Annotated in this window: 47 protein-coding genes, 3 tRNA genes and 1 rRNA gene (1 of these 51 cut by a window edge); 23 read left to right on the forward strand and 28 right to left on the reverse strand. The window is 55.9% G+C overall.

All coding sequences use genetic code 11. The features are described from left to right. The 9 genes from hflC to nnr form a co-directional block, all read right to left on the reverse strand. On the reverse strand, positions 1-696 hold the 5' portion of the coding sequence (gene hflC / locus WFK59_RS17605; RefSeq protein WP_233987004.1) for a protease modulator HflC. It extends 309 nt beyond the left edge of the window; 696 of the gene's 1,005 nt are visible here — the first part of the coding sequence; the start codon lies at positions 694-696; the stop codon falls past the left edge of the window. Positions 697-699: 3 nt separating this feature from the next. Further along, a complete protein-coding gene (hflK, locus tag WFK59_RS17610; protein WP_336756655.1) occupies positions 700-1,938 on the reverse strand; it encodes an FtsH protease activity modulator HflK in 1,239 nt (412 codons plus the stop codon). 227 nt (positions 1,939-2,165) lie between these two features. After that, entirely contained in the window at positions 2,166-3,446 is a 1,281-nt protein-coding gene (hflX, locus tag WFK59_RS17615) for a ribosome rescue GTPase HflX (protein WP_233987002.1), read from the reverse strand. A 76-nt stretch (positions 3,447-3,522) separates the two neighbouring features. Continuing rightward, positions 3,523-3,837, reverse strand: coding sequence for an RNA chaperone Hfq (gene hfq / locus WFK59_RS17620; RefSeq protein ID WP_094120614.1), 315 nt, complete (start codon positions 3,835-3,837; stop codon positions 3,523-3,525). A gap of 103 nt (positions 3,838-3,940) precedes the next feature. Continuing rightward, positions 3,941-4,891, reverse strand: a complete 951-nt coding sequence (gene miaA / locus WFK59_RS17625) for a tRNA (adenosine(37)-N6)-dimethylallyltransferase MiaA (protein WP_336756658.1) — start codon at positions 4,889-4,891, stop codon at positions 3,941-3,943. After that, positions 4,884-6,728, reverse strand: coding sequence for a DNA mismatch repair endonuclease MutL (gene mutL / locus WFK59_RS17630; protein WP_336756660.1), 1,845 nt, complete (start codon positions 6,726-6,728; stop codon positions 4,884-4,886). Before mutL ends, miaA begins: the two co-directional genes overlap by 8 nt. Positions 6,729-6,777: 49 nt before the next feature. After that, the gene (amiB, locus tag WFK59_RS17635) at positions 6,778-8,448 is read right to left on the reverse strand and encodes an N-acetylmuramoyl-L-alanine amidase AmiB (RefSeq protein ID WP_233986999.1); all 1,671 of its coding nucleotides are present in this window, start codon (positions 8,446-8,448) and stop codon (positions 6,778-6,780) included. Then, positions 8,445-8,921, reverse strand: coding sequence for a tRNA (adenosine(37)-N6)-threonylcarbamoyltransferase complex ATPase subunit type 1 TsaE (gene tsaE, locus WFK59_RS17640; RefSeq protein ID WP_233986998.1), 477 nt, complete (start codon positions 8,919-8,921; stop codon positions 8,445-8,447). Before tsaE ends, amiB begins: the two co-directional genes overlap by 4 nt. Then, entirely contained in the window at positions 8,918-10,438 is a 1,521-nt protein-coding gene (gene nnr / locus WFK59_RS17645) for a bifunctional ADP-dependent NAD(P)H-hydrate dehydratase/NAD(P)H-hydrate epimerase (protein ID WP_336756662.1), read from the reverse strand. The genes tsaE and nnr overlap by 4 nt, the downstream gene beginning before the upstream one ends. Between nnr and queG the strand changes: the two genes are divergently transcribed. Then, complete coding sequence (gene queG / locus WFK59_RS17650; protein WP_336756663.1) at positions 10,437-11,576, forward strand: tRNA epoxyqueuosine(34) reductase QueG; 1,140 nt, start codon at positions 10,437-10,439, stop codon at positions 11,574-11,576. The two genes, nnr and queG, sit on opposite strands and share 2 nt — an antisense overlap. Before the next feature lie 348 nt (positions 11,577-11,924). On the opposite strand, the gene WFK59_RS17655 is transcribed toward queG, so the two are convergent. From WFK59_RS17655 to orn, 4 genes are all read right to left on the reverse strand, one after another. Next, a tRNA-Gly gene (locus WFK59_RS17655) sits at positions 11,925-12,000 on the reverse strand. 24 nt (positions 12,001-12,024) lie between these two features. Continuing rightward, a tRNA-Gly gene (locus WFK59_RS17660) sits at positions 12,025-12,100 on the reverse strand. A gap of 24 nt (positions 12,101-12,124) precedes the next feature. Continuing rightward, a tRNA-Gly gene (locus tag WFK59_RS17665) sits at positions 12,125-12,200 on the reverse strand. 154 nt (positions 12,201-12,354) lie between these two features. Further along, on the reverse strand, positions 12,355-12,903 hold the full coding sequence (orn, locus tag WFK59_RS17670; RefSeq protein ID WP_233986995.1) for an oligoribonuclease: 549 nt from the start codon (positions 12,901-12,903) through the stop codon (positions 12,355-12,357). 101 nt (positions 12,904-13,004) lie between these two features. Here orn and rsgA point away from each other — a divergent pair, with 101 nt between their 5' ends. From rsgA to mscM, 3 genes are all read left to right on the forward strand, one after another. Continuing rightward, a complete protein-coding gene (gene rsgA / locus WFK59_RS17675; protein ID WP_233986994.1) occupies positions 13,005-14,054 on the forward strand; it encodes a small ribosomal subunit biogenesis GTPase RsgA in 1,050 nt (349 codons plus the stop codon). Positions 14,055-14,267: 213 nt separating this feature from the next. Beyond that, positions 14,268-15,167 (forward strand): archaetidylserine decarboxylase, encoded by a 900-nt coding sequence (asd, locus tag WFK59_RS17680; RefSeq protein WP_336756666.1) that lies wholly within the window; start codon positions 14,268-14,270, stop codon positions 15,165-15,167. 13 nt (positions 15,168-15,180) lie between these two features. Continuing rightward, on the forward strand, positions 15,181-18,513 hold the full coding sequence (mscM, locus tag WFK59_RS17685; RefSeq protein WP_336756668.1) for a miniconductance mechanosensitive channel MscM: 3,333 nt from the start codon (positions 15,181-15,183) through the stop codon (positions 18,511-18,513). Between the two features lie 47 nt (positions 18,514-18,560). Here mscM and mdh read toward each other — a convergent pair whose 3' ends face one another. Then, positions 18,561-19,499: a malate dehydrogenase gene (gene mdh / locus WFK59_RS17690; RefSeq protein WP_233986991.1), complete on the reverse strand. Its 939-nt coding sequence runs from the start codon at positions 19,497-19,499 to the stop codon at positions 18,561-18,563. 431 nt (positions 19,500-19,930) lie between these two features. Here mdh and argR point away from each other — a divergent pair, with 431 nt between their 5' ends. The 4 genes from argR to yhcN (WFK59_RS17710) all read left to right on the forward strand — a co-directional run bounded on the left by argR (position 19,931) and on the right by yhcN (WFK59_RS17710) (position 21,882). Then, positions 19,931-20,401, forward strand: coding sequence for a transcriptional regulator ArgR (gene argR / locus WFK59_RS17695; protein WP_031375110.1), 471 nt, complete (start codon positions 19,931-19,933; stop codon positions 20,399-20,401). 489 nt (positions 20,402-20,890) lie between these two features. Next, on the forward strand, positions 20,891-21,154 hold the full coding sequence (gene yhcN, locus WFK59_RS17700) for a peroxide/acid stress response protein YhcN (protein ID WP_233986990.1): 264 nt from the start codon (positions 20,891-20,893) through the stop codon (positions 21,152-21,154). Between the two features lie 94 nt (positions 21,155-21,248). Further along, positions 21,249-21,521, forward strand: a complete 273-nt coding sequence (locus WFK59_RS17705) for a YdgH/BhsA/McbA-like domain containing protein (RefSeq protein WP_233986989.1) — start codon at positions 21,249-21,251, stop codon at positions 21,519-21,521. A gap of 97 nt (positions 21,522-21,618) precedes the next feature. Next, positions 21,619-21,882 (forward strand): peroxide/acid stress response protein YhcN, encoded by a 264-nt coding sequence (yhcN, locus tag WFK59_RS17710; protein WP_094121106.1) that lies wholly within the window; start codon positions 21,619-21,621, stop codon positions 21,880-21,882. A 53-nt stretch (positions 21,883-21,935) separates the two neighbouring features. On the opposite strand, the gene WFK59_RS17715 is transcribed toward yhcN (WFK59_RS17710), so the two are convergent. The 5 genes from WFK59_RS17715 to aaeX all read right to left on the reverse strand — a co-directional run bounded on the left by WFK59_RS17715 (position 21,936) and on the right by aaeX (position 26,930). Beyond that, positions 21,936-22,205 (reverse strand): barstar family protein, encoded by a 270-nt coding sequence (locus tag WFK59_RS17715; protein WP_233986988.1) that lies wholly within the window; start codon positions 22,203-22,205, stop codon positions 21,936-21,938. A gap of 55 nt (positions 22,206-22,260) precedes the next feature. Beyond that, positions 22,261-23,712, reverse strand: coding sequence for an NAD-dependent succinate-semialdehyde dehydrogenase (locus WFK59_RS17720; RefSeq protein WP_262287816.1), 1,452 nt, complete (start codon positions 23,710-23,712; stop codon positions 22,261-22,263). 112 nt (positions 23,713-23,824) lie between these two features. Beyond that, entirely contained in the window at positions 23,825-25,777 is a 1,953-nt protein-coding gene (gene aaeB / locus WFK59_RS17725) for a p-hydroxybenzoic acid efflux pump subunit AaeB (protein WP_262287815.1), read from the reverse strand. A 9-nt stretch (positions 25,778-25,786) separates the two neighbouring features. Further along, on the reverse strand, positions 25,787-26,719 hold the full coding sequence (gene aaeA / locus WFK59_RS17730) for a p-hydroxybenzoic acid efflux pump subunit AaeA (RefSeq protein WP_233986985.1): 933 nt from the start codon (positions 26,717-26,719) through the stop codon (positions 25,787-25,789). Positions 26,720-26,726: 7 nt separating this feature from the next. After that, a complete protein-coding gene (gene aaeX / locus WFK59_RS17735) occupies positions 26,727-26,930 on the reverse strand; it encodes a p-hydroxybenzoic acid efflux pump operon protein AaeX (protein WP_031375118.1) in 204 nt (67 codons plus the stop codon). Between the two features lie 232 nt (positions 26,931-27,162). On the opposite strand from aaeX, the gene aaeR reads away from it, so the two are divergent. Beyond that, positions 27,163-28,080, forward strand: coding sequence for an HTH-type transcriptional activator AaeR (aaeR, locus tag WFK59_RS17740; protein ID WP_094121110.1), 918 nt, complete (start codon positions 27,163-27,165; stop codon positions 28,078-28,080). A gap of 33 nt (positions 28,081-28,113) precedes the next feature. Here aaeR and tldD read toward each other — a convergent pair whose 3' ends face one another. The 8 genes from tldD to csrD all read right to left on the reverse strand — a co-directional run bounded on the left by tldD (position 28,114) and on the right by csrD (position 40,623). Continuing rightward, positions 28,114-29,559: a metalloprotease TldD gene (tldD, locus tag WFK59_RS17745; protein WP_336756673.1), complete on the reverse strand. Its 1,446-nt coding sequence runs from the start codon at positions 29,557-29,559 to the stop codon at positions 28,114-28,116. A 64-nt stretch (positions 29,560-29,623) separates the two neighbouring features. Next, positions 29,624-33,445 carry an AsmA2 domain-containing protein YhdP gene (yhdP, locus tag WFK59_RS17750; RefSeq protein WP_336756674.1) on the reverse strand — a complete coding sequence of 1,274 codons (3,822 nt, stop codon included), beginning with the start codon at positions 33,443-33,445 and terminating at the stop codon, positions 29,624-29,626. A gap of 157 nt (positions 33,446-33,602) precedes the next feature. Continuing rightward, positions 33,603-35,072, reverse strand: coding sequence for a ribonuclease G (gene rng / locus WFK59_RS17755; RefSeq protein WP_233986983.1), 1,470 nt, complete (start codon positions 35,070-35,072; stop codon positions 33,603-33,605). Continuing rightward, positions 35,062-35,655: a Maf family protein gene (locus WFK59_RS17760; protein ID WP_233986982.1), complete on the reverse strand. Its 594-nt coding sequence runs from the start codon at positions 35,653-35,655 to the stop codon at positions 35,062-35,064. Before WFK59_RS17760 ends, rng begins: the two co-directional genes overlap by 11 nt. 8 nt (positions 35,656-35,663) lie before the next feature. Continuing rightward, positions 35,664-36,152: a rod shape-determining protein MreD gene (mreD, locus tag WFK59_RS17765; protein ID WP_233986981.1), complete on the reverse strand. Its 489-nt coding sequence runs from the start codon at positions 36,150-36,152 to the stop codon at positions 35,664-35,666. Beyond that, the gene (mreC, locus tag WFK59_RS17770; RefSeq protein ID WP_233986980.1) at positions 36,149-37,171 is read right to left on the reverse strand and encodes a rod shape-determining protein MreC; all 1,023 of its coding nucleotides are present in this window, start codon (positions 37,169-37,171) and stop codon (positions 36,149-36,151) included. Before mreC ends, mreD begins: the two co-directional genes overlap by 4 nt. Positions 37,172-37,319: 148 nt before the next feature. After that, complete coding sequence (gene mreB, locus WFK59_RS17775; protein WP_003855260.1) at positions 37,320-38,363, reverse strand: rod shape-determining protein MreB; 1,044 nt, start codon at positions 38,361-38,363, stop codon at positions 37,320-37,322. A gap of 310 nt (positions 38,364-38,673) precedes the next feature. After that, positions 38,674-40,623, reverse strand: a complete 1,950-nt coding sequence (gene csrD, locus WFK59_RS17780) for an RNase E specificity factor CsrD (RefSeq protein WP_233986979.1) — start codon at positions 40,621-40,623, stop codon at positions 38,674-38,676. A gap of 285 nt (positions 40,624-40,908) precedes the next feature. Here csrD and msrP point away from each other — a divergent pair, with 285 nt between their 5' ends. The 14 genes from msrP to WFK59_RS17850 all read left to right on the forward strand — a co-directional run bounded on the left by msrP (position 40,909) and on the right by WFK59_RS17850 (position 54,059). Next, a complete protein-coding gene (msrP, locus tag WFK59_RS17785; RefSeq protein WP_233986978.1) occupies positions 40,909-41,913 on the forward strand; it encodes a protein-methionine-sulfoxide reductase catalytic subunit MsrP in 1,005 nt (334 codons plus the stop codon). Next, positions 41,914-42,519 (forward strand): protein-methionine-sulfoxide reductase heme-binding subunit MsrQ, encoded by a 606-nt coding sequence (msrQ, locus tag WFK59_RS17790; RefSeq protein ID WP_233986977.1) that lies wholly within the window; start codon positions 41,914-41,916, stop codon positions 42,517-42,519. It abuts the gene before it with no gap. Positions 42,520-42,751: 232 nt separating this feature from the next. Continuing rightward, positions 42,752-43,204, forward strand: coding sequence for a type II 3-dehydroquinate dehydratase (gene aroQ, locus WFK59_RS17795; RefSeq protein ID WP_233988118.1), 453 nt, complete (start codon positions 42,752-42,754; stop codon positions 43,202-43,204). Positions 43,205-43,229: 25 nt separating this feature from the next. Further along, the gene (gene accB, locus WFK59_RS17800; protein WP_031375128.1) at positions 43,230-43,691 is read left to right on the forward strand and encodes an acetyl-CoA carboxylase biotin carboxyl carrier protein; all 462 of its coding nucleotides are present in this window, start codon (positions 43,230-43,232) and stop codon (positions 43,689-43,691) included. Positions 43,692-43,702: 11 nt separating this feature from the next. Continuing rightward, a complete protein-coding gene (gene accC, locus WFK59_RS17805; RefSeq protein ID WP_233986976.1) occupies positions 43,703-45,052 on the forward strand; it encodes an acetyl-CoA carboxylase biotin carboxylase subunit in 1,350 nt (449 codons plus the stop codon). 72 nt (positions 45,053-45,124) lie between these two features. Next, complete coding sequence (locus tag WFK59_RS17810) at positions 45,125-45,367, forward strand: YhdT family protein (protein WP_233986975.1); 243 nt, start codon at positions 45,125-45,127, stop codon at positions 45,365-45,367. Beyond that, a complete protein-coding gene (panF, locus tag WFK59_RS17815; RefSeq protein ID WP_233986974.1) occupies positions 45,357-46,802 on the forward strand; it encodes a sodium/pantothenate symporter in 1,446 nt (481 codons plus the stop codon). The genes WFK59_RS17810 and panF overlap by 11 nt, the downstream gene beginning before the upstream one ends. A gap of 16 nt (positions 46,803-46,818) precedes the next feature. Beyond that, on the forward strand, positions 46,819-47,700 hold the full coding sequence (gene prmA / locus WFK59_RS17820; protein ID WP_233986973.1) for a 50S ribosomal protein L11 methyltransferase: 882 nt from the start codon (positions 46,819-46,821) through the stop codon (positions 47,698-47,700). 369 nt (positions 47,701-48,069) lie between these two features. Then, the gene (dusB, locus tag WFK59_RS17825) at positions 48,070-49,035 is read left to right on the forward strand and encodes a tRNA dihydrouridine synthase DusB (RefSeq protein ID WP_031375133.1); all 966 of its coding nucleotides are present in this window, start codon (positions 48,070-48,072) and stop codon (positions 49,033-49,035) included. Between the two features lie 23 nt (positions 49,036-49,058). Next, positions 49,059-49,355, forward strand: coding sequence for a DNA-binding transcriptional regulator Fis (gene fis, locus WFK59_RS17830; protein ID WP_003855228.1), 297 nt, complete (start codon positions 49,059-49,061; stop codon positions 49,353-49,355). A gap of 545 nt (positions 49,356-49,900) precedes the next feature. Beyond that, positions 49,901-50,926, forward strand: coding sequence for an amino acid ABC transporter substrate-binding protein (locus tag WFK59_RS17835; protein ID WP_233986972.1), 1,026 nt, complete (start codon positions 49,901-49,903; stop codon positions 50,924-50,926). Between the two features lie 68 nt (positions 50,927-50,994). Beyond that, positions 50,995-52,173, forward strand: coding sequence for an amino acid ABC transporter permease (locus tag WFK59_RS17840; RefSeq protein WP_233986971.1), 1,179 nt, complete (start codon positions 50,995-50,997; stop codon positions 52,171-52,173). Positions 52,174-52,188: 15 nt separating this feature from the next. Then, positions 52,189-53,289, forward strand: a complete 1,101-nt coding sequence (locus tag WFK59_RS17845; RefSeq protein ID WP_336756681.1) for an amino acid ABC transporter permease — start codon at positions 52,189-52,191, stop codon at positions 53,287-53,289. Between the two features lie 8 nt (positions 53,290-53,297). Further along, positions 53,298-54,059 carry an amino acid ABC transporter ATP-binding protein gene (locus WFK59_RS17850; protein ID WP_094121126.1) on the forward strand — a complete coding sequence of 254 codons (762 nt, stop codon included), beginning with the start codon at positions 53,298-53,300 and terminating at the stop codon, positions 54,057-54,059. A 171-nt stretch (positions 54,060-54,230) separates the two neighbouring features. On the opposite strand, the gene rrf is transcribed toward WFK59_RS17850, so the two are convergent. Then, positions 54,231-54,334, reverse strand: a 5S ribosomal RNA gene (gene rrf, locus WFK59_RS17855); the annotation flags it as partial.

The following is a 54,334-nucleotide window of genomic DNA, read 5'->3' on the forward strand; positions in this document are numbered from 1 at the left end:
TTCACGTTCAGCACGCATACGGTTGAAGATCGCATCAGAGACTTCGGTCGGCAGGTTGATCTGCTTAATGCGCACATCCACCACCTGAATACCTAACGCCGCCATACTGTTCGGGTTCGGTGCCGGTTCGCTGCTGTTGGTTTCACGCTCGACACGCGCGGCCGCACTGGCGATTGCATCATCGGCGGCTGGCGTCGCGATTTCATCATCGTTGCCCGCACTACCGGTATTCAGCGCATCACGTACGTCAGTGGTCAGACGACCACGAGAGTCGGTCACGATGTCTTTCACATCCAGACGGCCCATTTCCGAACGCAGACGGTCACTGAACTTACGTTTCAGCAGCACTTCCGCCTGAGAGACATCGCCGCCACCGGTGGCCAGGTAGTAACGACTGAAGTCGCTGATACGCCATTTGATGTAGGAGTCGACGATCAGATCTTTCTTCTCTTTGGTGACGAAGCGATCGGCCTGGTTGTCCATGGTCTGAATACGGGCATCCAGCGTTTTTACCGTTTCCAGGAAAGGAATTTTGAAATGCAGACCCGGTTCAAACACCTGCGGTTTGTTTTCATTGTCGCGCAGGACTTTACCGAAGCGCAGTACAATGCCACGCTGGCCTTCCTGCACCACAAACAGCGACGCATAGAGCGCCACCAGCACGACAATGATTAATACTATAATTGGCTTACGCATCGATTACTCTCTCCCTTCGCGCTGGCTGTCGTTGCGCAGAGCGTTAGCCCGACGCTGATCCATGATGCTATCCGGACTGTATGACGACGTGTCACTGCGGCTGGCGCTGCGATCGGAGAGCGCAGGCTGCGAGGCGGCATTGCCCCCTTTCTGACCGTTCTGGCTGGCTGAAGCCTGACCGCCACGCATCAGTTGATCGAGCGGCAGCACCATCAGGTTATTGCCACGATCGTTAACCAGTACTTTGCGCGTATGGCTTAACACGCGTTCCATCGTTTCGATATAGAGACGCTCTTTGGTAATTTCCGGAGCCGCTTTGTACTCAGGCAGAATCTTGGCAAACCGCGCCACTTCACCCTGTGCTTCCAGAACCGTACGCTCTTTATAGGCGCGGGCTTCTTCCAGAATACGCTGCGCCTGGCCGTTAGCACGCGGCTGAACTTCATTGGCGTAGGCTTCGGCCTCACGAACGTACTGCTCGCGGTTTTCACGCGCCGCAATAGCGTCATCAAACGCTGACTTCACTTCTTCCGGTGGACGCGCCGCCTGGAAGTTAACGTCCAGTACCGCGATGCCCATATTGTATGGCCGAATAGTCTCATCAATCTCACGCTGGGTATCGCTACGCACCACGGTACGACCTTCGGTCAGAATACGGTCCATGGTGGAACGGCCAATCACGCCGCGCAGTGCGCTGTCAGTGGCCTGACGCAGACTGTCATCCGCGCTGGTCACGGCAAACAGATAACGTTCCGGATCGGTAACCCGATACTGGACGTTCATCTCAACCCGTACCACGTTTTCGTCCGAGGTCAGCATCACGCCTGACGCCGCCAGTTCACGCACCGCTTCAACGTTAACGGCACGCACCTGATCGATGAAAGTCGGCTTCCAGTTCAGACCCGGTTCAACCAGATGACTGAATTTGCCGAAGCGCGTCACCACGCCACGTTCCGCTTCTTTGATGGTGTAGAAACCGCTTGCCGCCCAGATAACCACGGCCGCAACGGCTACAATGCCAACAATTTTGCCGCCGCTGCCGGAGCCGCGCTGACCGCTATCGTTCTGTTTGCCACCGCCCAGACCACCAAGCTTCTTGCTCAGCTTACGGAAGATATCATCCAGATCGGGAGGCCCGGATTCCCGTCCTCCTTTATTCCCCCCAGAGTTGCCGCCTTGATTATTGCTGCTTCCCCACGGGTCGCGGTCCTGTCCGTTATTTCCGGGCTGATTCCACGCCATGTCTCTACTCCATTTATTGTATTTGCGGTTTTTACCCTTCATCTTTCGGATTGCAGCGGTGTTGGCTGCCTTCGCTCACCCCGGTCACTTACCTGCGTAAGCTCCCGGGGCTTCACTCAGTTGCCGCCTTGCTGAAATCCGAAATACTCGGGTCATTCCTGCGTATTCCGGTCTGCAACGAAAATGCGACAATCTTCAATTTTTAAGGTAAATGCGTTTGGGCAATATCAAACAATATAACTGGTCAGCGACGGTTCCTGTTTGCATAAGCGCAACCATTCAATGATTGGCATACGAATCTGCAATCCTACACTGCCGTCTTCCTGATTCCACTCTTTCTCAATCGCCTGCAACTGGTAGAAACGGCTGCGCAAGCGCCCCGCTTCGGGTGGCAGACGTAATTCATACTGGGCAATTTCACCCGACAGCCGTTCAGAGAGCGCCTGCCATAACAACGGAATGCCAGCGCCGCTCTGCGCAGAGAGCCAGACGCGGATTGGCAGGTTTTCTTCGTTACGATCGATGCGCGGTTCGAAACCATCGAGCATATCGATCTTGTTCATGACCAGTAAGGTGGGGATTTCGTCCGCCTCAATCTCTTCCAGTACGGCATCCACGGCTTCAATATTTTCCGTGACGCGTACATCGGCACCGTCAATCACATGCAGCAGCAGCGTCGCCTGACGCGTCTCCTGCAGAGTCGCTTTAAACGCAGCAACCAAATCGTGAGGAAGATGACGGATAAAGCCGACCGTATCCGCCAGCACCACTTCACCGACATCGGCGACGTTCAGGCGGCGCAGCGTAGGGTCCAGGGTTGCAAACAGCTGATCGGCAGCAAAGACGTTGGCCGAGGTCATCGCGTTAAACAGCGTCGATTTACCGGCGTTGGTATAGCCTACCAGCGATACGGTCGGCACGTCGGCTTTGGCACGCGCCTGACGTCCCTGCTCACGCTGTTTCTCTACCCGCTCAAGACGGGATAAAATCTGGCTGATACGTCCGCGCAATAAACGGCGGTCAGTTTCTAACTGCGTTTCACCCGGACCGCGTAAGCCGATCCCGCCTTTCTGACGTTCAAGGTGAGTCCAGCCGCGCACCAGACGTGTGGCAAGATGGCGTAGCTGTGCCAGCTCAACCTGCAATTTACCTTCATGGGTGCGTGCGCGTTGGGCGAAGATATCAAGAATTAGGCCGGTACGATCGATCACCCGGCATTCGCACAGGCGCTCAAGGTTTCTTTCCTGAGCGGGCGTAAGGGCATGATCGAATAACACGACCGATGCTCCAGTTGTTTTTACCGCATCGGCAATTTCAACGGCCTTTCCTTCACCGACAAAATACTTGGGATGTGGCGCTTTGCGGCTGCCAGTGATCACTTGCAGCGCCTCAACGCCAGCAGAAGAGACCAGGGTTTCAAACTCCTGTAAATCTTCTACTTCTTTGTCTTGGGAGAACCAGATGTGTACCAGTACGGCCTGCTCACCGGCATCATAACGGTCAAACAAGCTATAACCTCGCTAAAATAAAAGACCAGGACGGAAAACCAAATGTGCTCTCCAGTCCTGGCTGTACGGCGACGCGTTACTCTGCGTTATCACCGTCTTGTTGTGGCTGTGGCTGCGCAGATGTGTTGCTGCCGCCATGATGGTAATTATTGCTGCCGCCGCCACCGGTATTATTACTATGGTGTGAAACCGGGCGCGAAGGAACAACGGTAGAAATGGCGTGTTTATAAACCATCTGACTTACCGTGTTTTTCAGCAAAATTACAAATTGATCAAATGACTCAATCTGACCCTGCAGCTTGATACCGTTAACCAAATAAATCGAAACCGGAACACGTTCACGACGCAGTGCGTTCAAAAACGGGTCTTGTAATGATTGCCCCTTAGCCATTCTATCTTTTCCTTATATGCTTGTTGTTTGTTGCTTGTAGAACCTATGGTTCTGAAAAAACTGCGTAAAAATTTGCGCACGATAACCAGTCAATTGTACACAATCACCCATGCTTCGCACTAAGAACCTGTAACACCCTGTCACGCGCCAGTTGGGGCTCGTCGCTGTCTAACCAGTGCACATTTTCCCAGCCGCGTAACCAGGTGATTTGACGCTTAGCAAGTTGCCGGGTTGCGCAAATTCCCCGATAAACCATCTCGTCATAATCGATTTCGCCCGATAAATAAGACCACATCTGGCGATAACCCACACAACGAATGGAAGGCATGTCCGTATGCAAATCACCTCGTGCAAACAGGGCCCGAGACTCCGCTTCAAATCCTGACGCCAGCATCTGCTCAAAACGCAACGCGATGCGCTGATGTAACAGTTCACGGCTCGCGGGGGCGATGGCAAACTGGTACACGTCGTAGGGTAACGCTTCGCCGGAAGTTTTTGTCAGTTCCGTTAAAGTTTTACCCGAAATAAAAAAAACTTCCAGTGCTCGCGAAAGTCTCTGCGGATCATTCGGATGAATACGACTGCCGGCAACCGGGTCGATTTCACACAGCTGGCGGTGTAAAGCTTCCCAGCCTTTTTCACGCGCCGTTTGCTCTATCCGCTGACGAACCTCAGGATCGGCCGAGGGCAACGGCGACAATCCCTCAAGTAACGCCTTGAAGTAGAGCATGGTTCCACCAACAAGCAACGGAATTCGTCCGGCCTGAACGATATCCGCCATTTCTGCTAACGCATCACGTCGAAACTCGGCAGCCGAATAGGCCTCCGCGGGATCGCGTATGTCCAGCAAACGATGGGGTGCCACTGCTAACTCTTCAGCCGACGGTTTCGCCGTACCAATATCCATCTGACGATAGATTAAGGCAGAATCTACGCTGATTAGTTCCACTGGCAACTGCTTACGTAGCTCAATCGCTAAGGCAGTTTTACCCGATGCTGTGGGTCCCATCAAAAAAATAGCCTTTGGCCGGCCAGCCTGGTTTTGTTCACTCATGCTTCAACGCGTCAATCGCGCTCTCAATCTCAATGGCCTGTAACAGACCTGAAGGCGGCGATTTCAGTAACTGTGGACAGAGCCTTTCGAGCTCAGCCAGCAGATTGATCGCCTGTGAGTGATTCCAGTCAGATGACTCTGCATCCTGACGCCGCGCCAGCCACTGGGCCAGCTGCGTCGCAGAGTTATCCTGCTGCCGGGCGAGATAGCCTAACAGTTCAGGAATCAAGATTTGTAAATTTTGTGTTCGTAACGGTAAAGGAACCGCGCGGAGGGTCACATGGTCCCCTTCCAGCTGCAAATCAATGCCCATCTGACTGAGCAGACTGCTATTTTCCTTGGCCGCCTGCCGCTCTGTCTGCGCAATTTTAAGCCGTACCGGGATCAGTAACGGCTGCGGTTTTAATCCCGCTTCACCCGGCTGCAGCTGCGCCTGTTTTAACCAGCGTGCCGCGACCGGCAAGGCCAGCAGCAGTAATCGCTGATCCTGTTCCAGTAACGCATAGTGGTGATGCAGCACCGTCAGTACCCGGCCAAAACTCTGAGCATGTGCCGCCAGCGGTGACTCTTTAGCGACAGCGACGGGACGCGGCGCAGCTTCAGCCTGCTTCGCCGGTGACGCGCCGCTGGCAGGGGTTTTCAGCAACTGCTGATAAACCGCCCCTTCCCGCTGACGATAGCTGTTCTCTTTGTTCTGCCAGGCGGGCGCGGCGGCGGGCGTTGACTCGCTGCGACGCGCGCTGGGCTGTGAGAAGTGGTTGCCGCCGGCGGCCTGCCGGTTCTCCGGCTGCCAGCGCGGGGCAGGCTCTTCAGCCTGCAGCGTCGGCAAGGTGGGTGAGGCGCTGGCCTGCAGGACACTCATCACGCCCTGATAAATAAAATCATGCACCAGCCGCGACTGATGAAAGCGCACCTCATGTTTAGCCGGATGGACGTTAACATCCACCTGGTGCGGGTCAATTTCCAGATAGAGCACATAGGCGGGCTGCTGATCGTCCTGCAGCTGGGTCTGGAAAGCCTGACGAATAGCATGATTGATCAGCTTGTCCCGCATCATGCGGCCATTGACGTAGCAATACTGCAGCTCGCTGACCTGACGGGAACCGGTAGGATCGGCGACCCAGCCGCGCAGCGACAGATCGTCGTGCTGCCACTCGATGCGTAACGCATGTTGCATAAAGGTCACGCCGCAAATCGCCGCCAGCCGCCGTTCGCGCTGACTCTCATCACTCACCGCCCGATACTGACGCATCATTTTGCCATTGTGGCTGAGCGAGATAGCGACATCAAAGCGAGCCAGCGCAATGCGGCGAATCACTTCGTCAATGTGGCCAAATTCGGTTTTTTCGGTACGCATGAATTTGCGGCGCGCCGGGGTGTTGTAAAACAGATCCAGCACTTCCAGCGTGGTGCCGCACGGATGCGCAGCCGGTTTGACCGTCACGGCCATATCGCGCCCTTCGGCATAAGCCTGCCAGGCTTCGGTTTGATCGGCGGTACGTGAGGTCAGGGTCAGACGCGAGACCGAGCTGATGCTGGCCAGCGCTTCACCACGAAAACCGAGGCTCATGATCGCCTCCAGGTCATCCAGTGAGGCAATTTTACTGGTGGCGTGACGGGCCAGCGCCATCGCCAGTTCGCTTTTAACGATGCCGCACCCGTTATCACGGATACGAATCAGCTTCGCGCCGCCCTTTTCAATCTCAACATCAATGCGCGTTGCGCCAGCATCAAGGCTGTTTTCCACCAGCTCTTTCACAACCGATGCAGGACGCTCGACCACTTCTCCCGCCGCAATCTGGTTCGCCAGCTGCGGCGGTAAAATTTGTATCGGCATGATGGATATCCTTTTAGCTGACAGCCCGGCGCAGTGGCCGGGCGAACAATCAGGATGCAGGAATTTTCAGGTTCTGCCCCAACATTACGTTGGTCGACTTCAGATTATTGGTCTGCATTATCGCTTTCGGGCTGACGCCATAGTGGGCGGCAATCGCGGTCAGGGAATCGCCACGGACCACTTTGTGACGTATCACGCCGCGGGGGGCGGCACGCGTCGTCCGGCTGATGGCGGCACTGGCCGGGACTTTAAGACGCTGTCCAACCCACACCACATCGCGCTTCAGCGTATTCATCTCACGCAGGGTCGCCATGCTGACGCCATACTTCGCGGCGATGCCAGAGAGCGTCTCGCCGCGCGTCACCGTGTGGCGCTGAACGGCGCCGGTATATTGCGTCACACCGGTCGCCGGATTACTGACCACGCTAACCGCTGGCGACGAGCCCAGCGGCCGGTTTTCCTCCTTTGGGATGGATTGCAGCGGGTGCGCCAGGAAATAAGTGCGCAGACCTTTATAGATCGACTGCGCAATCTTATCCTGGTGTGCGCTACTGCCAAGCAGTCGCTCCTCCGAGGAATTACTGATGAAGCCGGTTTCCACCAACAGCGAAGGAATATCCGGCGAACGCAGCACGCCAAGACTGGCATGCTCAGGTAAGCGTTTATGCAGCGAGGTGACGCCACGTAACTGCTGCAGCACTTTCTGGGCGATGTCATAACCGACACGCTGTGAATGACCAAACTGCAGGTCAAGCACTGCCTGGCTGAGATAAGGGTCCGCCTGGCTGTTCGCCAGCAGATCGCCTGCGCCGCCCAGTAGTTCAGACTGTTTCTCTTTCTGCTCCAGCCAGTTGGCCATCTCACTGTTGGCGCGACGGTTTGACAGTACCCAGACCGAGGCACCGGTCGCCGCATGGCTTGGCGCGGCGTCGGCGTGAATTGAAACCAGCACGTTGGCGTTGGCTTTACGCGCCACGTCGGAACGACCCATCACCGAAATAAAGTAGTCGCCATCACGGGTCAGGACGCCTTTGAACATCGGGTCATTATTTAGCAGCACCCGCAGCTTACGGGCGATAGCGATGGTGACATTCTTCTCTTTCAGCCCGCGCTGTCCGATCGCGCCAGGGTCCTGACCGCCGTGTCCGGCATCAATCGCCACGATCACCGTGTCGTTGCGGCTCACCGCGCTGCCCGGACGTACCGTGCTGGCCGTGCTGGTGACAGCGGTGACCGGATTAGCATTAAACGGATTGGCAGCGGCCGCGCTCTGAACCGGGGCGCGCGCTGGCGCCGTTGCCGGAGCGGGCACCGTGCGGGTGACGGCCGGACGCGTACCGGTAATGGTAAACACCACGCTGTAGTTGCTACCGTTACGCTGCGTAACCGCCCGGGTTTTGCCAGGCTGCGTCAGCTCAAACACCAGCCGTACGCTCTGTTTATCTTTCGGCGTGCTGGTGCGGATGCGCTTTACGATGTTTTCACCGCTGAAGTTCAGCGGCAGTCCCTGCACTACCCCACTCTGGCGCACATCCAGCACCACCCGATCCGGATTGCGCAGCGGGAAGAAACCATACACGGGCTGACCAGCAAAGCTCAGGGTTACCGTAGCCTGGTTATCGCCATTGGCGACTTTGATATCAGACAGTGTGGCCGCGAACAGCGGCGTGCAGACCAGCAGCAGCAGTGTCACTAACGCCCATTTCATCCGTGACTTCATGCCGGGTCCCTGTGTTGTGCAAGTGACGCTATCCACTGCTCTGCCAGTGGCGTATGGGCCGCCAGTTCCGCTTCACGCGCGTCACCGACGTAGCGCAGCGTTAAGGAGAGGTCGGGCGACGGCAGAAACCCTTCGCCCTGCTGCGGCCATTCGACCAGACAGATGGCATCGCCGCTGAAGTAATCGCGGATGCCCATAAATTCCAGCTCTTCCGGATCGGCAAGACGATAGAGGTCAAAATGATAAAGTGAGCGCTCACCCAGGGTGTAAGGCTCGACCAGCGTGTAGGTCGGGCTTTTTACGTTACCCTGGTGACCCAGCGCCTGCAGAAAGCCGCGGCTGAAGGTGGTTTTACCCGCCCCCAGATCGCCATAGAGATAAATGACCGCCGCGTTGCCACAGGCACGCGCCAGCTGAGCGCCCAAACCGAGCGTTGCCGCCTCATCGGGCAAAGAAATAACACAGGTCTTCATGCTTCGTAATTCATCTCAGGATTAACAAACTGCCACAGCAGCTCAAGTAAATCTGTTGCCAGCATACCGCGCGTGCCTCGTTGTGCAGCCACCGCATCCGCAGCGGCACCGTGGGCTACGCAGCCGGCACAGGCAGCATCAAACAGCGCCAGTTTCTGGCCCATCAGCGAGGCGATAATCCCACTCAGGAGATCCCCCATGCCGCCGGAAGCCATACCGGCATTTCCCACGTCGGCAAACGCCATTTCACCCTGCTCGCTGGCGATCAGCGTGCCCGCGCCTTTCAGTACCACCACACCACCGTAGCGCTGCGCCAGCATCTGCGCTGCATGTAAGCGGTCACTCTCAACTTCACTGGTCTTGATATTGAGCAGGCGTGCCGCTTCGCCAGGATGTGGCGTAATGATGCGATTCTGACGTTTCTCCGCACTGATTGCCAGCAGGTTAAGTGCATCCGCATCCCAAAGCATCGGCTTTTCGCTTTCGGCGACCCGTTCCAGCGCCCGCTTGCCCCACTCGCGCTGCCCCAGGCCCGGACCAATCGCAATCACATCCGCCCACGCCAGTGCGGCGGTCAGCTGTTCATCAGTCAGTTCATCGACCATGATTTCCGGCCGCGCCGTCAGGATCGGGATAATATTATCTTTGTGAGTAAGTACTCGCACTAACCCACTACCGCTGCGCAGGGCCGCTTCCGCCGTCATTCGCACCGCGCCCGCGGTACCGGTATCGCCGCCAACCACCAGTAAACGCCCCTGATCGCCTTTGTGCGAGGTCGGTTTACGCGGCCTGAGCCACTGCGTAAGCGCGCTGGCATCATAGCGCGCCATCGGTGCTGATTCCGCCGCCAGAAAAGCCTGCAGGCCAAGGTCGGCATAGTGCAACTCACCGACATAATCGCGGGCCTTGCCGGTAATCTGTCCCGGTTTAAGCGCCAGCACGCTCAGGGTATGGGTGGCGTTGATGACCTCGCCGGGCACACTGCCGGTACTGGCGGCTAAACCAGAAGGCATGTCGATAGCGAGGATCGGCGCGGCATGGGCATTCGCCAGCTGGATCAGCGTGCTATAGGGTTCAGCGGGCGCGCGATTAATGCCGGTCCCGAGCAGCGCATCAACAATTACATCAACCTGTTCTGGCCAGGCGGCATCCGCAGCATGAATGTCGCCGCCCGCATCCAGCCAGGCATCCCGCGCGCGCTGCGCCTCTTCAGGCAGCGGTTTCTCCCCTTCACAGGCCAGCAGCGTCACCTGTTTACCCGCCGCCTGCCCCAGACGCGCCACCACATAGCCATCGCCGCCGTTATTGCCATGACCACACAGGATCAGCCAGTGCCGGGCGTCAGGCCAGCAGGCGTTGAGATGTTCATAGGCCGCCTGTCCGGCGCGCAGCATCAGTTCATACAAGGTGATGCCGAGCGCATCAGCACCTTCACGCTCCAGTTGCGCCACCGCCTGCGCAGGCCATACAGAATATGGTAAACTGCGGCGGTTTTTCTTCGAACCCTGGTCACTCATGTCATACCCTCTCGATCTTCATCAACTCGCACAACAGATTAAACAGTGGGGATTGGATCTCGGCTTTCAGCAGGTCGGTATCGCCGATACCGATCTGAGTGCGGAAGAGCCGCGTCTTCAGGCGTGGCTGGACAAGCAATATCATGGCGAGATGGCGTGGATGGCGCGCCACGGTATGATGCGGGCGCGTCCGCATGAACTGTTACCCGGTACGCTGCGCGTCATCAGCGTTCGCATGAACTACCTTCCGGCCAAAGCTGCCTTTGCCAGCACCCTGAAAAATCCCCGACTGGGCTATGTCAGCCGTTATGCCTTAGGCCGTGATTACCACAAAGTATTGCGCAATCGACTGAAAAAGCTCGGAGAAATGATCCAGCAGCACTGTGGCGAGCTCAATTTTCGCCCCTTTGTCGACTCTGCCCCATTGCTTGAACGGCCGCTGGCCGCGAAAGCCGGGCTCGGCTGGACCGGCAAACACTCTTTGATTCTTAATCGCGAAGCGGGTTCATGGTTTTTTCTCGGCGAGCTGCTGATTGACCTGCCGCTGCCCGTGGATGCGCCGCAGGAAGAGCAGTGCGGCCGCTGCGTCGCCTGCATGACGATCTGCCCGACCAGCGCCATCGTTGAACCTTATGTGGTCGATGCCCGGCGCTGCATCTCCTATCTCACCATCGAACTGGAAGGGGCCATTCCGGAAGAATTTCGTCCGCTGATGGGCAACCGGATTTACGGCTGTGACGATTGTCAGCTGATCTGTCCGTGGAATCGTTACGGGCAGCTTAGTGATGAAAGTGATTTTTCGCCGCGCGCCGCCCTGCATGCGCCCGAACTGATCGATCTGTTTCAGTGGGATGAAGCGAAGTTTTTGCGTATTACGGAAGGATCGGCCATTCGGCGCATCGGTCATTTACGCTGGCTGCGCAATATCGCCGTGGCGCTGGGAAATGCGCCCTGGTCAGCAGAGATTATTCCGGTGCTGGAGCAGCGGCTGGGTGAGAGTGAAATGCTGGATGAACATATCCGCTGGGCTATCGCCCGGCAGCAGGATCAACGTCAGCAGCTGGTGGTCGACGTGCAGCCCGCGCAGCATAAGCGCCTGGTCCGTGCAGTTGAGAAGGGATTACCGCGTGATGCATGAGTGAGCAGCCAGCCGGCAGTCAGGCGTTTTCCACATGCTGTGAATAAAAATAAAAAGGCGTTGTCATTCAAATGCCATAAGGCTGATTACGCTGGGAAATAACAATCTGAAATATTTTCATATTGATAATTATCAACGGGTTACCGCAAAGTTGTGTTTATTTAATAATGAGGCTATCGCTTCGGTTAACAGATAAAGCTGTGGATAACTCTGTTCAAAAGCATTTTACAGATCGGGGAAAACAGCGCAAATGATGGCGTGCAGTGCTGTGGATAACCTTCTGGAAACTCTTGTATCCCGCAACAATAAACAGCCTGATAATCGGCTGGATGGGGTATGACGTAAAACTGGAGCGGGAAACGAGACTCGAACTCGCGACCCCGACCTTGGCAAGGTCGTGCTCTACCAACTGAGCTATTCCCGCATAGAAGGGCAGTGCTAAAAAATCTGGAGCGGGAAACGAGACTCGAACTCGCGACCCCGACCTTGGCAAGGTCGTGCTCTACCAACTGAGCTATTCCCGCAAAGAGGGTACTGCTAATTAAATCTGGAGCGGGAAACGAGACTCGAACTCGCGACCCCGACCTTGGCAAGGTCGTGCTCTACCAACTGAGCTATTCCCGCGCCTTGTACCGTTAATAAATTCTTCACCGGTACGGGGTGCGCATTATACGAGAAATCGTTGCTGCTGCAAGCCCTTGAAAGCAAAATTTTTCGCTTTCCGCGCGATTGCTGATTAAATCAGCAACCTGACGATTTCCTGCGCACCCGCTGTTGATTAAAGCTGCAAAAAGTGTTCGCGGTAGTAAGCCAGCTCCGCAACGGACTCGCGAATGTCATCCAGCGCCTGATGTGAACCGCTCTTTTTAAAGCCAGGCAGGATGTCGGGCTTCCAGCGGCGCGCCAGTTCTTTCAGCGTGCTGACGTCCAGATAGCGATAATGGAAGTAGGCTTCCAGCTCAGGCATATATTTGAACAGGAAGCGCCGATCCTGGCCAATGCTGTTACCGCAAATCGGCGAAGTATTGGCTGGCACCCACTGTTTCAGAAATTCAATGGTGGCCAGTTCCGCTGCCCGATCGTCTATCTGGCTCGCCTTTACCCTTTCTACCAGTCCACTGTTGGTGTGGGTACGAACGTTCCACTCATCCATCAGCGCCAGTTGCGCGTCAGACTGGTGGACGGCCATCACCGGGCCTTCCGCCAGGATGTTTAAATTGGCGTCCGTTACCAGGGTCGCGATCTCAATAATGCGATCGCGTTCCGGATCCAGTCCGGTCATCTCAAGATCAATCCAGATCAGATTCTGTTCATTTCCAGTAGCCATGCTGTTTCCTGCGGTTGCTGTAGTCGTCATTCAGGATGAATAAGGTGTATCATAGACGTTTTGCCCAGCCGGGCGAAATCTGGCTAACACTGTGAGGGTGAGTGAGCAAAAATAAACTGTCGAAGGGCCAACAACGTCGCGTAAGCGCTAACCACGATCGCCGTCTCAACCAGCGCAGAGAGCGTCCGGAAGCGGATGATAATCTGTTTGGTGAAGCTGCAGATGGGGTCGTTGTCAGCCGTTTTGGCATGCACGCCGATGTCGAGGACAGCGCAGGCGTCGCCCACCGCTGCAATATTCGTCGTACTATTCGTTCGCTGGTGACCGGCGACCGCGTGCTGTGGCGTCCGGCGCTGAGCGGCGGCAAAGGTATTGTCGAAGCGGTGCATGAACGCACCAGCGTATTAACCCGTCCCGACTTTTACGATGGCGTCAAACCGATCGCCGCCAATATCGATCAGATCATTATCGTGTCGGCCATTCTGCCCGAACTGTCGCTGAACATCATCGACCGCTATCTGGTTGCCAGTGAAACGCTGGATATTGAGCCGCTGCTGGTCCTGAACAAAACCGATCTGCTGGATGAGAAGGCGCGCGCCTTTGTCGATCGGCAGATGGATATTTATCGTGAGATTGGTTACCGGGTCGTCATGGTCTCCAGCCGGGCGAAAAACGGTCTGGATGAGCTGGAAGCTGCATTAACCGATCGCGTTAGCATCTTCGCCGGCCAGTCTGGCGTTGGTAAATCGAGCCTGCTGAATGCCCTGCTCGGCCTCGATAAAGAGGAACAGGTGGCCATTCTGACCAATGAAGTCTCTGATAACTCCGGTCTCGGTCAGCACACCACCACCGCCTCGCGGTTGTATCACTTCCCACACGGCGGCGATGTGATCGATTCGCCCGGCGTGCGCGAGTTTGGCTTATGGCATCTTGAACCGGAACAAATCACCCGCGGATTTGTCGAATTTCGTGCCTACCTCGGCGATTGCAAGTTTCGTGACTGTAAGCACGGCAGCGATCCCGGCTGTGCAATCCGCGAAGCGGTAGAGCAGGGAAAAATCAACGTTTCCCGTTTCGATAACTACCACCGCATTCTGGAAAGCATGGCGCAGGTAAAAACGCGTAAAAACTTCCCTGACGGTGAAGGTTAACGGGTATAACCGCGTCCTGAACGCAGATTTTCATCCGGCGCGCGGTGCTGCCCGCTGCGGCGGGTTACCCGGTCCCGATGCTGCGCGCCAATTGGCCAGAGGCCCGGCGATTCGCCGCGTGGCATAAATCGGCTATAGTCGCCATCTGACCGGGGCGCTGCTACAATCCGCTCCCTTTTTTATCAACGTCATGAAAATAGCCAGGAGGCTAAGGTGTTTGATCGTTTGAAACTCGGCTTGAATCATATTCTCCCGAAGAAATGGCTGACTGAACTCGCCGGTTGGGGCGCCAGTCGCCGCGGTGGTTGGTTGACCAAACTGGTCATTGACATCTTTGTCTGGTTTTACAAAGTCGACATGGCGGAAGCGCGCAAGCCGGACACCGCCAGTTATCGCACCTTTAACGACTTCTTTGTCCGTCCGTTAAAAGACGATGCGCGTCCGGTGGATGCTGACGCCAACCTGATCGCCCTGCCCGCTGATGGCGCAATCAGCCAGCTCGGCCACATCGAGGGTGACCAGATCTTCCAGGCGAAAGGTCATCACTACACGCTTGAAGCCCTGCTGGCGGGAAATGAGCAGATGGCGGCCCGCTTTGTTCACGGTGAATTTGTTACGACCTATCTGGCACCGCGCGACTATCACCGCGTTCATATGCCGTGCAACGGTATCCTGCGTGAGATGATCTACGTGCCGGGCGATCTCTACTCAGTTAACCCGCTGACCGCGCGCAACATCCCTAACCTGTTTGCCCGCAATGAGCGTGTTATCTGCTATTTCGAGACGGATATCGGTCCAATGGTGCAGATTCTGGTCGGCGCCACCATCGTCGGCAGCATCGAAACGGTGTGGGCCGGTACTATAACCCCGCCGCGTGAAGGCGTGATTAAACGCTGGCACTATCCGGCAGCGGATGATGAAGGTGCGGTGGTGCTGCTGAAAGGTCAGGAAATGGGTCGCTTTAAGCTGGGCTCTACCGTGATTAACCTGTTCGCACCGGGCCGGGTCAAACTGGCTGAAAGCCTTGAAGCTGAAAGTAAAACCCGTCTGGGTCAACCGCTGGCGATTGCCCTGCCGGTGGCGACAGACGTTTCCGACGTCATCGTCGACTAAGTGAGTGTCACCTGTGCGTTCGATTCTCCTCCTGCTGCTGAGCCTGTGGCTCAGCAGCTCGGCCTTTGCGGCCAGCCTGCCTGACGCGAACCAGCTAAAACAGCAGCTGGAAGAAGTCAAAGCCGCCAAAAGTTCACCCGCCCAGGCAGAACAGATCCAGTCCATTGAAGCCGCGTTAAATTTCCTCTCTGAACGTGATGACTCGCTGGAGCGTGCCGCCCAGTATCAGCAGGTCATTGATGATTTCCCGCGTCTGGCTCGCGAGTTACGTCAACAGATCGCTGCGATGGGCGACAGCGCAAAGACCGTGCGCAGCAACATGAGCAGCGCGGAACTGGATCAGGAGATTCTGCAGGTCAGCAGCCAGCTGCTGGAAGAGGGTCGTCAGGCGCAGCAGGAGCAGGATCGCGCACGTGAGATCAGCGACTCCCTGTCGCAGCTGCCACAACAGCAGACCGAAGCCCGCCGCGCCATGACCGAAAGTGAACGACGTTTGCAGGCGGCCAGCAACAGCGCCTCGCCGCAGGGCCAGCTGCAACTGGCGGCGCGTCAGGCGGAAAATGCCGCCAATAAAGCGCGCGTCGATGAGCTGGAGCTGGCGCAGCTCTCCGCCAATAATCGTCAGGAACTGGCGCGGATGCGGGCCGAAGCGCACCAGCGCAAAGCCGCTCAGCTGGATAACTATCTGCAGGCGCTGCGTAATCAGCTCAACGATCAGCGCCAGCGTGAAGCCGAACTGGCGCTGGCACGCACCGAGCAACTGGCGGAAAACAGTGGCGATCTGCCACCGGCAATCAGCGATCAGTTCCGCGTTAACCGCGATCTCTCCGTTGCCCTGAATCAGCAGGCGCAGCGGATGGATCTGGTAGCGTCGCAGCAGCGGCTGGCAACCAATCAAATTATTCAGGTACGTCAGGCGCTCTCAACCCTGCGCGAGCAGTCACAGTGGCTCGGCGCCTCTAATTTACTGGGGGAAGCGCTACGGGCCCAGGTGGCGCGTCTGCCGGAGATGCCCAAATCTCAGCAGATTGATAACGAGATGGCGCAGCTGCGGGTTCAGCGACTCCATTATGAAGATTTGCTGGATCGTCAGGAGGCGCTACGCAAGGGCCATCAGGCGGATGGACAGCCCTTTACCAGCGAGCAGAAGCGAATCCTTGATGCCCAGTTGCGGACCCAGCGCGAACTGCTTAATTCCCTGATCTCCGGCTGCGACACCCTGATCCTGGAGATCACCAAGCTGAAGGTCGGCAACACGCAGTTGCAGGATGCGCTGACCGAAGTAAAAGATGCCACCCACCGTTATCTGTTCTGGACCGCCGACGTCAGCCCGATCGGCCTGAGTTACCCGCTGGATCTGGCTAAGGATCTATCACGCCTGCTGTCGCTGGATACACTGGGTCAGCTCGGCAAAGCGATGGCAATGATGTTTACCAGCCGCAACACCGTGCTGCCGATCATTGGCGCCCTGCTGCTGGTCGGTTTCAGCATCAGTTCGCGTCGTCACTTCAACGCCTTCCTTGAACGCTCCGCCAGCAAAGTCGGCAAGGTCACTCAGGACCGCTTCCGGCTCACCATTCGTACCGTATTCTGGTCGATACTGGTGGCGCTGCCGCTGCCGGTGTTGTGGGGCACGCTGGGTTATGGTCTGCAGAACGCCTGGCCCTACCCGATTGCCGTCGCCATCGGCGATGGTATTACCGCCACGCTGCCGCTGCTGTGGGCCTTTATGATCAGCGCCGCCTTTGCCCGCTCCAACGGCCTGTTCATCGTCCATTTCCGCTGGCCGCAGAACCGCGTGGCGCGCGCTATGCGCTACTACTCGCTGAGCATCGGTCTGATTGTGCCGCTGATCATGCTGTTAATCGCCTTTGGTAATCTGGAAGATCGTCAGTTCTCTTCGTCACTGGGACGCCTCTGTTTCATTCTGATTTGTGGCGCGATCAGCATCGTTACCGTCAGCCTGAAACGCGCCGGGATTCCGCTCTATCTGGATAAAGAGGGCAACGGCGACAACATGATCAACCGTATGCTGTGGAACCTGATGATCGCGATGCCGCTGATGGCGGCGCTCGCCTCGGCAATCGGTTATCTGGCGACGGCGCAGGCCTTGCTGGCCCGGCTGGAAACCTCGGTTGCCATCTGGTTCCTGCTGCTGGTGATCTATCACATTATCCGCCGCTGGATGCTGATTCAGCGGCGCCGTCTTGGCTTTGACCGCGCCCGTCAGCGCCGCGCTGATATGCTGGCGAACCGGGCGCGCAGTGAAGAAGAGAAAGAACAAGGCGCACAGAATACCGACGCGATTGAGATTGAAGAGCCGGTTATCGATCTTGACGCTATCAGTGCGCAGTCGCTGCGGCTGGTGCGCTCAATTCTGACGCTGATTGCGCTGGTTTCGGTGATTGTGCTGTGGTCGGAAATTCACTCCGCTTTTGGCTTCCTGGAGAATATTCCGCTGTGGGACGTCAACACCTCGGTGCAGGGCGTGGAGTCTATCCAGCCGATTACCCTGGGTTCGGTGCTGATCGCCATTCTGGTGTTTATTATCACCACCCAGCTGGTGCGCAATATGCCCGCTCTGCTGGAACTGGCGCTGCTGCAGCACCTTAATCTGACGCCCGGTACCGGCTATGCCATCACCACGCTGACCAAATACCTGCTGTTGCTGATTGGCGGATTGATTGGTTTCTCGCTGATCGGTATTGAGTGGTCGAAATTACAGTGGCTGGTGGCCGCACTCGGTGTCGGGCTCGGTTTTGGCTTGCAGGAAATTTTTGCCAACTTTATCTCGGGTCTGATCATTCTGTTTGAAAAACCGATCCGCATTGGCGACACGGTCACGATTCGCGACCTGACCGGCAGCATTACCCGCATCAATACCCGCGCCACCACGATCACTGACTGGGACCGCAAAGAGATTATTGTGCCGAACAAAGCCTTTATCACCGAGCAGTTCGTTAACTGGTCGCTGTCCGATTCGGTGACGCGTGTGGTGCTGACCATTCCTGCACCGGCGAAAGTCAGCAGCGAACAGGTGACAACCATCCTGAAACAGGCGGCTGAACGTTGCAGCTATGTGCTGGATACGCCGCCACCTGAAGTTTTCCTGGTCGATTTACAGCAGGGCATTCAGCTGTTTGAACTGCGTGTACATGCGGCTGAGATGGGGCATCGTATGCCGCTGCGTCATGAGCTGCATCAGCTGATCCTCAGCGGATTTGAGCAGCACGGTATCGAGATGCCGTTCCCGCCGTTCCAGATGCGGATGGAGATGCTGGGCAAGAAGCTGCCAGCCAGCAACGGTACGCCCGCGGCACGCGCTTATAAATCTGGCGGCCTGTAAACGACAACGCCCGGCTAAGCCGGGCGTTGTTGGGTCAGGGCGATGATTTACTGCTTCACAAATTCTTCGCCCTGGGCGATATCTTTCTTCAGCGTATCCAGCATCCCGGTCAGCGCCTGCTGTTCGAAAGCACTCAGCGTGCCAATCGGCTGACGCTCGGCAATGCCGTTTTTACCCAGCAGCAGCGGCTGAGAGAAGAAACGCGCATATTCGCCATCCCCTTCTACATAAGCACACTCCACCACATTGGCCTCACCGTTAAGCGCACGCACCAGCGATAAACCGAAACGCGCGGCAGCCTGGCCCATCGACAGCGTGGCAGAACCGCCACCCGCTTTGGCTTCAACCACTTCCGTCCCGGCGTTCTGGATGCGTTTGGTGAGATCCGCCACTTCCTGTTCGCTGAAGCTGACGCCTGGCACCTGCGACAGCAGAGGCAGAATGGTCACACCGGAATGACCGCCGATAACCGGTACCTCAACCTCGCCAGGTTGCTTACCTTTTAACGCGGCCACAAAGGTATTGGCGCGGATGATATCCAGCGTGGTGACGCCAAACAGGCGGTTTTTGTCGTAGACGCCATGTTTTTTCAGCACCTCCGCCGCAATCGCCACCGTGGTATTGACCGGGTTAGTGATCACCCCGATTAAGGCTTTGGGTGCCGTCGTCGCCACCTGATCAATCAGATTGCGCACAATGCCGGCATTCACGTTGAACAGGTCGGCGCGATCCATACCAGGCTTACGCGCTACACCAGCAGAGATCAGTACCACATCGGCACCCTGCAAGGCGGGCGTGGCGTCTTCTCCACTAAATCCCTTGATAGCGACCGCCGTCGGAATATGGCTGAGATCGACGGCAACACCCGGCGTCACCGGTGCGATGTCATACAGTGAAAGTTCTGAACCTGCAGGAAGCTGGGTTTTGAGCAGAAGTGCGAGCGCCTGGCCTATGCCGCCAGCGGCACCGAGAACGGCAACTTTCATTCTTAACTCCTTATTAAGGTGGGGCAGAGATGGGCCGAAATTCTATCTGTGTCAGACCTTAATCAACTGCTCAGGCGATGATAAATATCCGCTGTTAATTCTACGTGTTTTCACACTTAATCGCCGGATTCAAAAGTTACTTATCATCTTCATACCTGAATGACCGACAACTGTGCCGTCGTCAGACAGAGAACGGCTACGTGCGTTTTCTGTTACTACACCACCAATAATATAACAACTTTGCAACCTTCGCCTTCCAGCGCTGTGACAGGGGTTTTGGTATGAGACGATTTCTTTGCTATTATCGCCGCCCGCTAGCCGCCCGAACCCTGTTCATCAATCAACCGATTGCATAAAAATGCATTTAAATGCATAATCACCACTCTGCCGCGGGCGGCTGCGCGGTTATTCCCTCTATTTATTGGTAACCTATGCGAAACCCATCGAAACAAGACGATCTGATCAAGGCTTTCAAGGCCTTATTAAAAGAAGAAAAATTCAGTTCCCAGGGCGAAATCGTTCAGGCGCTCCAGGATGAAGGCTTCGAGAACATCAACCAGTCAAAGGTTTCTCGTATGCTGACCAAATTTGGCGCGGTACGCACCCGCAATGCCAAAATGGAGATGGTTTATTGCTTGCCTGCCGAACTTGGCGTGCCGACCACCACCAGCCCGTTAAAAAACCTGGTTCTGGACATCGATTACAACGATGCGCTGGTGGTGATTCATACCAGCCCGGGCGCCGCACAGCTGATTGCGCGCCTGCTCGACTCGCTGGGCAAATCAGAAGGCATCCTGGGCACCATCGCCGGGGATGACACCATTTTTATCACCCGCGCACGCGACTTCACGGTTAAGCAACTGCACGGTGCCATTCTTAACCTGTTTGAACAGGAACTCTGATAGCGGACCTGTTGACTGAGCATAATCGTGCCGGTCAACAGCCTGTTTTGCCCGCGCCTGCCACTTCTCCTGCCCTGTCCTGATTAAAATCAGTGCGTTAGCGTCATGCTTTGGTCGTTTTCTCTCGTCTGAATAATGGTCATACCTTTTGGTCTGCTTAACCTTTCGCGCTATTTTACACTGCTTTACATCACGACACTGGCGACATTACCCAGATCTGAATCAAAGTCCAGGCTGATCGACCACCTCTTTTCGCACAAAAAGATAAAGTGATTTATCCCGCTGTTTTTGCAGCAAAAAGGGCTGAAAAGGTCATTTTTCAGCCGGTTTTTATAACGCTGGGTTATTAAAAGTAGCCATAAGGATAAAGAATCACAAAAAAACATTATTAGCGGAGTATTAATTTCTTCCGTTATTAGTTCTATACTTCTTTTCGTGATGCAAATCACACCAACTAAAAAGATAAAAATTGACGACGAGGAAAAATACATGAACGTAAAAACTACCATCGCTACGCTGAGCATTCTCTCTGCTCTTTCTTTTGGTGCTGTGGCAGCAGAATCTGTCACCGCAGCGCAGGCACAGGATCTGCAACCCGCAGGTACCGTCAGCGTCAGTGGCGTTGCAGGCTCACCGATGGAAATTAACCAGCAGCTGAGTGATAAAGCCGATCAGCAGGGCGCAAAAGCCTATCGCGTGATCGAGGCGTACAACAACGGCAACTATCACGCCACTGCCCGTTTGTACAACTAAGCCCAGCGTCATCAGATATCGCCCCGAACCCTCTTTTTGACGCGCGGTTATGCGCCTCGGTGGGTTCAGGCAAACAATTTCAGGAGAGTTAATCATGAAAAAGACATTCGCTATTGCCGTACTGAGTCTGGCTTCCGTGTTCTCAATGGGTGCCAGCGCAGCCAGCCTGGTATCGAATCAGCAGGCACAGAGCCAGAATCTGCAACCGATGAACCAGACTATCAGCGTCAGCGGCCGTGACGGCGATCAGACCAATATCCGTCAGGTTCTGTCTGAGAAAGCCGATGCGCAGGGTGCCAGCCACTATCGCATCATCGAAAACAACCAGGATGACACCTACCACGTCACCGCTGAGCTGTATAAATAATTAACCGTCACGTCGCCCTGAACGGCGCCGGACCCGTATCGACGACCCGCTTCTTTCTTTTCACCGCAGGTTGTTGAACGTAATGAGGAGACGAACAATGAAAATCAAAACAACCATCGCTACAGTCAGCCTGCTTTCCGTTATGGCGTTCGGCGCTTCTGCCGCACAGCTGGTAACCGGTGAACAGACACAAAACCTGCAGCCTGCGGGAACCGTCACCATCAGTGGTACAGCGGGGGCACCGATGGATTATCGTGCGGAGCTTTCTCAGAAAGCCGATGAGCAGGGTGCCAGCGCCTATAAAGTGATTGAGGCCCGTACCGGCGATAACTATCACTTCACCGCTCAGCTCTATAAGTAATTCCTCGTCAGATTTATGACGAACCCTTTGGCCCCGCTCGCCGGGGCCCTTTTTCATCTGACGTTAAAGTGCAGCTGACCTTCCAGCTCCTCTTCTGCTTCATCAAACAGCAAAATCAGCGCACCATAGCGTCGTCGCTGCCCTTTCCCCAGATTTACAAACTCAATCTCCAGCGGCATCGGCAACAGATCGCCGGTCACCACATCCCATAGTCCATCCAGATCGCAGATCCGCCGCTCTTCCAGCGCAAACCGCTCGCTGAACTGGCGAAAAAAATGTGCCTGATCGACTATCTCATTGAAATCAAAACGCTCGGTTTTCATGCTGACGGCTCCCATCCTCCGTCTGCGGGCGACCCGCGCCGCCCGTTCCTGACCGCTAGCCCAAACCGCCGAGATGCAGCGCTTTGATCTCCAGATACTCTTCCATACCCAGCACCGAACCTTCGCGCCCCAGTCCCGACTCTTTCACGCCACCAAACGGCGCGACTTCCGTCGACACGGCGCATTCGTTTATCCCGATCATGCCGCTTTCCAGCGCGGCAGAGACGCGGAACACCCGCTGCAGGTTCTGGGTGTAGAAATAAGCCGCCAGACCAAAGGGCGTATCGTTGGCGCGGCGGATCACCTCTGCCTCATCATCGAACCGGAAGCAGGCGGCGACCGGACCAAAGGTCTCTTCCTGTGCCAGCTGCATTCCTTCGTGCGCCTCGGTAATCACCGTCGGTTGCCAGAAGTTGCCACCCAGCGCATGACGCTCGCCGCCAGCCAGCAGTTTGCCGCCTTTGGCGACCGCATCCTTAACGTGCTGTTCCACCTTTTCCAGCGCAGAGGCCTCAATCAGCGGCCCGACAATCACTCCCTCTTCCATGCCGTTACCCACTTTGAGCTTACTGACTTCGTCTGCCAGCTGGCGGGTAAAGCGGTCATAGATAGCGCTGTGAATGTAGAAGCGGTTCACGCTGACACAGACCTGACCCGCATTACGGAATTTATTGGCGATCGCGCCCTGCACGGCGGCATCAATATCCGCATCCTCAAACACGATATAAGGCGCATTGCCGCCCAGCTCCATAGAGACTTTTTTCATCGTCTCTGCGGCATTGCGCATCAGCAGCTTGCCGACCTCGGTTGAACCGGTGAACGAGATTTTACGCACCGCTTTACTGGCCATGATGGCGTCGCTAATCGCATGCGTATCACCTGCCACTGCGTTGAGTACGCCATCCGGCACGCCAGCCTGCTTCGCTAACGCCAGCAAGGCAAAGGCAGAAAGCGGCGTATTGTTGGCGGGTTTGATGATGCCGGTACAGCCTGCCGCCAGCGCCGGACCCAGCTTGCGCGTCAGCATCGCCATCGGAAAATTCCACGGCGTGATGGCAGCAACAACGCCAATCGGTTCGCGGGTCGCCAGAATACGGGAACCCGGTTTGGCTGGCGGGATGATTTCACCGTTAGCGCGTTTTGCCTGTTCGGCAAACCACTGAATAAAGCTGGCGGCATACTCCACTTCGCCTTCCGCCTCTTTCAGCGGTTTCCCCTGTTCGGCGGTCATCAGCTCGCCCAGCCAGCGCTTGTTCTCAATGATCAGCTGGTACCAGCGATAAAGGATCTCCGCGCGCGCTTTGGCGGTCAGGGCGCGCCAGGCGGGAAAGGCGCGCTCAGCGGCAGCAATCGCCTGCTCCGTTTCCGCTTTACCCGCTTTAGCGACCTGCGCGATCACCTCGCCGGTGGCGGGATTGGTCACGTCAAAAGTGGTAGAGGTGCGATGCCATTGACCGTCAGCTAAATAACCGGTCTGAAATAGTTCGCTTGTGTGCAGTGATGTCATTGATTCGCTCCTGTCATTTTACCCTTCCGTCAGAAGAGTATAGTTGGCAAAAGCGACAGGTTTTGTGACGGGATGGCATTACACCGGCCGCTGCAGGACGCAGCGGCCGGTTTCAGATTTGGATTAGGGTGTTCTGATACTTGTTCAGCATGGTCGCCAGCCGTTTTACCGGTTCGGTTACGCTGACGGGCGCATCGTAATGCACCAGCTTCTGCTGATAGACCTCCAGCTCCTGCAATAACTGCTCAAAGTAGTAGCGTCGTTTGTCATCGCTGCCGGCGGAGATCACCCGATCGGCGGTGTAGCGCAGCTGGCGATGGTAGGCGGAGAGATCGTCATTCACCGGCACTTCTGCATTGCGTAACCGCTGATGTCCAATGATCAGCGTCAGCGCGATGCGATATTTATCGATGTCGCCGGGAAACAGGTTTAACAGCAGAAACAATTGCTGATAGAGCGCTGGCAGATGGTTTTCACGGCGGCGCGCCTGATTGGTGGTCATCGCCGACACGGCCGCATACATAAAGCGGTTAAGCAGTTTGCGTCCGGTGCGCGCTTTCGATTTATCCCGAATCAACAGGATCACCATCATCGCCACGAAGCAGCCGATCACCTGGCCCAGCACGTTATCGAGGAACACATTGAATCTGAACTCCATCGGGTTATCCAGCACCAGCACGTTAAGCGTCCCGATTAACGCACCAAGGGTGCCCAGCTGACGTCGCTGTACAAAGATACCGCCGATAAAGCCGAGCAGGCCGATGGCAATACAGAGCAACAGTGCGCTCTGCTGGGTATTGGGCAAGACGTAGATAAAGTAGAGCGCGCCAAGCGGCACCGCGACCGTCATGCCGTAGAGAAAGTCTTTCGCCATCATCAGCGGATTCGGCATCCGCATCGCCAGCGCGGTAATCACCGCCAGCATCACCATGCAGCCGCTACCCGAGGTCCAGCCGGTGTATAACCAGAATAACGATCCCAGCGCTGTGGCAACAAAAGTACGGATGCCATTGATCATCGCGTGATGGGTTTCAGCCGAACGCGCCTGAATCACGATTTCGCGTTGCAGGATCTCCTCTTCCAGCGAGGTGATACGGCTGTTACTTTTAATGCCGTTGAGCAGCAGCAGATATTCGGTTGCTGCGCCGACCCAGCTCACCAGCGTGTCCGGCGTCGATTTGCCGCTGGCACCCATTACCCGCCGCATCACCTTCATCCGCTTATGCACCTCTTCAACCGTCGTGGCCTCTTTTTCAATCAGCAAACGGTACTGCGGCGGAATGTAGTCGGGGCGCGCATTCTGAATCAGAAAGGTTTCGGCCGCCTGGGTAATCAGGGTCAGCGAGAGCGTATTGAGCATCTGCAGCCGTCGATTGCTGTTCTTCCAGCGCGAGGATTCCATCATCAGCTGGCTGCGCATACTGTTTAGCGCAGTGGTACGGCGCACCAGCGCGCTCCAGGCCTTATCAACCTCTTCTTTGTCACCGTGCGCGACGCAGAGCTGCAGCAGCTGATAATGCGCCACCAGCAGCGAGTCCACTTCAGCATCGATCACTTTTTTAATCGAGCGCGGCGAGAAGATCATATCCGCCAGAATGGCGCACAAAATCCCGAGCACGATCTCACTGCAGCGCTCTACCGCATACTGCGGTGCCAGCGTCAGGCCGCCGCTGGCGTCGGCGGTAACCACGATAATCAGTGCGGTATAGCCTGCCAGCCCCAGAGCATAGGAGTTTTCAACTTTGATCAGCGATGAGAGCCAGACGCAAAGACCGGCCCAGATGCAGCAGAGCAGCAGCATCACCACCGGCGCACGCACCGTGGCGATCATAATGGTCAGGGCGGCGATACAGCCGATGAAGGTACCGATGATTCGCAGCACACCGCGGTAACGTAGCGCACCTGAATAGGGATCGCCACCGGCGGCGAAGGCGGTGCCGCCGGCAACAATGCCCGCGGTCATCACCGCCCAGCGAGGCGTTTCAAGGTTAAGGTGAAAACCAATCATCAGCGCGGCAAGCAGCGCGAAGGTCAGCTTCACCGGGAAACGCAAGAACTCGATCATATCGCCCTCTTAACCAAACTCACGCAGGCGATTAAACAGTCGGGTCATTGGCGACACCTGTTCCGGCTGGCGATCGGCCTGACCGGTGATCACCACCGTCGCCGTGGTGCCTGCCGGGAAGCGGTTGCCTGGCTGTTGATCAAGACGAATACGCACCGGCACACGCTGCGCCAGACGTACCCACTCCAGGTTAGAGTCGATAGTTGCCATGCCTTTGCTGTCGACCGAGCTGCTGCTGTTGGTGACGCCAGCAGCCACGCTGTCCACCGTACCGCGCAGCACCACATTGCTGCCGAGCGGCGTCACTTCAGCGCGGAAGCCCTGCTCCACGCCGTGCAGTTTGGTCTCTTCCAGGTAGGCCAGCACGTAGAAGGAGTGCTGTTGCACCAGCGCCACCGCCACCGAACCGCGGGTGATAAATTCGCCCTGGTAGACATTCAGGTTGGTGACCCAGCCATCAGACGGTGCCTTAACGGTAGTGCGCTCCAGATCGATCTTCGCCAGGTCGCGGGTCGCCACCGATTTCGCCAGCTGGTGTTCGCTGGTTTGCAGATCGTTGTTAGCCTGATCAATCGCTTCGCGAGACATAGCGGAAGTACCGAGCTGGTTACGACGTCCCGCTTCGCGGCGTTTCTCACCGACCAGCGCCTGATAATATTCGACGTCAGCCTGGGCCTGGTCCAGCGCTTTCTGATAACGCGGGCGATCCACCACAAACAGGGTGTCGCCCTTCTTCACCAGCTGGTTGTCATGAACCGGTACGTCGGTAATCAGACCGGTGACATCGGGTGAGATGGCGACGACGTCGGCAGCGAATTTTGCGTCACGGGTCCAGGGCGATTCGGTATAAAACACCCAGGCGCGGAAAATAATCACCACAGCGATGATGACCAGCAGGATAGTAATCGCGTAACGCGCGATTTTTCTTATGAGTGCTTTCACTTAAACCTCAGACAAATAAACGGGATACAAGGTAAAACACACAGCAGTAAAGCGCTGTATTAAAAAGTGCCGGATGCCAGACAAGATCGTAAATACCGCTCGGCGTCAGCACACGTTTCACTAACCAGAACAGCATTAGCGAGATAATTAATTCGATGAAAACGGGCGGAAAAGAGAGCCCAAACATGACAAATACCGGAAGCACACTCATCAGAAATCCTTAGTTCGACCTTGCCGGGATACTTCTTTGCCTCGTCAGATGTCGCAGGAAAAGCCACTGGTCGCTCTATCCGAACCCCAGCTGGCTTAATAATAGCGTATCATCGAAGGGCAACAGGCAATGAAGAATCACCGGGAAATACCCCGGCGCGCTTATAGTAACGCGCCTGACTATAAGTTTTCTACAGAATGTGATCTAAATCACTTTTAAGCCAGAGTAAATAATGGAACGACTCAAGGGCATGTCGATTTTCGCCAAAGTGGTTGAACTGGGTTCGTTTACCGCTGCCGCACGCCAGCTCCATCTGAGCGTCTCTTCGATCAGTCAGATCGTGGCAAAACTGGAAGATGAGCTACAGGTCAAATTGCTTAATCGCAGCACACGCAGTATCGGGCTGACAGAAGCGGGCAAAATTTATTATCAGGGCTGTCGTCGTATGCTGGCGGAAGCTACCCAGGTGCATGAGCAGCTCTACGCCTTTAATAACACGCCGATTGGCGTACTGCGTATTGGCAGCTCCTCTACCATGGCACAGAACGTGCTGGCTGGCATGACCAGCGATATGCTGCGTGAGTATCCGGGATTGAGCGTCAATCTGGTCACCGGCATTCCGGCACCGGATTTGATTGCCGATGGCCTGGACCTGGTGATTCGGGTCGGTGCGCTAAAAGATTCCAGCTTGTTTTCACGTCGCCTGGGCGCCATGCCGATGGTGGTCTGCGCGGCAAAAAGTTATCTGGCGCAGCACGGTACGCCGGAAAAACCGGGCGATATCGATAATTTCGCCTGGCTGGAATATAGCGTGCGTCCCGATAATAACTTTGAGCTGATTGCGCCAGAAGGGCTGGTGACGCGACTGGCGCCGCAGGGGCGTTTCGTCACTAACGATTCACTGACCCTGATCCGCTGGCTGAAAGCGGGTAACGGCATCGCCTACGTGCCAATGATGTGGGTGATTGATGAGATCAATGCCGGTGAGATTGATATTCTGTTTCCGCAGTATCAGTCTGAGCCGCGCCCGGTTTACGCGCTTTATACCGAAAAGGATAAGTTGCCGCTCAAGGTTCAGGTCTGTATCGATTATCTGACTGGCTACTTCGAACAGGTTGCCGAGCAGTATCAGCAGCAGCGTAAAAGCTAACAACCCGCCGGGCGGCGGGTTGTTGAGAGAATATCAGGCGGTGCCGCCGATAGTCAGTTTATCCAGCTTCAGGGTCGGCTGGCCCACGCCCACCGGCACGCTCTGGCCTTCCTTACCGCAGACGCCAACGCCTTTATCCAGCGCCAGGTCGTTACCTACCATTGAGATCTGCTGCATCGCTTCAATACCGGAACCAATCAGGGTCGCGCCCTTCACCGGTTTGGTAATTTTGCCGTTCTCAATCAGATAGGCTTCTGAGGTAGAGAAGACAAATTTGCCTGAGGTGATGTCCACCTGGCCGCCACCAAAGTTAGGCGCATACAGGCCATATTCAACGCTTTCGATGATCTCCTGCGGCGTCGACTTGCCGGCCAGCATATAGGTGTTGGTCATACGCGGCATCGGCAGATGGGCATATGATTCACGACGACCGTTTCCGGTAGGACTGACGCCCATCAGGCGCGCATTGAGCTTGTCCTGCATGTAGCCTTTCAGCACGCCGTTCTCAATCAGCATATTGTACTGACCCGGTACGCCCTCATCATCGACCGCCAGGGAGCCGCGCAGCCCTTCAATGGTGCCGTCATCGACCACCGTACAGAGTTCTGACGCCACCAGCTGCCCCATTTTGCCGCTGAATACCGAGGTGCCGCGACGGTTGAAGTCGCCTTCCAGACCGTGTCCCACCGCTTCATGCAGCAGTACGCCCGGCCAGCCCGCGCCCAGCACCACCGGCAGCGTACCGGCAGGTGCCGCCACGGCAGAAAGGTTAACCAGCGCCATTCGCACCGCTTCACGCGCCCAGGCATCGGCACGCACATCGCCATTTTCATCGGCGAGGAAGAACTCATAACCGGTACGTCCGCCGCCGCCGCTTGAGCCGCGCTCGCGTTTACCCTGATCTTCGACCTGAACACTGATAGAGAGACGAACCAGCGGACGCACATCAGCCGCCAGCGTGCCATCCGTCGCGGCCACCAGCACCTGCTCATACACGCCGCTCAGGCTGGCGTTGACCTCCTGCACGCGCGGGTCGGCCGCACGGGCCACCTGATCGACACGGTACAGCAACGCAATTTTGTCTTCACGCGTCAGGCTGCTGAGCGGGTCAACCGTGGAGTAGAGCGAGCGGTTCATTACCGCAGACAGGGTGTGCGCCTTGCCGTTGCCCTGTTCGCGTACGATGCTGCGTGCCGCTTCCGATGACAGCCGCAGGGCGTTCAGCGTGATCTGGTCAGCATAGGCAAAGCCGGTTTTCTCACCGCTGACGGCACGCACGCCGACGCCCTGATCAATATGGTAGGAGCCATCTTTGATGATTTTGTCTTCCAGCACCCAGGATTCGTGGAAACTGGACTGAAAATAGAGATCGGCATAATCCAGACGACGTTCTGAAAGCTGCCCTAACAGGGAAAAAAGGTCCTGCTGATTAATGCCGTTAGCAGTTAGTAACTGCTCACTTACCAGGTTCAGAGTCATCGTTTCTCACTCATTATGTGCTCGGATAATCATAGCCTGCGGTAATTCCGGTACCGCGTCAAATTCACTTGTTGTCAGTTTCACGCGGTTTACGCAGCACTTCATTGATTTCCGGTTTATCCAGCGGGCCGCTGATGTGATAACGCAGCAGCGATATCCGGTTCCATACCGGTCCCAGCACCTTGCTGGCGGCGAACACCGCCGCGCCAATCACCGGGTTAACCACAAACGCCGCCGCAACGCCGACTGAAGCAGAAATTTCCGGCGTGATGACCGCTTCCATATCGATCCGGCGTTTAACCAGATCCATATTGCCCTGCATCGCGATGTCGGCTTCCAGCCCATCGACCCGCAGGTTATCGGTGCGCATCACGCCATTTTCGATCCAGGCGGTGCCATTAATCGAATCGAAATAGAAGCCATTATTAAAGGTGTCACTGAAATCGAAGCGCAGCTTGCGCAGCAGCGCATCAAAGCTGAACAGGCGCAGGATCTGGCCGGCAGTCCCGGTATTCACATCAGCGATCTGCCCTTTGCCAAAATGGGTTTTCAGCGTGCCGCTCAGGGTTTCAGCTGACGGCTGCCACGGCGCGGCGCGCCAGTGTAAATCGTAATCAATATTGAACGGCGCATCGCGCAGCGGGGTATTGACGCCAAACCAGTTGGTGGCGTTGTTGATATTGGGCCCCTTCAGCGTCCCTTTCAGTGAAGTACGCTGATCGTCCCGGCGATTGACCCAGTCACCCTTAATTTTCAGCTGCGAGCTGCCGGTATCTACCGTTCCGTTAGTAAGTGCTAACGTATCTCCTTTCGGTTGCAGCGTCGCCGCAACCCGGCCATATTTCTGTCCCAGTACCCAGCATTCGGCACAGCGCAACTGTAACGCTGGCCAGCCGCTGAAGTTAATCTGGCTGGCTTGCTGAGCGCTGGCGTTGTCGCCCTGCTGCGCGTCATGGTGCCACTGCGGATTGTAATAGAGGTAATCCAGACCAATCTGCCACGGTGCCTTAGGCGTTATCTCCAGTTTACCGCGTATCTCCTGGGCATTGACGCTGACCTGCGCCTTGCCATCGGCCGTCTCTGCCAGCGTCGCGTCTACCGCATGCCACTGCTGCCCCGCCAGCGTGACCGCCGGAGTGCGCACAATCAGGTTGCCCGGCAGCGTGACGCCGCCCAGCTGACGCTCTTCAGCGCTGCCGCCGGTACCGCCACTTGCGCCAGCCATCATTGCTACCCAGGCTTCGCCATCCAGCGGCGGCAGATTCAGCACCATGCCGGCATGATCGGGAAGCGCAGGCGTTTTCGCCGTGTCATTCAGCCAGATGCCGCGATCGACGCGTAAGGTCGGCTCCAGCAGCCAGCGGCTGTTGAACCGATGACGGGTCGCCACGCTGCCGCTGAGATCGAAATGCTGCAGGTCGCCGCTGGCTTTGATATTGATCGGCATCGCCTCACCGGCCTTTTTATCCAGTGGTGAAGGTAAGCGACTGCTCACTTCCCTGGCATCCCCGTTCAGCTCTACTTCATATTTCGCCCCGCCCCGATGCGGCAGCGTAATATTCACATCACCCTGCCACGGCAGATGTCCACCCAGCTGGCGGCTGGCGGCCGCAGGAATCTCGCTGATTTTGGCTGGCTGCCAGTCACCCAGCAGTTTCACCTTCACGCCGAAATCATCCGGATTCTCCCGGGTGCTGAAACTGACTCCCAGCGGCTGACCAAACCAGGCAGCCCGCATCTCTTCACTTTCCAGATTACCGTTGTTGTAACGGAAGCGGCCGGTGAGACCGGTTAGCGTCGTTTTCAACGGCTTGATAAACAGTGAGTTGTTGTTCATTACCACGTTGCCGCTGGCATGAACCTGCTGACCATCCAGCGGAATATCCAGGTTCAGATGTCCCCGCGTAGTGCCTTTGATTTCCAGCTGCTCCAGCGCCGCACCGAGTGACGATTTCAGCGGCGTCTGCTGGAAATAGTCGGCGATCTGTTTGCCGTCTCCGCTGATATCGCCATCGATAATCAGCTTCTCTTTCAGGTAATCGGGAATAACGGCGCTGACGTTACGTGCATCAACCTCACCCAGCCGGGCCGTGGCGGCATTCATCCACAAGCCATCATTGAGGAAGTTAAGATCGATATCCAGATTGCTGAGCGCCGGCCATTTGGGCTGGAAAGCGTACGTTGCCTGGCGCAGCGGTACCCAGACCTGGAACATGCCGTCGTTGTGCTTGAACGGGAACAGCGCCGGGTTACCGGCAAACAGCAACGTGGCGTTATCGACTTTACCGCCCTTGATCGCGCCGCTCAGGTAGTGCGTCAGTCCGTTGCCCATCAATGGCACCGGAAAATAGCGCCAGGCATCGCCCGCATCGGTTAGCCTGATGCCAGCCAGGATATCCAGCCGCGGCTCACCGCCGCTGTTTTGCTGGTAACTGAAGTCGCCACGCGCCCAGAGCGAGCGCGCCTGCAGATCAAGATTTTCGCCCGCCAGCGTCAGGCCCTGCTGATCACGCTGCCAGCGCAGGTTACCGGTGACCTGTTTGATCTCAAGCGGTGCCTGAAAGACATCGCCATACGGCACGGTGGCTGCGCCCATGTCGACGCTGACCTGACCATGATTCAGGCTGCCACGCGCCTCTCCGCTTAAATGGCTGATTCCCGGCAGCAGTTTCCAGTGTTGCCAGCTAAAGTCGCGCCATTTGACCTGCAGACGCGTCTGCTCCGGCTGCTGTAGCGGAATATCCAGCGCCAGGCCTTCGATGGTGCCCTGAGGCCGCAGCGTGCGCCAGTTTTCAAACAGCGCTGGCGAGAGCGGCGCAAATAGCGGCACGATCGGCGCAATGTGATCCAGCGCCAGTTGGGTGGCTCGCACCCGCACTTCAGGCTGGCCATTGGCACCCAGCATCTGCTTATCTTCCGGCCGCCATAGCAGCGAGAAGTGTCCGGCCGGCCACGGATTGCCGTCGGTGCTGAGACGCGTCTGCGGAATATTCACCACCCAGCCGTTCTGGAAGCGCGACAGGTGCGCCGTCAGGCCATCAACCTGCAGCGTATGCCGGCCCGTTTCCCCCTGCCAGCTGGCACCGCCCTGCCGCAGCAGCAGATCACCGGCATAAATGTCGCCGTCGCGCAGGTTGACCCAGGCCGCCAGGCTAAAGCGGGCGCTATCCAGCCGGGTATTATCACGCATCCAGCGGCCCAGCCACGGACGCATATCCACGTCATCGGCCTGCATCCAGATGCGGCCATCATTCAGCAGACCGTTGCTGTCATTAAGATCAAGCCGCACCTGAACCACGCCATGCTGACCGGTAAAGCTCGACAGGCTGACTTCACCCTCAGCCCGATGGCGCGTTTTTTCATTCAGCCAGGTGAGTCGCGGAATCGCCAGCTCGGCATGCTGACCGGATGGCGTACGGAAGCGAATGGTGCTGTCGCGCAGGTCGAAATGGTCAAACTGGCGCAGGAAAAGTTCATTGATTTGAGCCGGACGAAAGCTGTTCTTCTCTTTATCGCTGTCCAGCAATGGGCGGTTACTGTCGAGATGCAGCTGCCAGAAAGTGAGATCGCGGAATTGCCAGCGCCAGTGCAGCAGGGATTGCCAGACGTCGAGGGCCAGATTGATGCGGGCGATGGTGAGTTTGCCGTTTTCCTGCAGATCGACGTTGAGATCGCGTATCTGAAGAGTTGGGCCAAAATTCTCCCATTTCCCCTGCAGCTGACGGGCGCTCACGGGTACGCCACTGCGCTCGGAGACGAATTGCAGAAGGTTGCTGCGATAGCTGTCGAGATGCGGCATTACCAGACGCAGCCCGCTGACCAGCAGCGCGACAATCACGATGATCGCGGCGACCAGCAGTAACAAGATCCTCGGCAACTGCCTCACTCACACCTCTCCTTGCCTTCCGTTAACGACGGATAGTTAATTCTGAAACCCGGCCGTCTTCAGACAAAAGCACCAGACAGGCGCATGTTATCCCAGACAAGGGCGATTTTTTAGCCCGACGATCAGAGAAAAGCCGGTCGGGCTGACGTGCCTGATATTACATCATCACCACGTCAAACTGCTCCTGGGTATAGAGCGCTTCGACATGGACTTTGACCTGTTTGCCGACAAAGATTTCTACTTCTGCCAGCGCATGTGACTCATCAGTTTTCAGGGCTTCACCTACCGTCGGCGAGACGTAGACCAGGAAGCGGTCAGCGTCATACGCGTGGTGGACCCGCACGATCTCGCGCATGATCTCGTAGCAGACCGTTTCAACCGTCTTCAGCGTGCCGCGCCCTTTACACACCGGACAATCTTCACACAGCACGTGCTCAATACTTTCACGCGTCCGCTTGCGCGTCATCTCCACCAGGCCCAGCGCCGAGAAACCACTGATACCGGTTTTCACCCGATCTTTACTCAGCGCCGTTTCCAGCGAATGCAGCACCCGGCGGCGATGCTCTTCGTTGCTCATGTCGATGAAATCAATAATGATGATGCCGCCAAGATTACGCAGTCGCAGTTGACGGGCAATCGCCTGCGTGGCTTCAACGTTGGTATTGAAAATAGTCTCATCGAGGTTGCGATGGCCGACAAAGGCACCGGTATTAATATCGATGGTGGTCATCGCTTCGGTTTGATCGATGATCAGGTATCCGCCTGACTTTAGTTCAACTTTGCGATCCAGCGAACGCTGAATCTCATTTTCAACGTCGAACAGATCAAAGATCGGCTGTTTGCCATTGTAGAGCTCCAGCTTACCGGCCATCTCCGGAATGTATTCACTGGTAAATTCCACCAGCATATCGCAGGTGAGACGCGAATCGACACGGATGCGGTCCAGCGCTGCGCCGGCGAAATCACGCAAAATACGCTGGGCTAAAGCCAGCTCGCCGTAGAGCAGACAGCGGGTCTGGTTACGCTTTTTGCGCTCGCTGACTTTGGTCCACAGACGCTTGAGAAAGGCGGCGTCCTGCGCCAGCTCCTCTTCGCCGATCCCTTCAGCGGCGGTGCGGATAATAAAGCCGCCCAGATGGTCGCAATAATCGGCTACCACCGCTTTGAGACGTTCACGCTCTTTTTCACTCTCGATGCGCTGTGAAACGCCGACGTGTGACGCGCCCGGCATAAACACCAGGTAACGCGACGGCAGCGTGATATCGGTGGTCAGCCGCGCGCCTTTGGTGCCCAGCGGATCTTTCACCACCTGCACCACCAGATCCTGTCCCTGACGAACCAGCTCGGCAATATCCCGCACGATGAAGTTCTTTTTCTCATCGCCCGCCACGCATTCGGTATGCGGCATGATGTCGGAAGCGTGCAGAAAAGCGGCCTTATCCAGACCGATATCGACAAACGCCGCCTGCATCCCCGGCAGGACACGGCTGACCCGGCCTTTGTAGATATTGCCGACGATGCCGCGCCGCGCTTCGCGCTCAATATGAATTTCTTGCAGTATGCCGCCATCAATATAGGCAACACGCGTTTCAGAAGGCGTGACGTTAACCAGTAATTCAGCCGTCATGTTGACCCCTTACGGCACGCAGTGACTGAAAGTGGCTGAGCAACTCTGCAGTCTCAACCAGAGGCAGTCCAACCACCGCGTGATAGCTTCCATTAATTTTGCGGACGAAGTTTCCACCCCTGCCCTGAATGCCGTATGCGCCGGCTTTATCCATCGGCTCACCGGTTGCAATATAGTCGGTGATGTCAGAAGTGGTTAAGGTGCGGAAGGTCACATCCGTGATGACGACACAATCAAGGGACTGCTGAGCATCGGCCAGCGCCACCGCCGTCATCACCTGATGCGTCTGTCCGGAGAGCTTATGCAGCATCGCGGCGGCATGGGCAGCATCGTGCGGCTTTTCCAGCACCTCGCCATTCAGCACCACGATGGTATCTGCGCCGAGTACCGGCAGATCCTGCGCGGCCAGCCTGACACCCGCCTGCGCTTTGTCGTTGGCGAGACGGCGGACATAGTTTTCCGCCGCCTCATTCGGCTGACGCTGTTCTTCAACGTCAGTCACGATGCGCTCAAAGGCCAGGCCAAGTTGAGTTAACAGCTCACGCCGACGCGGTGAACCGGAAGCCAGATAGAGGGTTACCATAAATTTCCTTATTGAACAGCGAACTGACGACGAATCTTTCTCATGAGTAAGAATAGCCATGGCCAGAGAATACCGTCGACGACACTGCTCCAGAAAATTTCAGGTCGGAATGAAACGTTGATCACCAGGAATTCAGCCCAGAAGACAATCACATCCATAGCCAGTGACAGCACCATAACCATTAACGCTTGCTGCCACAACGCTAAGTTGCGGAATAACTGGAACTTAAAGGCGATCAGGTAGGCGATGATGCTGAGCGCCAGTGCCCGTACTCCGAGAGTGGAGCCGGCGATCAGATCCATAATCGCGCCCATCAGGAAGCCGCTGCCGACGTTAACCCGATGCGGCAGCGCAAGTACCCAATAGATGAGGATCAACAACAGCCAGGAGGGCCGGAACATATAGATCTCATCCGGCCACGGCATGATCTGCAGAATCAGCGCAACCAGGAAAGAGAGCCAGATGACCCAACGTCCCTGGCTGCGATATCGACTCAAGGCTGACCTCCGCGCGAACGCGAAGAACTGTTCTGTCCGGCACTGCTGCCGGTCGCCGGTGCCGGCGGTCCCATCTGCGCTGCGGGCGCAGGCGGCCCCATTTCACCCGCAGGCGGCAGAACCTGCGGCATCATCTGCATCAGCCGTTCGTTGGCTACGCGATGCACTTCATCCTGCGGCAGCGGCATATCACCGTTACGATCGGCACCCCACAGCAGCAGCAGATAGCGCAGGCGCTGCAGGCCAGCGGTCGGATGGGCCTGAATCACGGTGTAAGCGCGTTGGGTATCCACTTTAACCGAGGAAACCACACCCACCGGATAGCCTTCCGGGAAGCGTCCGCCAATACCTGAGGTAACCAGTACGTCGCCAACCCGAATATCGGTATTGCCCGGCAGATGCTCAAGTTGCAGATCTTCGGTACAGCCGTTACCGGCGGCAATGACGCGGATGTCATTACGCAAGACCTGAATCGGCAGCGCATGAGAGGCATCGCAAATCAGCAGCACGCGGCTGGTCAGCTGACTCACCGCAATCACCTGCCCGACCACCCCTTTATCACTAATGACCGGCTGACCTTCATAGACACCGTTAACGCTGCCTTTGTCGATCACGACCTGGTCGGTATAGGGGTCAGTGCCGGTCGAGATAACCTGGGTGACCATCTTTTGCTCGTCCTGACGCAGCGGTGAACCCAGCAGTTCACGCAGGCGTGCGTTTTCCTGCTTGTATTGCCCCAGCATCAGCAGGTTACTGTTTTTCAGGAAGAGCTCGCGACGTAAGGCTTTGTTTTCCTGCTCAAGTTGCTGACGTGACGCCAGCGACTCCGACACGCCATCCAGAATCTGGCGCGGCCCATTGGCCAGGAAGTAAAACGGACTGACCGACGTATCCAGATAGTTGCGTATTTGGGTAAACGAACCCACACGGCTGTCAGCAATGATAATGGCTATCGCCACAATGACAGCCAGGAAAAGACGCAACTGCAGGGATGGTCCCCTGCTAAAAATCGGCTTCATATAATCTGCATGATCCTCGACGACAGGTAAGGAAGCCCGGCATAACACCGTGCTCCCCTGAGCTGGACGCATTGCACCGGCGCATAGCGCGCCGGTTGACACGCGACTCCCTGCGCATCGTCATGACGTTCTCAGCCGGTTGAGGCAATTATTCTTCGCTGAACAAATCGCCGCCATGCATGTCGATCATTTCCAACGCCTTGCCGCCACCGCGTGCCACACAGGTCAGCGGATCTTCAGCGACAACCACCGGAATGCCGGTCTCTTCCATCAGCAGACGATCCAGATTACGCAGCAGCGCACCCCCGCCGGTCAGTACCATGCCACGCTCGGAGATATCCGACGCCAGTTCAGGCGGACACTGTTCCAGGGCAACCATCACCGCGCTAACGATGCCGGTTAACGGCTCCTGCAGCGCTTCAAGGATTTCGTTGGAGTTGAGCGTAAAGCCGCGCGGTACCCCTTCAGCCAGGTTACGGCCGCGCACTTCAATTTCACGCACTTCGTCGCCCGGATAAGCGGAACCGATCTCATGCTTGATACGTTCTGCGGTCGCTTCACCAATCAGTGAACCGTAGTTACGACGCACATAATTAATAATAGCTTCATCGAAACGGTCACCACCAATACGCACCGACGAGGAGTAGACCACGCCGTTCAGCGAGATCACGGCCACTTCTGTGGTACCGCCACCGATATCGACTACCATTGAACCGGTTGCTTCCGACACGGGCAGGCCAGCACCGATCGCAGCCGCCATCGGCTCTTCAATCAGGAAGACTTCACGCGCACCGGCACCCTGAGCGGACTCACGGATGGCACGACGTTCAACCTGCGTGGCCCCAACGGGGACGCAGACCAGCACACGCGGGCTGGGACGCATAAAACTGTTGCTGTGGACTTGTTTGATGAAGTGCTGCAGCATCTTTTCGGTGACGAAAAAGTCAGCAATAACGCCATCTTTCATCGGGCGAATGGCTGCGATGTTGCCTGGCGTACGGCCAAGCATCTGTTTTGCGTCATGACCCACGGCCGCGACACTTTTCGGCGAACCGGCACGATCCTGGCGAATAGCTACCACGGAAGGCTCGTTCAGCACGATGCCCTGTCCTTTCACATAAATCAGGGTATTCGCGGTACCCAGGTCAATGGACAAGTCATTGGAAAACATGCCACGAAATTTTTTAAACATACTAAGGGATAATCCTGCAAGCTGGGGGCGGAAAATAAAATCCGCTTACTTTACCAACCACACGAAGCTGCCACAAGGCGCAAAAACGTTCTGCTTCGGTGAAAAAAGACGCCAAATTGCGTTTAAGTCATCTGAACCGGCCATCAGTGGCAGCAGAATGGCGACAACACGCCATCGGCTCCGGTTTTCATGGCATTTCGCACCCTTGTTTCCGACATAAAATCTAACATTTCCGACAGGCTCATTTGCGACGTCATCCTGACTCAACGCTAAAAAAGGGCGGCGTCGCCGTCAAAAAGTCCGCAATCCGCTAAATACGGTAACGTTGGGAATACTTCTTCACGTTACTGTTTACCGGAAGCGAAGGCGCAAAGAAGTCGCCCTGACCGCCTGCAACACCCAATGCCACCAGCGTCTGCCACTCGGCTTTCGTCCGCACCCCGGCAGCAAACACCTGGGTATGGGTTGATTTACAGACTTCCAGCAGGCTCTGCACAAAGAGCTGATTTTCGGTACGGCGCTCAATGTTGCGCACCAGACCGGCATCAAGCTTGATCAGTTCCACCGGAAGTTGTCGGATATAGGCGCTACTGACCACCGTTAAACCCGCCTGATTGACCGCGATACGACAACCAAATGCCTTAAGTGCGCGAAATACTGGCGTTAAACGATTGATGTGTTGACAGACATCTGCCTCGGCAAGTTCAAATAAAAATCGCTTTCTTTGTCCTTTCGGGCATTGCAGCAACATATTCTGCAGCCAGAGCACAAAAGAACGGTGTAACAGCGAGTCGATCGTGACCGGCAATACCAGCGTCTCTTCCGGCCAGAGCTCCGATAAGGCCGCGATGCGCGTCACCAGCTGGCGATCCCAGCTGTCGGCCATGCCGAGCTGTTGCACCAGCGGCATATATTCGGCCGCCAGCACCTCTTTATCGCCGTCAAAAATACGGGTCAGCATGACGCGATGCTGCACCTTACCCTCGATACTCACCGCCGGTTTCTGATACAGACGCGGGCCGCCGCGGCTCAGGGTATTTTCCAGCAGCGTTCGCCAGCGCACGCTTCCGCGCCCGGCATCCAGCGGATTACCGGCACCGTTAGTCCAGTTATTGCCGCCTAACAGCGCCGCCCGTCGGGTCGCCATTTCGGCGTTTTCCATCACCTGTGGCACGGTCTGTCCGCTGTGCCAGGCGCTGATACCGATATGAATCAGATCATCGCGGTTCACCATCCGCATCGGCGGCAGAGAATCGACGGCGTTAATCAGCTGATCGGCAATGCTGTTGGCCTCTTTCAGGCTGCGGTGCGGTAGCAACACGGCAAAATCACTGCGAAAGTAGCGGGCCAGCAATGCGCCAGGATAGCGCAGCACAAAGGTCGAGAGCATGTTGACGAAATTAAACAGGTACTCGTCGACCAGGCCTGGCTCCAGCGTTTCGCTATGCATGTCCAGATCCGGCAGGCGAATCATCATCACAACGCCGTGGGTACCGACATCCTCCTGATCTTCCAGCAACGTGGCGAGCTGGTTATCAAAGAACAGTCGATTATTCAGGCCGGTACGACCATCCTGCGCCGCAAAGGTACGGATCAGCGTATCGATGCGCAGACGCTGTTCACCCGCTTCCTGCAGATCGGAGAGCAGCACATCCAGCGCACGGCTTGCTTTCGGCGGCCACTCATCCAGATTACGTTTCGGCATCACGCCGCGTTCACCGTCGATGATCGCCCCGGCGCGGACTTCAAGGTGCTCCATGCCGCGCCACTGACGGCGGAGCCAGCGATGCAGAATAAACAGCAGCAGACTCATCACCAGCATCACCGTTGACAGCGTGCCCAGCGCGTACGCTCCGATAATGGAACGCAGCCAGGTCCTGGCCGGATCGAGAGTCACCACCCGCAGATGCATACCAGGCTGATGGATCAACGGCACGTCGAACTGGATAAAACGATTAGGCTGGTTATCCAGCATCAGATTTTCGTGACGGGATAGCGTAAAAAAGGTGTGGTCACCGCTGTAGAGTGAAACCTGCTCGGCATTAATGATCGGCATTAATCGCGTAATCCAGCTATCTAACTGAGCAGGAGTCTGGGTAAACAGCGCCTTGTCCACTTCGGTTGCCAGTACCTGCGCGCGCTGTTCGCCACGCTGATGGCTGAACCAGAAAACGCTAAAAGCACAGCCAACCAGCATCAATATGATGGCCAGTATGCTAAGAAAGGTAATAAACGCAGATAGTTTTGTGGTTAATCGCATCCCTGTGCCTGTGTTACTGCGGTGATAACCGGATCACCCAACCTTGTACCGTCAGCCTGACGAAAACGCGAGCAAAATAGCATAATTTGCGTTTAGCGACAGCGCCGTGACGACTGAAGCGGAAGTATATCGTCGGGAAAGCGGCGCTGATGTTGATCCCGGCGCTTTTCGGTGCATTCTCATCGCACCGGCCAGCCAGGAAATTTCACATTTTATCGGCGAAACTGGCTGCGATCGGTAATAGTCATCATGCTGGTCAATAAGACCACGGCTGGAGAGTGCACCATGAAGCGCAACAATGTTCTGACGGAAGCCGACGTAACGCCGGAAACGATTTTTAATATGAAGCGCCGCCAGGTGCTGAAGACGCTGGGACTGAGCGCGGCCGCGATGGGTATGCCGGGCGTGGCAAAGGCCGATATTCTCAGCTGGTTTAAAGGCAACGATCGTCCCGCTGCACCCGCCGGCCGTGCGCTGGACTTTAGCAAACCGCCGCAGTACCAGGCCGACCTGACACTGACGCCAGCGGAAAAGGTTTCTGGCTATAACAACTTCTATGAGTTTGGTCTGGATAAAGCCGATCCCGCCGCCAATGCCGGCACGCTGAAAACCGATCCCTGGAAACTCACTATTGATGGTGAGGTAGCCAGGCCGATCACTCTGGACATGGATGACATCTTCAAACGTTTTGCCATGGAACAGCGTATCTACCGTATGCGTTGTGTCGAGGCCTGGTCGATGGTGGTGCCGTGGGTCGGCTTTGAGCTGGGCAAGCTTCTCTCTCTGGCCGAACCCACCAGCAAAGCACGTTTTGTTGCTTTCCAGACGCTGTACGATCCCGAGCAGATGCCGGGTCAGAAAGATCGCTTTATTGGTGGCGGGCTTAATTATCCTTATGTTGAGGGATTACGGCTGGATGAAGCGATGCACCCGCTGACACTGCTGAGCACCGGCGTCTACGGCAAGGCGCTTCCGCCACAAAATGGCGCGCCGATTCGCCTGACGGTGCCATGGAAATATGGCTTTAAGGGCATTAAGTCGATCGTCAAAATCACCCTGACCGCCAATCAGCCACCAACCACCTGGAACCAGATCGCGGCGGATGAATATGGTTTCTATGCCAATGTTAATCCGCACGTTAACCACCCGCGCTGGTCGCAGGCCACCGAGCGCTTTATTGGTCCCGGCGGCAGCCTGAAAGTGGAGCGTCAGCCCACTCTGCTGTTTAACGGCTATGCCGAGCAGGTGGCTTCGCTCTATCGCGGCCTCGACCTGCGGGAGAATTACTGAGTGGTACGCCTGTCGCTAAAACAGATCACCTGGCTCAAGGTGATTCTGCATCTGGCGGCTTTGCTGCCGCTGGTTTATCTGATCCTTGCCGCTATGCAGGGCGGATTAAGTGCTGATCCGGCCAAAGATATTCAGCACTTTACCGGGCGGATGGCGCTGAAACTGCTGCTGGGCACGCTGCTGGTCTCTCCGCTGGCGCGCTATGGCAAGCAGCCGCTGTTGATCCGCACGCGTCGCCTGCTGGGTATCTGGACCTTTGTCTGGGCCTGCCTCCATCTGCTGAGCTACTACCTGCTGGAATTAGGCGCTGATAATCTGCGTCTGCTGGGCAGCGAGTTAATTTCTCGTCCCTATTTGACACTGGGTATCATCAGTTGGGTGATATTACTGGCCCTGGCGCTGACCTCTTTCCAGCGGGCGCAGCGTAAGCTCGGCAAACGCTGGCAGACGTTGCATAACGCCATCTATCTGGTCGCAATTCTCGCCCCGATCCACTACATCTGGTCAGTCAAAATCCTGTCGCCGCAGCCACTTATCTATGCACTGCTCGCTGCGCTGTTGTTAGCGTGGCGTTACAAAAAGTTTCTCAAATGGTGGCCCCGCTAGTCCTTCTGTGGTTGTTTTCCTCCCTGACTATCTGCTAAAAGATGTGGCCTTCGGGTCACATCCGATCATCTTCGCAGATAAGACCAGTATTTTGCTGCGAAATGACACGAAACGGATATAATGCCCGGCTTTATTGCAAGGCGGGTCTTCTTTTTCATCGTGAAAGGTGACAAAAGGAAATTGGCAAGGTATTTTACGCGATGCCTCAATGATTGCGGGAGATGGCAGCAAGATGGCGCATAAATTACATATTCTGCTTTTAAACGGACCCAACCTGAATCTGTTGGGAACGCGCGAGCCAGAGAAGTATGGTCACACCACACTGCAGCAGATTGTGGACGATCTTGCACGTCAGGCAGACCAGCTGAATGTGGAATTAAGCCACTTGCAATCCAACGCTGAGTTTCAGCTGATTGATCGCATTCATGAGGCCAAAGGCAATGTGGATTACATCATTATCAATCCTGCCGCGTTTACCCATACCAGCGTCGCGCTGCGTGATGCCCTGTTAGCGGTATCGATTCCGTTTATTGAGGTTCATCTCTCAAATGTGCATGCACGCGAGCCCTTCCGCCATCACTCCTATCTATCTGATGTATCTGCTGGCGTCATCTGTGGGCTTGGCGCTGACGGCTACACATGGGCTTTACAAACGGCAGTAAAACGCCTGTCTCAAACTAATTAATCAAACTGAGTACGGAACCCCACTCATGGATATTCGTAAAATTAAAAAACTGATCGAACTGGTTGAAGAATCTGGCATCTCCGAGCTGGAAATCTCCGAGGGCGAAGAGTCCGTTCGTATCAGCCGTGCACCTGCAAATGTTGGTTATCCGATGATGCAGCAGGCTTATGCTGCGCCGGTACAGCAACCCGCTCTGGCGACAGCTGTCGCGCCCGTTGCGGCCATTGCTGAAGCCGCACCGGCTGAAATCAGCGGCCATATTGTGCGTTCACCCATGGTCGGGACGTTCTATCGCACGCCAAGCCCGGACGCAAAAGCCTTCATCGAAGTGGGTCAGAAAGTGAATGCCGGCGATACCCTGTGTATCGTTGAAGCCATGAAGATGATGAACCAGATCGAAGCCGACAAGTCTGGTGTGGTGAAAGCCATTCTGGTCGAGAGCGGTCAGCCGGTCGAATTTGACGAGCCACTGGTTGTCATCGAATAACGGGGCGGACCATGCTGGATAAAATTGTTATTGCTAACCGCGGTGAGATCGCGCTGCGCATTCTGCGTGCCTGTAAAGAGCTGGGCATCAAGACTGTGGCGGTCCACTCAAGCGCGGATCGTGACCTGAAGCACGTGCTGCTGGCGGACGAAACCGTCTGCATCGGCCCGGCGCAGTCAGTCAAAAGTTACCTCAACATCCCGGCGTTGATCTCCGCAGCGGAGATCACCGGCGCGGTGGCGATTCACCCAGGCTACGGCTTCCTCTCTGAGAATGCTGATTTTGCCGAGCAGGTTGAGCGCTCAGGCTTTATCTTTATCGGCCCGAAAGCAGACACCATTCGCCTGATGGGCGACAAAGTGTCGGCGATTAACGCGATGAAGAAAGCCGGTGTGCCAACCGTACCGGGCTCCGACGGCTCGCTGACCGATGATATGGAAAAGAACCGTGCCTTTGCGAAGCGCATCGGTTATCCGGTGATCATCAAAGCGTCCGGCGGCGGCGGCGGTCGTGGTATGCGCGTCGTGCGCGGCGATAAAGATCTGGAACAATCCATCAACATGACGAAAGCGGAAGCCAAAGCGGCTTTCAACAACGACATGGTTTACATGGAGAAGTATCTGGAGAATCCTCGCCACATCGAGATTCAGGTACTGGCTGACGGTCAGGGCAACGCCATCTATCTGGGCGAGCGCGACTGCTCAATGCAGCGTCGTCATCAGAAAGTCGTGGAAGAAGCGCCAGGCCCAGGTATCACTGAGGAACAGCGTCGCTTCATCGGCGATCGCTGTGCCAAAGCCTGTATTGAGATTGGCTACCGCGGCGCAGGCACCTTCGAGTTCCTGTATGAAAACGGTGAGTTCTACTTCATTGAGATGAACACCCGTATTCAGGTTGAGCATCCGGTGACCGAGATGATCACCGGCGTCGATCTGATCAAAGAGCAGCTGCGTATCGCTGCTGGTCAGCCACTGTCGATCAAACAGGAAGATGTGATCATTCGCGGACATGCGGTTGAATGCCGTATCAACGCTGAAGATCCGGTTTCCTTCCTGCCGAGCCCGGGTAAAATCACCCGCTTCCACGCGCCAGGCGGTTTTGGCGTGCGCTGGGAATCGCACATCTATTCGGGTTACAGCGTACCGCCTTACTACGATTCCATGATTGGCAAGCTGATCACCTACGGCGAAACCCGTGAAGTGGCCATTGCCCGCATGAAGAATGCGCTGGCGGAACTGATCATCGACGGTATCAAGACCAACATTGAACTGCAGATGAAGATCATGTCCGACGAAAACTTCCAGCACGGTGGAACCAATATCCACTATCTGGAGAAAAAACTCGGCTTGCACGAGAAGTAATCGCAACGCTGAGTTAGTCAGAGGCCGGTTAATCCGGCCTTTTTCTTTTGCCGCTGGCGTTAAGGTTGAATCATGGATGCTCGTTTTATTCAGGCGCATAAAGAGGCCCGCTGGTCACTCTATCTGACCCTGCTCTGGCTGGCTGTTTGGGGGCTTTCCGCCTGGCTGGGTGGGAGCGAAATGGGGATCACCGGCTTACCGCGCTGGTTCGAACTCTCCTGTGTCTTTGCGCCTCTGCTGTTCATTTTTTTATGCTGGCTGATGGTTCGCGTGATTTTCCGCGACATGTCGCTGGAGGATAAAAATGAATTTTGACATTATCCTGCCTCTCTTAATTTATCTGGTGCTGATCGCCGCGCTGTCAGTCTTCGCGGTCCGTAAACAGCGTCAGGGCAACTTCCTGACCGAATATTTTCTTGGCAGCCGCTCAATGGGCGGGTTTGTGCTGGCCATGACCCTCACGACCACCTATATCAGCGCCAGCTCGTTTATTGGCGGACCCGGTGCCGCCTATAAATATGGCCTGGGATGGGTATTGCTGGCGATGGTTCAGGTTCCTGCCGTCTGGCTGTCGCTCGGCGTGCTGGGCAAGAAATTCGCTATCCTGGCGCGTAAGCATAATGCGGTGACGCTGAATGACATGCTTTACGCGCGCTATCAGAGTCCGCTACTGATCTGGCTGGCCAGCCTGAGCCTGCTGGTGGCGTTCATTGGTGCCATGACGGTGCAGTTTATCGGCGGTGCGCGATTGCTGGAAACCGCGGCGGGGATTCCGTATGACACCGGCTTACTGATTTTCGGCGGCACCATTGCGCTCTATACCGCCTTTGGTGGCTTCCGCGCCAGCGTGCTCAATGACGCGATGCAGGGCGTGGTGATGCTGATCGGCACCTTCCTGCTGCTGTTCGCCGTGATCCATCAGGCGGGCGGGCTGGGCACCGCCGTGCAGAAGCTGCACGCTATCGATCCGCAATTACTGTCGCCGCAGGGACCAGGCGAGATCATTACCCCGACCTTTCTGAGCTCATTTATCGTGCTGGTCTGCTTTGGCGTGATCGGCCTGCCGCATACCGCGGTACGCTGCATCTCCTATAAAGACAGCAAGGCGGTACATCGGGCGATTATCCTTGGCACCATTGTGGTGGTGATCCTGATGCTGGGTATGCATCTGGCGGGCGCGCTGGGACGGGCCATCCTGCCCGATCTGACGGTGCCGGACCGGGTGATCCCCACCTTAATGATCACCGTGCTGCCGCCGCTGGCCGCTGGACTGTTTCTGGCGGCCCCGATGGCGGCGATTATGTCGACCATCAATGCCCAACTGTTGCAGGCATCCGCTACGCTGATTAAAGATCTCTATCTGCGCGTGGCGCCGCAGCAGATGGAAAATGAGCCGCGGCTGCGGCTGTTATCTGGCGGCATTACCTTTGTGCTGGGCATTCTGCTGCTGATTGCCGCCTGGAATCCGCCTGATATGATCATCTGGCTCAACCTGCTGGCGTTTGGCGGCCTGGAGGCGGTATTCCTCTGGCCGCTGGTGCTGGGCCTTTACTGGGAACGTGCCAATGCGGCAGGAGCCATCACCGGTATGGTTACCGGTGGCGGTTGCTACGCGTTTCTGGCGAGCCTTAACCTGCAAATCATGGGCTTCCATCCGATTGTGCCTTCCCTGCTTTTAAGCCTGCTGGCGTTTTTAGTGGGTAACCTGTTTGGACGCGCGCCGCAAACTGCCGACGCGCCGCAACATTGAACGTAAGAGAGACGTTATGCCGTGGATTCAAATCAAGATAAACAGCTCGGGTGAACATGCTGAAACGCTGAGCGATGCGCTGATGGAGACCGGTGCGGTCTCCGTCACCTTTCAGGATACCCATGATAATCCGGTCTATGAGCCACTGCCGGGCGAAACCCGCCTGTGGGGCGATACGGATGTGATCGGCCTGTTCGATGCGGAAAGTGACATGGACGCCATTGTCGCTGAACTGGCGCAACATCCGCTGTTAGGTGCTGATTTCCGACACAAGATCGAACAGATCGAAGATAAAGACTGGGAACGCGAATGGATGGAGAACTTCCACCCGATGCGTTTTGGCGAACGGCTGTGGATCTGCCCAAGCTGGCGCGATGTGCCCGATCCGACGGCGGTGAATGTGATGCTCGATCCAGGCCTGGCCTTTGGCACCGGCACCCATCCCACCACCTCGCTCTGCCTGACCTGGCTGGATGGACTGGATCTGACCGGGAAAACGGTGATCGACTTTGGCTGTGGCTCGGGGATCCTGGCGATCGCTGCGCTGAAGCTCGGTGCAGCGCAGGCCATTGGTATTGATATCGATCCGCAGGCGATCCAGGCCAGCCGCGATAATGCTGAACGCAATGGCGTCTCCGATCGTCTGTCGCTCTATCTGCCCCACCAGCAGCCGGAGAACCTGCAAGCGGATGTGGTGGTCGCCAATATCCTGGCCGGTCCATTACGTGAACTGGCCCCGCTGATTAGCGTACTGCCAAAGCCGGGCGGTCACCTTGGACTCTCTGGTGTATTAGAGAGCCAGGCGGAAGGCGTCTGCGAAGCCTATGCTGAGCAGTTCGCGCTCGACCCGGTTGCGGTCAAAGAAGAGTGGTGCCGGATCACCGGCGTGAAGGCCTGAATCCAGCGCATGATTTTGTCGCCTGACAGCCTCCCGGATTTGCACTGAACCGGCTGCAGAGCCTCTCCGGCCAGCCCGTAGCGTAAGGTGCGGGCTTTCTGCTTGCTGAATGGTTGCTTGTATCGTTAATCACGGCATGTGACGTTTATTATCTGGTTAAACAGGCTGCTTTTTCGGAAAAACGTTTGTTCACAATTTCAGCATTAATATCTAATTGCCTGATAATTATGGTTATTTTGTAAATGGCGGAGTGATCACCCGGATTTCATTGATCTTTCTTGCTGATTGTTCAAAGTTTGGCCTTTCATCTTCAGGAAAAAATGCGTAATATACGCCGCCTTGCAGACACAGTATGGCCATTCTGACTTCATGCGTATTGGAAACCTCCAGCTGAGAAATCGACTGATTGCAGCCCCTATGGCCGGGATTACCGACAGGCCATTCAGGACGCTGTGTCATGAAATGGGTGCAGGCATGGCAGTTTCTGAGATGTTGTCTTCGAACCCGGAAGTCTGGGCCAGTGACAAATCTCGTTTACGCATGGTGCACAGTGATGAGCCAGGCATTCGCGCCGTGCAAATTGCCGGTTGCGATCCCAGCGAAATGGCGCAAGCTGCACGGATTAATGTTGAGGCCGGTGCACAGGTTATCGACATTAATATGGGCTGCCCTGCCAAAAAGGTTAACCGCAAAATGGCGGGTTCAGCCTTGCTGCAATATCCCGCCGTGGTGGAGTCAATTCTCTCCGCAGTGGTCAATGCAGTGGATGTGCCGGTAACACTGAAAATTCGTACTGGCTGGGATCCTGAAAACAGGAACTGTGTCGCGATTGCCCAATTGGCTGAACGTTGTGGTATTCAGGCTCTGACGATACATGGCCGCACTCGTGCCTGCCTGTTCAACGGGGAAGCTGAATATGACAGCATTCGGACAGTTAAGCAGAGTGTCTCTATTCCGATTATCGCGAATGGAGACATAACTGACCCGCATAAAGCCAGAGCGGTGCTCGACTATACAGGGGCCGATGCTCTGATGATAGGACGCGCTGCTCAGGGAAGACCGTGGATCTTCCGGGAAATCCAGCATTATCTGGACACTGGGGAGCTGCTTGCCCCGCTGCCAATGGCAGAGGTCAAGCGCTTGCTTGTTTCGCATATACGTGAGCTGCACGACTTTTACGGTTCAGGCAAGGGATACCGTATAGCGCGAAAGCACGTCTCCTGGTATCTCCAGGAGCACGCCCCGAATGACCAGTTTCGGCGCACATTCAACGCCATTGAGGATGCCAGCGAACAGCTGGAGGCGTTGGAGGCATACTTCGAAAATCTTGCGTAACGAAATAAAGAGCTGAAAGAACTATGTTCGAACAACGCGTAAATTCTGACGTACTGACCGTTTCTACCGTTAACTCACAAGATCAGGTAACTCAAAAACCTTTGCGTGATTCGGTTAAACAGGCACTGAAGAACTATTTTGCTCAACTGAACGGTCAGGATGTAAGTGACCTGTATGAGCTGGTTTTGGCTGAAGTCGAGCAGCCTCTGTTGGACATGGTGATGCAGTATACCCGTGGCAACCAGACCCGTGCTGCCCTGATGATGGGTATCAACCGCGGTACGCTGCGTAAGAAATTGAAAAAATACGGCATGAACTGATTCTGGTTCTGTCTGTTAATTACGCCAGCCTTCGGGCTGGCGTTTTTATTTGTGCGCTGTTCCACAAAGCATCGGCAATTCAGGTGAAACAGTTATCGTCAATATGGTAACTATAGTTGCAATCGCTGCCGTGATATTTCACTGCCTCGCTTTCTTACTCTTCTCTCCCGACGTCGCCTCTCCGGTACGTCAGCCCGCCCGGCGATTCCCGGTCAGCGCTGGCTTCTGTGATCCTGCACGCCTTTAAAAGCAAAGCATCTCCTGCATACATTTGCGCCTGAGTGATGGCTCACATTGCTTCCATATAGTGAAACTATTTGCACTAAATGTGATCGGGTCGACTCGCATTGCTTCCTTTTGGTGCGCCATATTAGCGGAACTTTCCCGCTGCTTCCGATTATTAACCGTTCTTTCATGATAATTCAGGGCTCTGCAAACCTGGCATCAGGTTTGCAAAGTCGTGGATGGCTGACCGCCACAGACAGGAAAAACGCACACTAAAGTGCGCAAACATAACAACATGATTCCTCCACACAGGATGCTTTATGAAAAAGATGATGCTCTCCACGCTGGTTGCTGCGGCCTCGCTGTTGGCCGTTGCTCAGCAGGCTCACGCTGGCACGACGCTGGATGCGATAAAGAAGAAAGGCTTTATTCAATGCGGTATTAGTGACGGTTTACCCGGCTTCTCCTATGCCGATGCCAGCGGCAAGTTTACCGGTATCGATGTTGATGTCTGCCGTGCGGCGGCCGCAGCGGTGTTTGGCGATGCGACCAAAGTGAAATATACCCCGCTGACCGCTAAAGAGCGTTTTACCGCGCTGCAGTCAGGTGAAGTCGATATCCTGTCGCGCAATACCACCTGGACCTCATCACGTGATGGCGGCATGGGCTTCCTGTTTGCTGGCGTCAATTATTACGACGGTATTGGCTTCCTGACTCACCAGAAAGCCGGGCTGAAAAGTGCTAAAGAACTGGACGGCGCTACTGTCTGTATTCAGGCGGGTACCGATACCGAGCTGAACGTGGCGGACTTCTTTAAAGCCAATAAGATGCAATATACGCCGGTGACCTTTGATCGCTCCGACGAATCGGCCAAAGCGCTGGATAGCGGCCGCTGCGATACGCTGGCTTCTGACCAGTCTCAGCTCTATGCGTTACGCATCAAGCTGGGCAAGCCTGACGAATTTATCGTGCTGCCAGAAGTGATCTCTAAAGAACCGCTGGGCCCGGTCGTTCGCCGCGGTGATGATGACTGGTTCACCATCGTTAAGTGGTCACTCTACGCCATGCTGAATGCTGAAGAGATGGGCGTTTCCTCGAAAAACGTTGATGAGATGACCGCCAAACCGACTACGCCAGATATGGCCCATCTGCTGGGTGCTGAGGGTGATTTTGGCAAGGATCTGAAACTGGACAACAAATGGGCCTACAACATCATCAAGCAAGTGGGCAACTATCAGGAAAGTTTCGATCGTAACGTGGGTAAAGATAGCGCACTGAAGATCGCTCGTGGTCAGAATGCGTTGTGGAACCAGGGCGGCATTCAGTACGCACCGCCAGTACGTTAATACTCCTCGCCAATCGGGCACCGTATTCTGCGGTGCCCTACCCCAGCTTTCGTTACTGAGGTTTCAACATGTCACAACGCCCAACCGTGAAAAGGGATTTTTCATTCGGTAATCCCACGGTTCGCGCCTGGCTTTATCAGCTCATAGCGATAGTCGCGGTGCTTGGTGTGGTGGGTTATCTGGTGCATAACACCATTATCAACCTGGCCAATCGCGGTATCACTTCCGGGTTTGGATTCCTTGAGCGCACTGCCGGTTTTGGTATTGTTCAGCACCTGATTGAGTACACCGAAGGAGATACTTACGCGCGCGTGTTTATGGTCGGGTTGACCAATACCCTGCTGGTCTCCGCGCTCTGTATCGTCTTTGCCTCCATTCTCGGCTTCGCTATTGGTCTTGCGCGGCTTTCTGACAACTGGCTATTGCGGAAACTCTCCAATATCTATATCGAAACTTTCCGTAATATTCCGCCACTGCTGCAGATCTTCTTCTGGTACTTTGCGGTGTTACGCAATCTGCCAGGCCCGCGTCAGGCGCTGAATGCTTTTGACCTGGCCTATGTCAGCAACCGTGGTTTATACGTCCCCTGGCCAACCTATGCAGCAGGCAGCTGGCCGTTTGTGATTGCGCTGCTGCTGGCTATTGCCGGCAGTTACGGCCTGTACCGTTTTAACCGTAAACATCAGCTGAAAACTGGTCAGTTACGTCGCTCATGGCCGGCGGCTATCGCGATGCTGATTCTGTTCCCGCTGATTGCGCATCTCGGTTTTGGCGCGGCGACCCACTGGGACGTGCCACAGCTACGCGGTTTTAACTTCCGTGGCGGCTCAGTGATGATCCCTGAGCTGGCGGCGCTGACCCTGGCGTTGTCGATCTATACCTCATCGTTTATTGCTGAAGTGATTCGCTCGGGGATTCAGTCGGTACCGTACGGGCAACATGAGGCGGCACGTTCGCTGGGCCTGCCTAATCCGGTAACGCTGCGGCAGGTGATTATCCCGCAGGCAATGCGCGTGATTATTCCTCCGCTGACCAGCCAGTATCTGAACATCGTGAAAAACTCCTCACTGGCTGCCGCCATCGGTTATCCCGATATGGTGTCGCTGTTTGCCGGTTCAGTACTGAATCAGACCGGCCAGGCGATTGAGACCATTGCTATCACCATGGGCGTTTATCTGATCATCAGCCTGCTGATTTCACTGCTAATGAACCTCTATAACCGCAAAATTGCGCTGGTTGAGCGTTAAGAGAACGGGATGACTATGTCTGTTACCACACATGAAACGCCCCCCGTCCCGACGAATCTGGCGAGTCGCGCCTGGCGTTGGGCGCGTAAGAATTTATTTTCCAGCTGGTTTAACTCCCTGCTCACACTGTTTTGCATCTGGGTGATCTGGCACGTTATTCCGCCTGCGCTGAACTGGCTGATCTTTCAGGCTAACTGGTTCGGTACCACCCGTGCTGACTGCACCAAAGAGGGCGCCTGTTGGGTCTTTATCCATGCCCGTTTTGGCCAGTTCATGTATGGGCTCTATCCGCATGAATTGCGCTGGCGGATTAACCTGGCGCTGGTAATTGGGCTGCTGTCGATTATCCCGATGTTTATCAAAAGCCTGCCGTACCGTGGACGCTATATTGCACTCTGGGCAATTGCTTATCCGGTCATCGTCTGGTTTCTGCTTTATGGGGGCTATCTGGGGCTGGAGCGGGTCGAAACCCGCCAGTGGGGCGGCTTAACCCTGACGCTGATTATCGCATCGGTCGGGATTGCCGGCGCTTTGCCGCTGGGAATTTTACTGGCGCTGGGACGTCGCTCAAAGATGCCGGTCGTGCGTACGCTGTCGATTATCTTCATCGAGTTCTGGCGCGGCGTACCTCTGATCACCGTGCTATTTATGTCATCCGTGATGCTGCCGCTGTTTATGGCTGAAGGCACTACCATCGACAAACTGGTGCGTGCGCTGGTTGGGGTCATTTTATTCCAGTCCGCCTATGTGGCTGAGGTGGTGCGTGGCGGTTTGCAGGCGCTGCCGAAAGGCCAGTATGAAGCCGCCGAGTCACTGGCGCTGGGCTACTGGAAGACGCAGATGCTGGTGATTCTGCCGCAGGCCCTCAAGATGACCATCCCGGGCCTGGTGAATACCATCATTGCGCTGTTTAAAGATACCAGCCTGGTGATCATCATCGGCCTGTTCGATCTGTTCAGCAGCGTCCAGCAGGCTACCGTCGATCCGACGTGGCTGGGCATGTCGACTGAAGGTTATGTCTTTGCTGCGCTGGTCTATTGGATTTTCTGTTTTAGCATGTCGCGCTACAGCCAGTACCTGGAAAAGCGCTTTCACACCGGGCGTAAATCGCACTGAGGTTTTACATGACACACTCTATGACACACTCTTCCGACGCGTTGATGATCTCGCTTGAGAACGTGAATAAATGGTACGGGCAGTTTCACGTACTGAAAGACATCAACCTGCAGGTTAAACCCCGCGAGCGCATCGTGCTGTGTGGTCCATCCGGCTCCGGTAAGTCGACCACCATTCGCTGCATAAACCATCTTGAAGAGCATCAGCAGGGGCGCATTGTCGTCGATGGTATTCATCTGAATGAGGATGTGCGCAACATTGAGCGGGTCCGTACCGAAGTGGGGATGGTCTTCCAGCACTTTAATCTGTTTCCGCACCTGACCGTATTACAGAACTGTACGCTGGCGCCGTCCTGGGTCAGAAAGATCCCTAAGAAAGAGGCCGATGAGCTGGCGATGCATTATCTGCAGCGGGTGCGTATCGCCGAACATGCGCACAAGTTTCCTGGCCAGCTCTCCGGCGGTCAGCAGCAGCGCGTTGCCATCGCCCGCTCGCTCTGCATGAAACCCAAAATCATGTTGTTTGATGAGCCGACCTCAGCGCTCGATCCTGAGATGGTGAAGGAAGTGCTGGATACTATGATTGGGCTGGCTGAAGATGGCATGACCATGCTGTGCGTTACCCATGAAATGGGCTTTGCCCGTACCGTTGCGGACCGTGTGATCTTTATGGATCGGGGTGAGATCGTTGAAGTGGCGCCACCGCAGGAGTTCTTCGCTCATCCTAAATCAGAACGCACCCGCGCTTTCCTGTCGCAGGTGATTCACTGACGTAGCACACAATCTCTATCACCCGGCCTGGTGCCGGGTTTTTTATTGGCTGTATAACAGAGGCGGCTAGTGCTGGATAGGGTGGTTTGCAATGGGGAAAAGGAGAGATTCTGGTGATTGCCACAACGAAAAAAGCCCTTCGCATACGTGAAGGGCTCTCTCTTATTTGATGCCTGGCAGTTCCCTACTCTCGCATGGGGAGACCCCACACTACCATCGGCGCTACGGCGTTTCACTTCTGAGTTCGGCATGGGGTCAGGTGGGACCACCGCGCT

The sequence above is a fragment of the Pantoea sp. USHLN298 genome (assembly GCF_037149395.1).
Taxonomy (GTDB): domain Bacteria; phylum Pseudomonadota; class Gammaproteobacteria; order Enterobacterales; family Enterobacteriaceae; genus Pantoea; species Pantoea astica.

What these genes read in the sequence shown, in the direction of transcription:
- hflK (WP_336756655.1), bottom strand. Translation starts at nt 1,938, where the DNA reads ATGGCGTGGAATCAGCCCGGAAATAACGGACAGGACCGCGACCCGTGG.
- hfq (WP_094120614.1), bottom strand. Translation starts at nt 3,837, where the DNA reads ATGGCTAAGGGGCAATCATTACAAGACCCGTTTTTGAACGCACTGCGT.
- miaA (WP_336756658.1), bottom strand. Translation starts at nt 4,891, where the DNA reads ATGAGTGAACAAAACCAGGCTGGCCGGCCAAAGGCTATTTTTTTGATG.
- mutL (WP_336756660.1), bottom strand. Translation starts at nt 6,728, where the DNA reads ATGCCGATACAAATTTTACCGCCGCAGCTGGCGAACCAGATTGCGGCG.
- amiB (WP_233986999.1), bottom strand. Translation starts at nt 8,448, where the DNA reads ATGAAGTCACGGATGAAATGGGCGTTAGTGACACTGCTGCTGCTGGTC.
- tsaE (WP_233986998.1), bottom strand. Translation starts at nt 8,921, where the DNA reads ATGAAGACCTGTGTTATTTCTTTGCCCGATGAGGCGGCAACGCTCGGT.
- queG (WP_336756663.1), top strand. Translation starts at nt 10,437, where the DNA reads ATGTCATACCCTCTCGATCTTCATCAACTCGCACAACAGATTAAACAG.
- nnr (WP_336756662.1), bottom strand. Translation starts at nt 10,438, where the DNA reads ATGAGTGACCAGGGTTCGAAGAAAAACCGCCGCAGTTTACCATATTCT.
- orn (WP_233986995.1), bottom strand. Translation starts at nt 12,903, where the DNA reads ATGGCTACTGGAAATGAACAGAATCTGATCTGGATTGATCTTGAGATG.
- mdh (WP_233986991.1), bottom strand. Translation starts at nt 19,499, where the DNA reads ATGAAAGTTGCCGTTCTCGGTGCCGCTGGCGGCATAGGCCAGGCGCTC.
- argR (WP_031375110.1), top strand. Translation starts at nt 19,931, where the DNA reads ATGCGAAACCCATCGAAACAAGACGATCTGATCAAGGCTTTCAAGGCC.
- yhcN (WP_233986990.1), top strand. Translation starts at nt 20,891, where the DNA reads ATGAACGTAAAAACTACCATCGCTACGCTGAGCATTCTCTCTGCTCTT.
- WFK59_RS17705 (WP_233986989.1), top strand. Translation starts at nt 21,249, where the DNA reads ATGAAAAAGACATTCGCTATTGCCGTACTGAGTCTGGCTTCCGTGTTC.
- yhcN (WP_094121106.1), top strand. Translation starts at nt 21,619, where the DNA reads ATGAAAATCAAAACAACCATCGCTACAGTCAGCCTGCTTTCCGTTATG.
- WFK59_RS17715 (WP_233986988.1), bottom strand. Translation starts at nt 22,205, where the DNA reads ATGAAAACCGAGCGTTTTGATTTCAATGAGATAGTCGATCAGGCACAT.
- WFK59_RS17720 (WP_262287816.1), bottom strand. Translation starts at nt 23,712, where the DNA reads ATGACATCACTGCACACAAGCGAACTATTTCAGACCGGTTATTTAGCT.
- aaeB (WP_262287815.1), bottom strand. Translation starts at nt 25,777, where the DNA reads ATGATCGAGTTCTTGCGTTTCCCGGTGAAGCTGACCTTCGCGCTGCTT.
- aaeX (WP_031375118.1), bottom strand. Translation starts at nt 26,930, where the DNA reads ATGAGTGTGCTTCCGGTATTTGTCATGTTTGGGCTCTCTTTTCCGCCC.
- aaeR (WP_094121110.1), top strand. Translation starts at nt 27,163, where the DNA reads ATGGAACGACTCAAGGGCATGTCGATTTTCGCCAAAGTGGTTGAACTG.
- tldD (WP_336756673.1), bottom strand. Translation starts at nt 29,559, where the DNA reads ATGACTCTGAACCTGGTAAGTGAGCAGTTACTAACTGCTAACGGCATT.
- rng (WP_233986983.1), bottom strand. Translation starts at nt 35,072, where the DNA reads ATGACGGCTGAATTACTGGTTAACGTCACGCCTTCTGAAACGCGTGTT.
- WFK59_RS17760 (WP_233986982.1), bottom strand. Translation starts at nt 35,655, where the DNA reads ATGGTAACCCTCTATCTGGCTTCCGGTTCACCGCGTCGGCGTGAGCTG.
- mreC (WP_233986980.1), bottom strand. Translation starts at nt 37,171, where the DNA reads ATGAAGCCGATTTTTAGCAGGGGACCATCCCTGCAGTTGCGTCTTTTC.
- mreB (WP_003855260.1), bottom strand. Translation starts at nt 38,363, where the DNA reads ATGTTTAAAAAATTTCGTGGCATGTTTTCCAATGACTTGTCCATTGAC.
- csrD (WP_233986979.1), bottom strand. Translation starts at nt 40,623, where the DNA reads ATGCGATTAACCACAAAACTATCTGCGTTTATTACCTTTCTTAGCATA.
- msrP (WP_233986978.1), top strand. Translation starts at nt 40,909, where the DNA reads ATGAAGCGCAACAATGTTCTGACGGAAGCCGACGTAACGCCGGAAACG.
- aroQ (WP_233988118.1), top strand. Translation starts at nt 42,752, where the DNA reads ATGGCGCATAAATTACATATTCTGCTTTTAAACGGACCCAACCTGAAT.
- accB (WP_031375128.1), top strand. Translation starts at nt 43,230, where the DNA reads ATGGATATTCGTAAAATTAAAAAACTGATCGAACTGGTTGAAGAATCT.
- accC (WP_233986976.1), top strand. Translation starts at nt 43,703, where the DNA reads ATGCTGGATAAAATTGTTATTGCTAACCGCGGTGAGATCGCGCTGCGC.
- WFK59_RS17810 (WP_233986975.1), top strand. Translation starts at nt 45,125, where the DNA reads ATGGATGCTCGTTTTATTCAGGCGCATAAAGAGGCCCGCTGGTCACTC.
- panF (WP_233986974.1), top strand. Translation starts at nt 45,357, where the DNA reads ATGAATTTTGACATTATCCTGCCTCTCTTAATTTATCTGGTGCTGATC.
- prmA (WP_233986973.1), top strand. Translation starts at nt 46,819, where the DNA reads ATGCCGTGGATTCAAATCAAGATAAACAGCTCGGGTGAACATGCTGAA.
- dusB (WP_031375133.1), top strand. Translation starts at nt 48,070, where the DNA reads ATGCGTATTGGAAACCTCCAGCTGAGAAATCGACTGATTGCAGCCCCT.
- fis (WP_003855228.1), top strand. Translation starts at nt 49,059, where the DNA reads ATGTTCGAACAACGCGTAAATTCTGACGTACTGACCGTTTCTACCGTT.
- WFK59_RS17835 (WP_233986972.1), top strand. Translation starts at nt 49,901, where the DNA reads ATGAAAAAGATGATGCTCTCCACGCTGGTTGCTGCGGCCTCGCTGTTG.
- WFK59_RS17840 (WP_233986971.1), top strand. Translation starts at nt 50,995, where the DNA reads ATGTCACAACGCCCAACCGTGAAAAGGGATTTTTCATTCGGTAATCCC.
- WFK59_RS17845 (WP_336756681.1), top strand. Translation starts at nt 52,189, where the DNA reads ATGTCTGTTACCACACATGAAACGCCCCCCGTCCCGACGAATCTGGCG.
- WFK59_RS17850 (WP_094121126.1), top strand. Translation starts at nt 53,298, where the DNA reads ATGACACACTCTATGACACACTCTTCCGACGCGTTGATGATCTCGCTT.